We start from the raw sequence: 57,671 nt of genomic DNA, 5'->3' as shown, positions 1-57,671 counted from the left end.
CCGGCATTGGCCTACCTGCGTGAAAAAGGCGCGCCGATCGTCATCAAGGCCGACGGCTTGGCCGCCGGCAAGGGCGTGATCGTCGCCATGACCCTGGCCGAAGCCGAGGAAGCGGTGCGCGACATGCTCTCCGGCAACGCCTTCGGCGACGCCGGCGCGCGCGTAGTCATTGAAGAATTCCTGGATGGCGAAGAGGCCAGCTTCATCGTCATGGTCGACGGCGAGAACGTGCTGCCGATGGCCACCAGCCAGGACCACAAGCGCGTCGGCGACGGCGACAGCGGCCCGAACACCGGCGGCATGGGCGCCTATTCGCCGGCTCCGGTGGTCACCGCCGATGTGCATAAGCGCGTGATGGACGAGGTGATCTACCCGACCGTGCGCGGCATGGCTGCCGAAGGCAATGTCTACACCGGCTTCCTCTACGCCGGTCTGATGATCGACAAGGCTGGCCAGCCGAAGGTCATCGAGTTCAACTGCCGCTTCGGCGACCCGGAAACCCAGCCGATCATGGTGCGCCTCGAATCCTCACTGGTGCTGCTGGTCGAAGCCGCGCTGGCCAAGGCGCTGAACAAGGTCGAGGCGACCTGGGATCCGCGCCCGACCGTCGGCGTGGTGCTGGCCGCTGGCGGCTACCCGGGCGATTACGCCAAGGGCGATGTGATCGAAGGGCTGGACGATGCCGCTGCGCTGGATGGCAAGGTGTTCCATGCCGGTACCGCTCTAAACGACCAGGGCCAGGTCGTCACCGCCGGCGGCCGCGTGCTTTGCGCAACGGCCATCGGCCGCACCGTCTCCGAGGCGCAGCAGCAGGCATACCGTCTGGCGGAAAAAATTCACTGGAATGGCTGTTTCTATCGCAAAGATATCGGCTATCGCGCCATCTCCCGGGAGCTGGGCGACAGCTGAGCGTAGCCAGGCGCCAGGAATGCGTGCGGCGCCAAGTTTTATCGCTGCCGCACGCATTACAGGCCGACAAAGGCATGGCTATAATCGGCCGTCACACACATGAACGGACTTCTCAAGTGGGTCGGCTCCGGATTGCCATCGCTGTTTTCTTCGGCCTGCTGCTGATCAACCTGATCCCGCTTCCGGCCCTGGCGTCCATTACCCAGTCGCCGCCCTCCCCCGCACTATCCGCTCCACCCAATTCCGTGCCACAGAACTGGCGCATGCTGATCGACCAGTCGGGAGGGCTTACGCTCGACGAGGTGGTTTCCCAGCGCGCACTGTTCCAGCGTCTCGAAAAACTCTCCTACAGCGCTCCGGCCAGCGACCGAGCGGTCTGGCTGCAGGTCAGCCTACCGTCACTGACACGACCGAAGTGGCTGTGGCTGTTTGCACCACGGGTGCAGTATCTGGACTTCTACCTGTTGCGTGACGGCCAGCTCGAGCAGCATACGGCGACCGGGGAACTACGTCCCTTCAGCGCCCGGCCATTGCCCAACCGGGCGTACTTGTTCAGCCTTCCCAATGACGGGCAGCCGCGCGAGGCTTATATCCGCCTGCAGTCCAGCCATCCAATGATGACCTGGTTCAAGACCATTGATGAAGCCGGCCTGGTCAGCCTGAGCAAGCCTGCCTACCTGTTTGGTGCGCTGTTCGGTGCACTGGCGTTGCTGATGATCTACAACCTGCTGCGCTTTGCCTACACGCTCAGCTACACGCATATCTGGCTGAGCCTGCTGCACGGCGCCCTGCTGGCCTGCGCCATGGCCAATCTCGGGGTCATGGCGGCGTGGCTGCCCTGGCTGACCTACAGTCAGCCGCTGATCGCCGACCTGTCGGCGATGGCCGCCAGCGCCGCGCTGCTCGGCTACACGCTGGGTTTCTTCCATCACCGCAGGCGAACCTGGATCACCTGGCTGTTGGGCATCGAACTCAACCTGGTACTGGCGCTGGCAGCCAGCATCCTGCTCGGTCAGTGGCCGTGGTACAGCTGGCTGATCTATTCGCTGGTGCTGGCCGCATCGTGCAGCACTCTGTTCGTCGCGATCTATCACTGGCGCCAGGGCTATCAGCCGGCGCGCCTGGTGGTGGCCGGAACGACCCTGTTCAACGTAGGCATGATCTTCTTCATGCCCATGTTGCTGGGCTTCGACCAGCTCGACCCGGGCTGGCTGACTGGCGGCCTGTTCAGCCTCGCGACCCTCGCAGGGCTACTACTCAGCTTTGCCCTGCTCGAACGTCAACGGCAGCGCCAGACCGACAGCCGCACCCAATTCACCGCAGCGGCCGTCAGCAGCGCGGAACTCAAGACCAAGGCCGATTTCCTGTCCAAGATCAGCCATGAACTGAGAACGCCAATGAACGGCGTGCTGGGCATGAGCGAGTTGCTGCTGGGCACATCGCTGTCGGCCAAGCAACGCGACTACGTCCAGACGATTCATAGCTCCGGCAACGAACTGCTCAATCTGATCAACGAGATTCTCGACATTTCCAAGCTGGAATCTGGCCAGATCGAGCTGGATGACGTGCAGTTCGATTTCAACGCGCTGATCGAAGACTGTCTGAGCATCTTCCGCGCCAAGGCCGAACAGCAGAAGGTCGAGCTGATCAGCTTTATCCAGCCGCAGCTGCCGCAGGTCGTGACCGGCGATCCGACCCGTCTGCGCCAGACCCTTCTCAACCTGCTGGAGAATGCCTTCAAGCAGACCGACGAGGGCGAGGTGCTGCTGATCGCCGCGGTCGACGGACCGCCCGAGAGCCCGCGCCTGCGCATCACCGTGCAGGATAGTGGGCGTCCGCTTGAGGCGTACGAGCGCGACGCACTGCTCAATGCCGCAGTCGACAGTCATGACTTTCTTGCGGCGACACGCCATGGCGGGCGCCTGGGGCTGATCATCGCGCGCCAGCTGGTGCAACTGATGGATGGTGATTTCGGTATCCAGACTGGCACCAGCCAGGGCAACACCTTGTGGATCAGCCTGCCGCTGGCCAGTGAAGGGCTGGCGCAGAGCAATGCCGACCTGGACGGGCCACTGCAAGGCACTCGCCTGCTGATCGTCGATGACAACGACACCTGCCGCAAGGTACTGGTCCAGCAATGCAGCGGCTGGGGCCTGGAGGTTAGCGCCGTTGCGTCGGGCAAGGAGGCGTTGGCCCTGCTGCGGACCAAGGCGCACCTCAAGGAATACTTCGATGTGGTCCTGCTCGATCAGGACATGCCCGGCATGACCGGTATGCAGCTGGCGAGCAAGATCAAGGAAGATTACAGCCTCAACCATGACGTCCTGCTGATCATGCTCACCGGCATGAGCAGCGCACCGAGCAAGATCATTGCGCGCAATGCGGGTATCAAGCGCATCCTCGCCAAACCGGTCGCCGGTTACACGCTGAAGACCACCTTGGCTGACGAACTCGCGCAGCGCCAGCCGGGCACCCAGCAGCGCCAGGCAACGGTGCCGCAGAACCTGCCCGCGCTCGAAGTCCCTAGTGACTTCCGCATCCTGGTCGCCGAGGACAACAGTATTTCCACCAAGGTCATCCGCGGCATGTTGAACAAACTCAACCTGCAACCGGACACCGCCTGCAACGGCGAAGAGGCGCTGGAGGCGATCAAGGCGCAGCCGTATGACCTGGTCCTGATGGATTGCGAGATGCCCGTGCTCGACGGCTTTCAGGCCACCCACCAGCTGCGTGAATGGGAAGCCAGGAATGCGCGCCGGCGTACTCCCGTCGTTGCCCTGACTGCGCATATCCTCAGCGAGCACCGCGACCGCGCGCGAGAAGCTGGCATGGACGGTCATATGGCCAAGCCGGTGGAACTCTCGAACCTTCGCGAACTTGTCGACCACTGGGTTCGCGTCAAGCAGGCAGAGAGCGTCGACTGACCGCGCCCTACCGTCCCCGCAGGCTTCCAATCCCTGACAACAGTCGACATCCCAGATTCCAGGCAAGCACCGCACTGGTACCGCTTCTACACCCCCTACACCACATGCACAGCATCGCCTCAGGCTACCGATGCCCAGACGACCGCCCTGGCATCGGCGCTCTCCTGCGAGATACCAATCCAAGCGGAACCTCCTCCTACCGGTCCGAGCGAGAAGACCACTTGGGTGAAAAACTGAACAAAACCGGTCGCCAGCTGCCGATTGTTTGACGATTCGAGAACAGGTAGAGGTTTGGCATGGCGGTCGATCAGGGATGAGTGTGCTTCAGCGCAAGACGTGGCCAATCCTCTTCCCTCAAGGAGCCACGTGATGATGAAGCGGAGCGATGTCGCCTGGACCCTCATCGGAGTCCTCGCCGTGCTGCTGTCCGGCTACCTGCTGTACCACGAAGTTCGCAACATCTCGCTCAGCGAGCTTACCGACAGCCTGCAGGCGATCGGCGCGCGGCGTTGGCTGCTGGCCGCGCTGTCGACCCTGGGCGCCTATGTCGCGCTGGCCTGGTACGACCGCATCGCGATGGCTCATCTGGGCAAGAAGATGTCCTGGTGGTTCATCGCACTCTGTTCCTTCACCACCTACGCGCTGGCGCACAACATCGGCGCATCGGTGTTTTCCGGCGCCCTGGTGCGCTATCGCGCCTACCGCAGCCGGGGCCTGACGCCCCAGGAAATCGGCATCCTGATCGTCTTCTGCTCGCTGACCTTCGCGCTGGGCACCCTGCTCGCCGGGGGCGCCGTGCTGATTCTGAAACCGCAGCTTCTTCATCGGGCTGTCGATAGCGACAGCTGGGTATCCATCGTCGTCGGTTCGACCCTGCTCATGCTGGTCGCGCTCTATGCGTTCGGCGCATGGCGTCAGTTGCCACCCTGGCGGCTGGGCAAATGGCACATCGAGTACCCGCGACTGCCAATCGTCGGCCGTCAGCTGCTGGCGGGCCCGCTTGAGCTGCTCTGCGCCGCGGCGATCATCTACTTCGCGCTGCCGCCGGAACAAAGCCCGGGCTATCTGACCGTCCTTGGCGTATTTCTCGCCTCCTTCACCCTGGCATTGCTGTCCCACGCACCCGGCGGGCTCGGTGTGCTGGAGCTGACCTTCGTCGCCGCCCTTCCGGAAATTCCCACGGTGGACGTGCTGGCAGCACTCATCGTGTTCCGCGGTTTCTATCTGCTACTGCCCTTCGCTCTGGCCATGATCGTCGTACTGATATTCGAGTACGGCCAATGGCGCGCGAAACGCAGCGCAGCGCCCGAACATTGATGATGGGGAAACGATACCAATCGCCATCCCGACGAAGATGGTATGGCGAATGACCGCAACACAGGCGATCATGCAGCCCTCTCCAGACCAACCCGATGTCATGACCGATACCGACCAGACCCACGCCGAACACAAACCGCGCCCGCTAATCGACCTGGCCGTCAGCATTCTGATTCCCTCACTGATCCTGATGAAGCTCAGTGGTGAAGACCGCCTCGGCGCAGACGGTGCACTGCTGCTTGCCCTGGCCTTTCCGCTGGGCTGGGGGCTGTGGGAGCTGGCCAAATACCGCAAGTTCAACTGGATAGCCCTGCTCGGCCTGATCAGCGTGCTGCTGACTGGCGGCATCGGGCTGCTTCAGCTCGATACCCAGTGGCTCGCCATCAAGGAAGCAGCGGTTCCCGGCATCATCGGCATCGCCGTGCTGGCCTCGACGCGCACCCGCTACCCGCTGATTCGCACCCTGCTGTACAACCCCAAAGTGCTCAACGTGGACAAGATCCACGAACAGCTCGAGCAAAACGGCCAGGTCGAACACTTCGAAACGCGGCTGCTGCGGGCGACCTACCTGCTCAGCGGCACCTTCTTCTTCTCGTCGTTCATGAATTACGTGCTGGCCAAATGGATCGTCAACAGCCCCGCCGGCAGCGAAGCCTTCAACGCCGAATTGGGCCGCATGACCCTGCTCAGCTACCCGATGATCGCCATTCCCAGCATGTTGATGATGATGGCGATCTTCTTCTACCTCTGGCGCACCATCCACGGGCTGACCGGCCTGCGACTGGAGGACATCATGGCAACCTCGGCGCAGGAACCGCGCAGCAACAAATAGCCGCGCATGAAAAAGCCGGCGGGCTTGCGCCGGCCGGCCTGTCGCCCCCTCTCGTCAGAACAGCAGCTTGAATATCCCGATCACCACGATCAGGCCGATGATGAAGATGATGCCTGCGGTCCCGCCGATGAATTTCAACATGCCATGCTCTCCGGTTTTTTTCAGGTCTGTGATTTTTGTGACAGTCCTGTCCCGGAGCCGTTCGTCAAAACTGCAGCGGAGTCCTAGTCGCTGACCGCTGAGCGTTCCACTAGCCAGCCGCAAGCAGCATCCATAGCGGCAGGCTGATGACTGCAGTCACGGTCGAGAGAAACACGGTCGAGCTGACCGCTCGCGTGTCCTCGGAATGCTTGACGAACGCCAGCACGTTAACGCCGCTCGGGCAGGCTGCAAGCAGCACCAGCACGTTGCGTGCATCCTGATTCAGGCCTGGCAGCAACCCGCTCAGCCACCAGACCAGTGCCGGAAACGCCGCCAGCTTGACCAGCGTCAGCAGCAGCGCCGTCCCGTTTGGCCGCAGGCGATAGCGCGACAGGCTGATGCCCAGCACCATCAGCGCACAGGGCAATGCCGCCTGCGCCAGCCATACAGCGACGCGCCAGAGCGGCTCGGGCAGCTCGAACCCGGAAAGATTCAACAGGGCACCGAGCACCAGACCGATGATCAGCGGATTCGCCAGATTCCTCAGCAGCGCCGGAGCGCTGACCTTGTCGCCGTCACCCAGTGCCGCGTAGAAGCTCTGCAGCGAGAACAGGACGAGACTGTGAAACACCAGGATGGCGAACACATAGACCAGGCTTTCAGCGCCAAGCAGCGTGGTCACCAGCGGGATGCCGACCAATACGTTGTTCGAGTAGGCGGCCGTAAGACCAAGCGGAGTGGCGCGCCCGGCGCGGCGGTGAGCAACCAGATTGACCAGCAGGAACACCAGCAGCACCGGTACGAAATAGGCCAGCAGCAGCATTGGCGACATGCCATCACTCAGCTCGGCGCGGGCGATCCCGGTAAACAGCACTGCCGGCATGAACAGCTTGAAGGTGACATTGGCCAGCCCGGCCGCTCCTTCGTTGTTGAGCCATTGCCGCCAGCCGAACAGATAGCCGAGCGTGATCAGACCGAAGATCGGCAGGATTGCCAACACCACTACCATGCTGCGCCCCTTCTAGAGCCGAACGTCAGGCCACGCCTTGGCGCGGGGGCGCAAGAATACACCGGAGATCAGGAAAATCGCACGGCGCCGGGTAACTGCCGTGCACTTTCTGTCAGGCGCGGGAGGACCGCTCACGGCTGAACGCCGGGTGCTCCTGCTGACGCAGGATCGCCAGCACATCGGCCAGGTCTTCCTGCCAGTGACGGGGCGCGAGGCAAAAGGTCGACTCGAAGCGGCTGCAGTCGAGCACCGACCAGGCCGGCCGCCGGGCGGGAGTCGGGTACTGCGCCGTGGCAATCGGCGACACCGTCGGCTGCCGCGAGATCAGCCCGGCGCCTTCGCCCTGACGGAATATTTCCACGGCGAAGTCGTACCACGAACAAGCCGGTACGCCGCTGTAGTGGTACACCCCCCAGGCGAGATCCGCGCCGGCTGCGTAGCGGCGTGCCAGTTCGAGCAACACCGAAGCGATGCTGCCAGCCTGGGTCGGGCAGCCTATCTGGTCGCTCACCACGCCAAGCGCATCGCGCTGTCGGGCGAGCCGCAGCATGGTCTTGACGAAGTTGTGCCCGTGCACGCCATACACCCAGCTGGTGCGAAGGATCAGATGCGATTGCAGACGCTCGCGGATCGCTTCCTCGCCCGCCAGCTTGCTCGCACCGTAGACGCCGGTCGGCCCGGTTTCGTCGCTCTCGGTATAGGGACGATCGGCCTCACCGGAGAACACATAGTCGGTGGAAATATGGAACAACGGAACGCCAGCGTGCTCGGCCGCCTCGGCGAGGTGGCGCGCGCCGTCGCGGTTCACCGCATAGGCCTGCTCACGATGAGATTCGGCATTGTCCACATGGGTATAGGCGGCCGCATTGATGATCAGCCCGGGACGTTGACGCATCACTGCCGCAACCTGCTCGGGTTGCGCGATGTCCAGCTGGGCCCGTGCAGGCGCCAGCACCTCCAGCCCGAAACTTGCTGCCCGTTCCACCAGTTCTCGACCCACTTGGCCGCCGGCACCGCAAACGAGGATTCGCATTCTTTGTAGCCTCATCGACGACGCCCGCGCCAGGCGCGAGCGTCCGAAATTAGTTTCATCCACGGCGCTACACGCGCATCAGAGATGTCGCGCTGTCGCCGCAGGAGCCATCGAAAACGGGCTGGAACGCGTCGTAACGCCGCGTCGAACAGCGGAGCAGAGCCTTCCCGTATGTGATGGATGTGGTTTCCAGCCTCGTTGAGGCCAGACGAAAGGCGCTTTGTTCCCGAGCCGGGCAGAAAAATTTCCAACCGTCATGACCGTCCACCCATCAGAGCAATACCGGCAATCGGCCAGCAATACGCAACTCCTCGACGGAAAGATCGACGCCGTAAGCCAGCACTTCCACGCCTGCCGCCTGCGCTTCCCGCAGCGCAGCGGCATAGGCCGGATCGATCTCCTCGGCCGGCCGCACAGCTTCGATGCCGCTCAAATTGACGCAGTACAGCTGCACCGCACGCACACCGGCACGGGCCAGCGTCGCCAGCTCACGCAGGTGCCTGGCGCCGCGTGTCGTTACGGCGTCGGGAAAGGCCGCCACTGGCGTTTCGGCAAAGCCGAGGGTGACACTCTTCACCTCGACGAAGGCGGCAGTCCCGGCGTAGTCGAGACGAAAATCCACCCGGCTGTTCTCCACGCCATAAGCCACCTCGCGCTTGAGCGTCGTGAAACCGGCCAGCTCGGCAATCTGCCCGTTCAGCAGCGCCTCCTCGACCAGCGGATTGGCCCGCGCCGTGTTCACGCATGCCAACCGCCCCTGCGGGGTTTCGACCAGCTCCCAGGTCCCCGGCAATTTGCGCCGTGGATCGCTGCTGCGCTGGAACCACACCCGCGCACCCTCGCCCATGCAATTGAGCATCGAGCCGGTGTTGGGGCAGTGGATGCACAGCGCTTCGCCCTCGTCGGTGATGATATCGGCAAGAAAACGCTTGTAGCGCCTGACCAGTCGCCCCTGCTCCAGCGGTTGCGCGAAACGCATCAGGATTGCCAGCTGCGCAAGCCGCGGGCAATGCGCTCGACAGCCTGTTCCAGGCGCGGCAGGTCCTGGGTGTAGGCGAAACGCACATGATGTCCGGCCTGGAAGCGGCCGAAATCCAGGCCTGGGGTGATCGCGACGAATTCGGTTTCCAGCATGTACTGACAGAACGCGTAGGCATCGCCGCCGAAGGCACTGATGTCGGCGTACAGATAGAACGCGCCTTGCGGCTCGACCGCGATGCCGAAGCCCAGCTCGCGCAAGGCTGGCAGCAGGAAATCGCGGCGACGGGCGAACTCGCCACGGCGCGCCTCGAGGATCTCCAGCGTCGCCGGCTCGAAGCAGGCCAGGGCTGCGTGCTGAGCCATGCTCGGCGCGCTGATATAGAGGTTCTGCGCCAGTTTCTCCAGCTCCGGCACCGCAGCCGGCGGCGCCACCAGCCAGCCCAGGCGCCAGCCGGTCATGCCGAAATACTTGGAGAAACTGTTGAGCACGAAGGCGTCATCGTCGACTTCCAGCACGCTCGCTGCATCCACACCGTAGGTCAGCCCGTGGTAGATCTCGTCGACTACCAAATGGCCGCCACGTTGTCTCAGCGCCGCGGACAGCCTGGCCAGTTCGTCACGCTCCAGCAGCGTGCCTGTCGGATTGGCCGGCGACGCGACCAGCGCACCGACGCTGTCGCGATCCCAGTAGCGCTCGACCAGCTCCGGGGTCAGCTGATAACGAACCTCCGGGCCGACCGGCACCAGTTGCGCAGAGCCTTCGACCAGGCGCAGAAAATGCCGATTGCATGGGTAGCCCGGATCGGCGAGCAACCAGTGCTTGCCCGGATCCACCAGCAGGCTGGCAGCCAGCAGCAGCGCGCCGGAACCACCGGGCGTAATCAGGATGCGTTCGGGGTCAATGGATAATCCGTAGCGCTGCGCATAGAAACCGGCAATGGCTTGACGCAGCTGCGGCAGGCCGCGGGCGGGTGTGTAGCGCGTATGCCCGGCGGCCAGCGCGGCTTGACCTGCAGCCACGATGGGCGCTGCGGTGGTGAAGTCCGGTTCGCCGATTTCCAGATGAATGACGTCGTGGCCTTGAACTTGCAGTTGGTTGGCCCGCTCCAAAAGCGCCATGACGTGGAAAGGTTCTATTGCGCGGCTGCGCGCACTGTATGACGAGGTCATCTGACCTTCCTGTTGAGAACGAAACGTGAATTCTACCCAAGGTCCTGATGCCGCTGCAGTTACTGTTGGATTCGGGAGTAGCGCGCCCCGATCCGATCTGGTAAGTTCGCCCGCTTGCAGCCGCAGGGCCGGCACGGGCCGGCAAGGGACAAATCATCCTGCGCAATGGACATAGCGAGAGGCGTTCATCCATGCCCATTACCAAAGAAACACCGTCGAACAAGCAACTGATTCGCGCCTTCGAGCCCTATAAGGAAAGCAAGGGCGAGGAATACATGAGCGACAAGATGCGCGCCCACTTCACCGGCATCCTGAACAAGTGGAAACAGGAGCTGATGGAAGAGGTCGATCGCACTGTGCACCACATGCAGGACGAGGCTGCCAACTTCCCCGATCCGGCCGACCGTGCCAGCCAGGAAGAAGAGTTCAGCCTGGAACTGCGCGCCCGCGACCGCGAGCGCAAGCTGATCAAGAAGATCGACGAGACGCTGCAGCTGATCGAAGACAACGAGTACGGCTGGTGCGATTCCTGCGGCGTCGAGATCGGCATCCGCCGACTGGAAGCCCGCCCTACCGCTACGCTCTGCATCGACTGCAAGACGCTGGCGGAGATCAAGGAAAAGCAGATCGGTTCCTGATCCCGAACGGGGCGCTTCGGCGCCCCGCTTCATTTCCAGCCCCTGCAGCGTTTCATCCGCCCCGCCATCCCAGATAGCGCCGGCCCCAACATGCCCTTTCCTGCCCAGTCCCAAACCCATCACTACGTCGGCCGTTTTGCCCCGACACCCAGCGGCTATCTGCATTTCGGCTCACTGGTGGCCGCCCTCGCTTCCTATCTTGACGCCCGCGCGGTCGGCGGCCGCTGGCTGCTGCGCATGGAAGACATCGACCCGCCACGGGAGATGCCCGGCGCCCAGCGAGCCATCGTCGAGACGCTGTCGAGCTACGGATTCGAATGGGACGGCGAAATGTTGCGCCAGAGCGAGCGTCAGGTCGCCTACGGCGCAGCCATCGAGCGCCTGCTGGATGAAGGCTTGGCGTATGCCTGCACCTGCTCGCGCAAGCAGCTCGAAGGCTATCCGGGCCCATACCCGGGTTTCTGCCGCAACGCCGGCCACGGCCTCGACGACGCAGCCATTCGCTTGCGGGTGCCTGATCGCGAATACGGTTTCATAGACCGCGTGCAGGGCGAATTCCGCCAGCACCTGGGTCGCGAGGTCGGCGATTTCGTGATCCGTCGTCGCGACGGCTTGATCGCCTATCAGCTGGCGGTGGTGCTGGATGACGCATGGCAGGGAGTAACCGACGTCGTACGCGGTGCCGATCTGCTCGACTCCACGCCGCGTCAGCTGTACCTGCAGGAAGTGCTCGGTCTACCCCAGCCGCGCTATCTGCATCTGCCGCTGATCATCCAGCCGGATGGACACAAGCTGGGCAAGAGTTACCGCTCGCCACCCTTGCAGCCTCACGAGGCCAGTCCGCTGCTGCTGCGTGCTTTGCGCGCGCTGGGCCAGCATCCGCCCACAGAGCTGAACGACGCACTGCCAGCCGACATCCTCGCCTGGGCGGTGCTGCACTGGGACGCTCAGCGCATCCCTCGCACACGGACACTGGCCGAATCGCAGCTGCGCTAGGCGGATTGCCACGCTGCGCCAGCTTTTGCCTGCCGCAGGTGGCTTGCCGCCCGCCGCTGCTCTACCATCGCCCCACTTCCGACACGAGACCCGGCATGTATATCTACCGACTGGTGCTGCTCCTGGTGGTGGGGATCTATCTATTCTCCCCCGCCATCATGGACTGGTGGATCGACCCCAACGGGGCCTGGTATCGGCCCTACGTGCTGTGGCTGATCCTCATCGTGGTGACCTTCATCCTCCAGAGCCAGCGTGATGCAGACGAGCTTTAGCCTGAGCCACCTGATCCTGATCAGCGTTGCCTACCTGATCATGCTGTTCGGCGTCGCCTGGGTCAGCGAGCGCGGATTGATTCCTCGCTGGGTAATCCGCCACCCGCTGACCTACACATTGTCGCTGGGCGTCTACGCCAGCGCCTGGACCTTCTACGGCACGGTAGGTCTGGCCTACCAGTACGGTTACGGCTTTCTCGCCACCTATCTCGGGGTTTGCGGCGCGTTCCTGCTGGCGCCGGTGCTGCTCTATCCGATCCTGCGGATCACCCGCACCTACCAGCTCTCGTCACTGGCCGATCTGGTCGCCTTCCGCTTTCGCAGCACCTGGAGCGGGGCGCTGACCACGCTGGTCATGCTGATCGGCATGCTGCCGTTGCTCGCTCTGCAGATCCAGGCGGTGGCCGACGCCATCGGCATTCTCACTCTGGAGCCGCTGCAGGAGCGCGTGGCGCTGGGCTATTGCCTGATGATCATGCTGTTCACCATCCTCTTCGGCGCCCGCCACATCGCCACGCGGGAGAAGCACGAAGGCCTGGTGTTCGCCATCGCCTTCGAATCCATCGTCAAGCTGGTGACCTTCGGTGCCATCGGCCTCTACGCCCTGTATGTGGTATTCGGCGGCCCGCATCAGCTGGAAATCTGGCTGCTACAGAACCAGTCGGCGCTGCAGGCATTGCACACGCCCTTGCAGGAAGGGCCCTGGCGCACACTGCTGCTGGTGTTCTTTGCCTCGGCCATCGTGATGCCGCACATGTATCACATGACCTTCACCGAGAACCTCGATCCTCGCGGCCTGGTGAGCGCCAGCTGGGGCCTGCCGCTCTATCTGCTGCTGATGAGCCTGGCCGTGCCGCTGATCCTCTGGGCCGGACTCAAGCTGGGGGTCAGCACCAACCCCGAGTACTTCACCTTGGGCCTGGGCATCGCCGCACAGAGCGAAACCCTGGCACTGCTGGCCTTCGTCGGCGGTCTCTCGGCATCCAGCGGGCTGATCATCGTCAGCACCCTGGCACTGTCGGGCATGGCGCTCAACCACTTGGTGCTGCCGCTGTATCAGCCATCCAGCGAAGGCAACATCTACCGCTGGCTGAAGTGGACGCGCCGCAGCCTGATCTTCGCCATCATCATGGCCGGTTACGGCTTCTACCTGCTGCTCGGTGCCGAGCAGGACCTGTCCAACCTCGGCATCGTCGCCTTCGTCGCCACCCTGCAGTTCCTGCCGGGCGTGCTGTCCGTACTCTACTGGCCGACCGCCAATCGCCGCGGCTACATCGCGGGCCTGCTGGCCGGCATCGGCGTCTGGGTAGTGACCATGCTGCTGCCGCTGGTAGGCAACCTGGACGGTTTCTACATTCCGCTGTTCAACGTCGTCTATGTACTGGACGACACCAGCTGGCATCTGGCGGCAATCGCGTCACTGGCGGTCAACGTCCTGGCGCTCTCGCTGTTCTCGATCTTCAGTGAAACCAGCCCCGAGGAGCAGAGCGCTGCCGAGGCCTGCGCCGTAGAGAACGTCCGCCGCCCGCAACGGCGCGAACTGATCGCCGCCTCACCACAGGAGTTCGCCACTCAGCTGGCCAAGCCACTGGGCGCCAAGACCGCGCAACGGGAGGTGGAACAGGCCCTGCGCGATCTGCAGCTACCGTTCGACGAGCATCGCCCCTACGCGCTGCGCCGCCTGCGCGATCGTATCGAAGCTAATCTCTCCGGCCTAATGGGCCCCAGCGTAGCCCAGGACATCGTCGAGAACTTCCTGGCCTACAAGAACGGTGCCGACGGCTACATCACCGAGGACATCCACTTCATCGAAAGCCGCCTGGAGGAGTATCACTCGCGCCTGACCGGCCTGGCCGCGGAACTGGACGCCCTGCGCCGCTATCACCGCCAGACATTGCAAGAGCTGCCCATGGGGGTCTGCTCGCTGGCCAAGGATCAGGAAATCCTCATGTGGAACCGTGCGCTCGAGGAACTCACCGAGATCCCCGCGCTGCAAGTCGTCGGCTCGCGCCTGACGACCATCGCCGAACCCTGGCGCAGCCTGCTGAGCGACTTCATCGAGCAGGCCGATGAACACCTGCACAAGCAGCGGCTAGCACACAATGGGCATCGCCGCTGCCTCAATCTGCACAAGGCAGCCATTGCTGAGCCACTGGCACCGGGCAACAGCGGCCTCGTGCTGCTGGTCGAGGACCTGACCGAAACACAGCAGCTCGAAGACCGCCTGGTTCACTCCGAACGCCTGGCGAGCATTGGCCGCCTGGCCGCCGGCGTGGCGCACGAGATCGGCAATCCGATCACCGGCATCGCCTGCCTGGCGCAGAACCTGCGGGACGAACGCGAAGGCGATGGAGAGATCGTCGAGATCAGCGGCCAGATCATCGAGCAGACCAAACGCGTATCGCGCATCGTGCAATCGCTGATGAGCTTCGCCCACGCCGGCGAGCGCCAGCACCAGCTGTATCCGGTGAGCCTGGCGCAGGTGACGCAGGACGCCATCGGCCTGCTCTCACTCAACCGCAACCGCACCGAAGTGCAGTTCATCAACATCTGCGATCCGACACATTTCGCCGAGGGCGATCCGCAGCGCCTCGCCCAGGTGCTGATCAACCTGCTATCCAACGCCCGCGACGCGTCGCCGCAAGGCGGCTTGATCCGCATCAGCAGCGAAGTTGCCGAACAGACGGTGTACCTGACGGTGGAAGACGAAGGCAGCGGCATTCCGAAGGACATCCAGGACCGGCTGTTCGAGCCATTCTTCACCACCAAGGACCCTGGCGAAGGCACCGGCCTGGGCCTCGCGCTGGTCTATTCGATCATTGAAGAGCATTATGGCCAGATCGATATCGACAGCCCGGCCGACCCGGAAACACAGCGCGGCACCCGTTTTCGCATCACCCTGCCGCGGCATGTCGAAGCGTCCCATGCCGTAAGTTGAAGAGGCGACTGCCGTACCGGCCCTTTACCGGTTATGCCTCCAGACCGTCGAGAGAGTACTGATGTCACACATTCTGATCGTCGAAGACGAAACCATCATCCGCTCCGCCCTGCGACGCCTCCTCGAGCGTAACCAGTACGAGGTCAGCGAAGCCGGCTCGGTGCAGGAAGCACAGGAGCGCTACAGCATCCCGGGTTTCGACCTCATCGTCAGCGACCTGAGACTTCCCGGCGCCCCCGGCACCGAGCTGATCAAGCTCGCCGAAGGTACGCCGGTGCTGATCATGACCAGCTACGCCAGCCTGCGCTCGGCCGTGGACTCGATGAAGATGGGCGCAGTCGACTACATCGCCAAACCGTTCGACCATGACGAGATGCTGCAGACCGTGGCACGCATCCTCACCGACCATCAGCACAACACCGCGGTACAGGCGCAGCCCTCCCGTGGCGCAAGCGCCGCCTCAGCGACAACCGACCGAGAAGACATCGGCATCATCGGCCACTGCGCGCCCATGCAGGACCTGTTCGGCAAGATCCGCAAGGTCGCACCGACCGATTCCAACGTGCTGATCCAGGGCGAATCGGGCACCGGCAAGGAACTGGTCGCCCGCGCTCTGCATAACCTCTCGCGCCGCGCCAAGGCCCCGATGATTTCCGTCAACTGCGCGGCCATCCCGGAAACGCTGATCGAATCCGAACTGTTCGGGCACGAGAAAGGCGCCTTCACCGGCGCCAGCGCTGGCCGCGCCGGGCTGGTCGAAGCCGCTGACGGTGGCACTCTGTTTCTCGACGAGATCGGCGAACTGCCGCTCGAGGCACAGGCACGTCTGCTCCGGGTCCTGCAGGAAGGCGAGATCCGCCGGGTTGGCTCGGTGCAATCGCAGAAGGTCGATGTGCGCCTCATCGCCGCCACTCACCGCGACCTGAAAACCCTGGCCAAGACCGGGCAGTTCCGTGAAGACCTCTACTACCGGCTGCACGTCATCGCGCTCAAGCTGCCGCCGCTGCGCGAGCGGGGTGGTGACGTGCTGGAGATCGCCAAAGCGTTCCTGGCACGCCAGGGCGAGCGCATGAGCAGCGACGACCTGCATTTTTCCCGCGATGCCGAGCAGGCGATCCGTCACTACTCGTGGCCGGGCAACGTTCGCGAGCTGGAAAACGCGATCGAGCGCGCAGCCATTCTCAGCGAAAGCCCGGAGATCGATGCCGAGCTGCTGGGCATCGATATCGAGCTGGACGAACTGGACGACGATTTCGACGAGCCGCTTGGCACCATTCGCGGCATTGCCACGGGCAACGAGCCGACCGAGGATCTGTCGCTGGAGGACTACTTCCAGCACTTCGTACTCGAGCATCAGGATCACATGACCGAGACCGAGCTGGCTCGCAAGCTGGGCATCAGCCGCAAATGTCTGTGGGAACGCCGCCAGCGCCTGGGAATTCCGCGGCGCAAGTCGAGTAGCGCGGCCGGGTAATCTGTTACCGCCAGCCATGACTCGTAACAAAAACCGGGAGCAACGGTAACGCTGCCCCGGTTTTTTATTGCCCGCCTCAGCCCAGGCAATTACCAAGCCGTTGATAAATAAGGATTTTCAAAATCTGGCACGACAACTGCTTACTTACAGGCACAACAACAATAACAAGCAGATCCCACAATAAGAACAAGACGTAACGGCTCCAGCAAAATAACGACAAGAAGGCGGAGGCGCAGCTAACTGATTCTTTTGGAGAGGACTTGCCACGGGGTTCGCCCCACGACCAGGCCGAGAACAACAAAAAACTGCATTAGCAGGGCCCGCACTGGTTGGATCGAAGATCAAGGCAAAGTCAGCGACCAAAGAAATCCGTTTGCTATTAGCTCCCAGTGTGGAGTGCTCCTGACGGCCACGGCCCGATGGAACAGGCGAACAACAAGAACAGCAACGCCTGAGCGACTAATAACAATAAAGCACGCAACAGTATTCAAAGGGGAGCTTCGGCTCCCCTTTGTGCTATCCGGGGCTTACCCATTTTCCTTCACAGCAGTCTTACTGCTCGACAATCGCGCGGCCTCCGCCCTGCGCCAAGCACTGCCTGCGTGACGCGGCGCACGATGCTTTTTGACACCTCCCTGCGCATCGTTCAACATCCAGCACTCTCGGTGCTAGAATCCGCGCAGGTTTCGCGGCCATTCGCGACACCGGCCCGTCTTCCGCCACACAGTTGCCCCCCATGCTGAAAAAGCTGTTCCAGTCTTTTCGTCTTCCTCTGCGCCGCATCCCGCATCCCCGCCGCACACCTGAAATTCTGTCCAGCCGGCAGCATTCCCTGCATCGCAACGAGATCAGTCGTTACGCGGTGAGCGTGGTCGAACGACTGCAGCAGGCGGGTTACGAGGCATATGTGGTCGGCGGCTGCGTGCGCGACCTGCTGCTGCAGCTGAATCCCAAGGATTACGACGTTGCGACCAGCGCGACCCCCGAACAGGTCCGCGCCGAATTCCGCAACGCCCGCGTGATCGGACGCCGTTTCAAGCTGGTGCATGTGCATTTCGGTCGCGAGATCATCGAGGTCGCCACCTTCCGCGCCAGCCATCCGGAAGAGGATGACGACGACGCCAGCCATCTCGCTTCGCGCAACGAGAGCGGCCGCATCCTGCGTGACAACATCTATGGCACCCTCGAAGACGATGCCCAGCGCCGCGACTTCACCATCAATGCGCTGTATTACGATCCGACTACCGAGCGCATCCTCGACCACACCCGTGGCGTACACGACATCCGCAATCGCCTGATCCGTCTGATCGGCGACCCCGAGCAGCGCTATCAGGAAGACCCGGTGCGCATGCTGCGTGCCGTGCGTTTCGCCGCCAAGCTCGACTTCGAGATCGAACGGCACAGCGCCGAACCCATCGTCGACCTCGCCGACCTGCTCGACGGCATTCCCTCGGCACGCCTGTTCGACGAAGTGCTCAAGCTATTCCTCGGCGGCAAGGCCGAGCGCACCTTCGAGCTGCTGCTCGAATACGATCTCTTCGCCCCGCTGTTCCCGGCGAGCGCCGCAGCACTCGAGCGCAACCCGGAATACGCCGGCACGCTGATCCGCAACGCCCTGGCCAACACCGACCTGCGCATTCAGCAGGGAAAACCGGTGACGCCGGCATTCCTCTTTGCCGCACTGCTCTGGCCCGCCCTGCCCGCCCGCGTACTGGAACTGCAGGACCGTGGCATGCCGCCGATCCCGGCGATGCAGGAAGCGGCGCACGACATCATCTGGGAGCAGTGCCAGCGCACCGCGATTCCCAAGCGCTTCACCATCCCCATGCGCGAGATCTGGGACATGCAGGAGCGCCTGCCGCGCCGCCAGGGGCGCCGCGCCGATCAGTTGCTGGAAAATCCGCGCTTCCGCGCTGGCTACGATTTCCTTCTGCTACGCGAAAGCGCCGGAGAGAAAACCAACGGCCTCGGCGACTGGTGGACCGAATATCAGGAAGCCAGCGACAGCGAACGTCGCAACATGATTCGCGGCCTCAGCAACAAGGAAGAAGCCGGCGGAGCGAAGAAGCGTCGTCGCGGGGGGCGCCGTCGCCGTGGTCCGGGCGACAACGCCGCCAACCCGGCCGAGTAAATGGAACGCGTCTACATCGGCCTGGGCAGCAACCTGGCCGATCCGCAAAAGCAACTGCGCGGCGCCCTGCAAGCGCTGGCTGACTTGCCACAGAGCAGTCTCGCAGCAGTATCGTCACTCTATGCCAGCGACCCACTCGGACCAGCCGACCAACCACGTTACGTCAACGCCGTAGCCGCTCTGGACACCAGTCTCGCGCCGCTCGATCTGCTCGACGCCCTGCAACGCATCGAGCAGGCCCAGGGTCGCGAGCGCAAGGCGGAGCGCTGGGGCCCGCGTACGCTGGATCTGGACATCCTGCTGTTCGGCGATCGCCTGATCGCCGAACCCCGTCTGCAGGTTCCGCATTATCACCTGCAAGCCCGCGCATTCGTGCTCTACCCGCTCGCTGAAGTCGCTCCGGCGGAGTTGCTGCTGGCCGATGGTCGCCGACTCGTCGACCTGCTCGCTGCCTGCCCCTTCAGCGGTCTCGAGCGGCTTGGCGATGACGGTGTCACCGCCGCGGTAACGAACGTAACGCGCGGGTAACACTCGCGATTGACTTACTCTGTCGCCGCCGGGACTATAAGCGCCCTCTGCCATCCGCGGCCCCATGCACCCAACCGGTGCGCCGCGCGGCAACCCTGACCTCCGAGGCTCGAAGAGGACGGCATTCATGCCAGACGTAACCCTGACCACGCTGCAAGGGCTCAAGCAGAAGGGCGAAAAGATCGTCATGCTCACCTGCTATGACGCCACCTTCGCCAAGACCGCCTGCGATGCGGGCGTCGAGATGCTTCTGATCGGCGATTCACTCGGCATGGTCCTGCAAGGTCACGACAGCACCCTGCCGGTCACCGTTGCCGATATGGCCTATCACACCGCCAGCGTCAAACGCGGTAATCGTGGCGCGATGATCGTCGCCGACCTGCCGTTCATGGCCAACGCCACCACCGAGCAGACCCTGAACAATTCGGCCGTGCTGATGCAGGCTGGCGCACACATGATCAAGCTGGAAGGCACTGCCTGGCTGGCCGAGTCGATCCGCCTGCTGGCCGAGCGTGGAATTCCAGTCTGCGCACACATGGGCCTGACGCCACAGGCGGTCAACATCTTCGGCGGTTACAAGGTACAAGGCCGCGAGGAAGCCCAGGCACTTCAGATGCTGGAGGACGCCAAGGCGCTGGAAGCCGCCGGTGCAGCCATGCTGCTGCTCGAATGCGTACCCAGCGAACTGGCTGCGCGCATCACCCGGGCGGTGCAGATTCCGGTGATCGGCATCGGCGCCGGCAGCGACACCGACGGCCAGGTGCTGGTGTTGCACGATATGCTCGGGCTCTCGCTCGGTGGCCGCGTACCGAAGTTCGTCAAGAACTTCATGCGTGAGCACGGTGACATCCCATCCGCCATCGCCGGCTACGTGAAGGCCGTCAAGGCCACCGAATTCCCCGCCGTCGAACACGGTTTCTCCGCATGAACATCGTCAAGACCATCGCCGACCTGCGTGCCGCAGTGTCCCGCGCCCGTGGGGAAGGCAAGCGCATCGGCTTCGTACCGACCATGGGCAACCTGCACGCCGGTCACATAGCGCTGGTGAAGAAGGCCGGGCAGCGCGCCGACTTCGTGGTCGCCAGCATCTTCGTCAATCCACTGCAGTTCGGCCCCAACGAAGACCTGGACAACTACCCGCGCACCCTCGCTGCGGATCAGGACAAGCTGTTCGAAGCCGGCTGCCACCTGCTCTTTGCGCCGAGCGTCGAAGAGATGTATCCGCACGGCCAGGCCCAGCAGACCATCGTTCGCGTGCCCGGCGTTTCCGAAGGTCTCTGCGGTGGCAGCCGCCCCGGGCATTTCGACGGTGTCTCCACCGTGGTCAGCAAGCTGTTCAACATGGTGCTACCGGACCTCGCCGTATTCGGTCAGAAAGACTTCCAGCAGCTGGCGGTGATCCGCACCATGGTCCGCGATCTGAACATGCCAGTGCAGATCCTCTCGGAGCCGATCGTTCGCGCCGCCGACGGCCTGGCGCTGTCTTCACGCAACGGCTATCTGAGTGCAGACGAGCGCGCCACGGCTCCGTCGCTGTACCGCACCCTGAGCCAGCTGGACGTAGCGATCCGGGGCGGTCGCCGCGACTACCCGGCGCTGATCGCCGAAGGCCTGAGCGCTTTGCAGGCTGCTGGCCTGCGCCCGGACTATCTGGAGATTCGCAACGCAATCGACCTGCAACCGGTCAGCGAGCGCTCCACCGAGCTGGTCATCCTCGCCGCCGCCTACCTGGGCAAGACGCGGCTGATCGACAACCTGCTGGTGGACATCCACACATCGGCCTGATCCCAGCCATTTGCCCGCAGCCTTGATCACGTTCAAGGCTTAAGGCACACTCTGCGCCGCTTGCGCACCCGGAGGACCCTGCCATGCACGCCATCATGCTCAAGGCCAAACTGCACCGCGCCCAGGTAACTCACTCGGTGCTCGATTATGAAGGTTCCTGCGCCATCGACGGCGAGTGGCTGGACCTGGCCGGCATCCGTGAATACGAACAGATCCAGATCTACAACGTCGACAATGGCGAGCGCTTCACCACCTACGCCATCCGCGGCGAGGAAGGTTCGAAGATCATCTCGGTCAACGGTGCCGCTGCTCACAAGGCCGGTGTCGGTCATCGCCTGATCATCTGTGCCTACGCCCACTACAGCGAGGCCGAGCTGGCCAATTTCAAACCGCATGTGCTGTACATGGGCGCCGACGGCGAGCTGAGCCATACCAGCAACGCCATCCCGGTACAGGTCGCCTGAGTCACCGTTCAGGTGTCGTCGAATAGAAGCCCGAAGTGTTCTGCACTTCGGGCTTTTTCGTTTGAACATGGCTGAACGGCCGATAGGTGGACGAACCAAAGCACAGGCCCGGGCAGAATAGAAGGCAATGGCCCGGAACGGAGTGGGGGTTTCCCCTGTCTGAGCTGACTCTGATGGCATAGGATGTGCCTTCACCGGCTCGGTGAAAGCCGGGTTCGGCCAGCATCCGCAGCATTCAGGAGGAGTGCCGGCGCGCCCGCACGGTCATACACATTACTGAATCCCGTCGCGACCAACGCGCGCCTGCGCGTGCAACTGCAGGGGTCCAGCGGCCTGTCAAAGCAAAGGAAGCCGCATCACCATGAGCTACTACCAGCATCCGCTCGATGTCACCGGCCTGCCGTCCTGGAAGGCCCTGGAAGAACACCGCCTGGCCATGCAGAACTTCAGCATGCGCGAAGCATTCAAGGCCGACCCGACGCGCTTCGATGATCTGTCGGTTTCCTGCAGCGGCCTGTTTCTCGACTACTCGAAGAACCTCATCACGCCCGAGACTCGCACCCTGCTGGTGAACCTGGCCCGCGAGGCCGGCGTCGAGCAGGCAGCCCATGCGATGTTCGAAGGCGAGCGCATCAACGCCTCGGAAAACCGTCCCGTGCTGCACACCGCCCTGCGCCGCCCGATGGGCGAATCGGTGATGGTCGACGGCAAGAACATCATGCGTGACGTGCACACCGCGCTGGCGCAGATGACCGACATCGTCACCCGCATCCACAACAACCTGTGGCGCGGCTTCAGCGACAAGACCATCACCGACGTAGTGAACATCGGCATCGGCGGCTCGTTCCTCGGCCCGCAGCTGGTATCCGAGGCGCTGTTGCCGTTCACCCAGCACGGCGTACGCACGCACTACCTGGCGAACATCGACGGCAGCGAATTCCGCGAAGTGACCGCCAAGCTGAATGTCGAAACCACGCTGTTCATCATCTCCAGCAAGACGTTCGGCACCCTCGAGACGCTGAAGAACGCCCAGGCCGCACGCACCTGGTATCTGGGCAAGGGCGGCACCGAAGAGAAGCTCTACCGCCACTTCATCGCCGTCACCAGCAACAAGCAGGCGGCGGTCGAATTCGGTATCCGCGAAAAGAACATCTTTCCGATGTGGGACTGGGTCGGCGGTCGCTATTCGCTGTGGTCGGCGATCGGCTTGCCCATCGCCCTGGCGATCGGCATGTCCAACTTCAAGGATCTGCTGTCCGGCGCCTACAGCATGGACCAGCATTTCCTCAGCGAGCCGTTCGAAAGCAACATGCCGGTGCTGCTGGCGATGCTCGGCGTCTGGTACCACAACTTCTGGGGTGCACAGAGCTACGCGTTCCTGCCTTACGACCACTACCTGCGCAACTTCGTCAAACACCTGCAGCAGATGGACATGGAGTCCAACGGCAAGAGTGTGCGCCAGGACGGCACACCGGTGTCCTGCACCACCGGCCCGGTGATCTGGGGCGGTGTCGGCTGTAACGGCCAACACGCCTACCACCAGCTGCTGCACCAGGGCACACCGCTGATCCCGGCCGACTTCATCGTGCCCGTGGTCAGCCACAACCCTGTCGCCGATCACCACGAGTGGCTCTACGCCAACTGCCTGTCGCAGAGCCAGGCCTTGATGCGCGGCAAGACGCGCGAAGAGGCCGAGGCTGAACTGCGCGCCAAGGGCCTCAGCGAGGCCGAGGTGCAGCGTCTCGCCCCGCACAAGGTGATCCCCGGCAACCGCCCGAGCAACACCGTGGTGATGGAAACCATCAGCCCCGGCCGCCTCGGCGCACTGATCGCGCTGTACGAGCACAAGGTCTTCGTACAAGGCGTGATCTGGGGGATCAACTCCTTCGATCAGTGGGGCGTGGAGCTCGGCAAGGATCTGGGCAAGGCCGTCTACAACCAGATGACCCGCTTCGATGCTGCGCCCGCAGAGGATGCCTCCACCCAGGGCCTGATCGACTTCTTCCGCGGCCGCCACCGCGGCTGATATCGCCGCTCGACCGGACAACAGTGCGGCGCTGCTGTCCGGTCTCTCCTCCTTCCCCCGTTACCACCGCCAATTGGCGAGCCCTCTGCGTCTGTTCAGGTAACATCGCCGCTTGCCAAGCCAACAGCGCTGTCACCATGGAATTCATTCGCCGTCATATCGAAACCCGCGTGCTCAGCCTTACCGGGCTGGCGATCGGCGGTGTCGATTACGAAAATCCTCCGGGCGATCCCGGCCTGTTCGGGCCTGAGTCCGTGTGCTGGTGCGTGCATGGCGACTTCACCTCGATGATGGTTGGCGGAATCTCCGCACTTCTATTGCAGGCGCTGCACCCGTTGGCGCTGTCCGGTGTGTGGGATCACTCTAATTTTCGCGAGGACCTGCTCGGCCGCCTGCGGCGCACCGGGCAGTTCATCTCCGCCACTACCTTCGGTAGCCACGCCGATGCCGACCGACTGATCGAGCGGGTCAAGCGGATTCATGCAGGCGTATCCGGTACGGCGCCGGATGGTCGTCCCTACGCCGCGTCGGATCCCGACCTGCTGACCTGGGTGCACGTCGCCGAGGTCAGCAGCTTTCTCAAGTCCCACTTGCGCTACCTCAATCCGGATCTACCCGCTGCCGAGCAGGATCGCTATTACGCCGAAGTGGCGCTGATCGCCGAGCGCCTCGGCGCCGGTGACGTGCCGCGTTCGCGCGCGCAGATCGAGGCTTATCTCGAGCGCACCAGCCCCCAGCTCCGGAGCGACGAGCGTGCGCTAGAAATCCTGCAGATACTGCGTACCGCCCCGGCACCCAGCCCCCTGCTCAGGCCCTTCGGAGCGCTGATGCTGCACGCTGGTGTCGAGCTCTTACCCGAATGGGCTCAGGAAATGCTTGGACTGACACTGAGCGAAAGCCGACGCCAGCTGATCCGCGCCGGGGTTCGCAGCACCGCGCCGGTAGTGCGCTGGGCCGTACGCAGCGGCTCGGTACACCGAGCGCGTCGACGCATGGGCCTGCCGCCACGCTAGCGCCAGGCAACCAGCGCAGCAATTCTTGATAGACTGCGCGCCCTTCTATTTCGAGTCGCCGCGCATGTCATCCCTCGCCCAGGCGCTGCGCGCCGCCTTCGATAGCCGCCGCCCACTGCTCGACGAATTGCAGCAGCAAGGCACCGATTGCTACCGGCTGTTCCATGGCAGCCAGGAAGGCGCGGCCGGCTTGACGGTCGATCGCTACGGCCCGCAGCTGATGGTGCAAAGCTTCCATCAAGCGCTCGACGCGCAAGCGCTGCAGAGCATCCATGACGAAGCCACCGACTTTCTCGGGCAACCGCTCCAGCTCATCTACAACGATCGCTCGCAGAGCAATTCACGGATCGACCGCAGCAACCAGGCGCATCAACCTGAGGACGTGGCGCTGGAAGATCAGGTCGCCCATGAGTGGGGCCTGCGCTATCGCGTGCGAGGTCGCCACAGCGGGCAGGACCCTCTGCTGTTCCTCGACCTGCGCAACGCCCGCGGCTGGGTCAAGCAACACAGCGCCGGCAAGTCAGTGCTCAATCTGTTTTCCTACACCTGCGGCGTCGGCCTGTGCGCCGCCGCAGGGGGAGCGGCGGAGGTCTGGAATGTCGATTTCGCCGAGCGCAACCTGGCAGTGGGCCGGGAAAACGGCGAGCTGAACCCTTCCCTGCCGCCAATGCAGTTCGTACATTCCGACTACTTCCCGGCGATCCGCCAACTGGCCGGTCTGCCGGTCAGCGCCCGTCGCGGACGAGCCTTGCCGGACTACCCGCGCCTGGTACAACGTCAGTTCGATTTGGTACTGCTCGATCCGCCCGCCTGGGCACGCAGCGCCTTCGGCACGGTGGACCTGCTGCGCGACTATCAGAGCCTGCTCAAACCGGCGTTGCTGGCAACCGCTGAAGATGGGGTGCTGATCTGCTGCAACAACCTGGCGAAGGTATCGATGGATGAGTGGCGGCCCCTGGTGCTGCGCTGCGCCGAGAAGGCCGGCAGGCCGGTACGCGAATGGCAGGCGCTGGCACCGGCTGCCGACTTCCCCTCGCGCGATGGGTTGCCCCCACTGAAGACCCTGATTCTGCGGCTTTGAGCGCATTGCCCGTATCGCTCAATTCGGGGAACCGCGTACGCGTGCCATACTCCAAGGCAACCATCCGCCAGGAATACTTCCGGTCATGCCCAATGGAATGAAGCGTACGTTCACCGGGGTGGCGCTCGTGCTGATCTGCTACAGCCTGCTTGGCTTTCTGATCCTGCCGGGTATCGCCCAGCGCATCGCCAATCAGCAGCTTGCGGCCTACGCAACCGTGCCGGCCAGCCTGCAACGTATCGAATTCAACCCGTTCAGCCTCGAGCTCTCGCTGTTCGGCCTGCGCATCGGCGAGCAGGACGATCGTCAGCTGGCCTTCGAGCGGCTCTTTCTCGACCTGCAGTGGGACAGCCTCTGGCAACGCACGCTGCACCTGGCCAATGTCGAGCTTATCGAGCCGGACGTCGAGGTGCGCTTCGCCGAAGATGGCACGCTCAATCTCAGCCGGCTGTTCGAGGTGCCTGAATCAGAGCCGACGACCAGCGAGGGCGGTGACATCTTCCCGCTGCGCATGGATCGTCTGCAACTGGCAGGCGGCCGCCTCGCCTTCCTGGACCAGCGCCCGAGCGAGCCGATTGCCCTGGTCTACGATTCACTGGATTTCAAACTGCACAACCTCGCCACCCGCAGCGACGGCAGCGACGGCAGCGACGGCAGCGACGGCAGCGACGGCAGCGCCGAGGCTCGTCTAACAGCCAGCGGGCCGAGCGGTGGGCGCATCGACTGGCAGGGCGATATCAGCCTGCAACCACTGACATCCAGCGGTCAGTTGCAGATCAGCGATCTCCAGCTCAAGGACCTGTGGCCCTATGTACGCGACGCCGTGCCGCTGACACTCAAGGATGGCAGTCTCCAGTTCAGCACGAACTATCGCCTGGACCTCAGCGATGACCTCGCGCTGCGACTGGAGAATGCCAAGGCCGCACTCGGCCCATTGGCCCTCGACAGCCCTGATGGGCACAAGCTGATCCGCATGGAGCGACTCGAGCTGAGCGAAACGTCGCTTGACCTGGCCAGGCAGCAGATCAGCATTGGCAAACTGCGCAGCCGCAATCTGGAAACCTGGGCGGCCCGGGAAGCGGACGGAGAACTCGACTGGCAGAAACTGTTCGCCTCGACCAGCGACAAGACAGATGCCGACGCGCCGGCCACGGACGACACAGCAAAGGGAGCCAACGTACCCTGGCAGGTGTTGTTACGCGACGCTCAGTTGCGCGACTACCGGGTCCATCTCGTCGACCGCGTCCCGGACGACGAAGTCGCGCTGGAGCTGGGCCCGCTAGATCTGAACATCAGCGAATTCGACAGCCTCGGCACCAGCCCCTTCTCCCTTGAACTGGAAACCGGAGTCGGCAAGCAAGGCGCCATCCAGGCCAACGGGCAACTACAGATGAGCCCCGTGAGCGGCAAGCTGGCGGTGACCACGCGAGATATCGACCTGCGCATCGCCCAGGCCTATCTCAGCCCACTGGTCCATCTGGAAGTGCGCAGCGGCCTGCTGGCCAGCGAACTCGAGGTCGAGCTGAAGTCCACCGAGCCGCTGGCCTTCAGCGTTCGGGGCAGCGTAGACGCCACTCAGCTGCATACGCTGGACACGATCAACAATCGCGATTTCGTCAAATGGCAGCGCCTGCAACTCAGCGGCCTCGACTACCAGCACCCGAGCGGCCTGACAATCGAGCGCGTCGACCTCAGCCAGCCTTATGCGCGCTTCATCATCAACCCGGACCTGAGCACCAACATCAACGACCTGCTGGTCGAGCGCAGTGAGGCTGGGGATGACAACGCACAGGCACAAGACTCCTCCGAGCCGCTGGCTATCCGTATCGGCGGCATTGCCATTGCCGACGGCTCGGCGAACTTTGCCGACTTCAGCCTGCGACCGCCCTTCGTCACCGCCATCCAGTCGCTCAACGGAGATATCGGCACCCTGGACAACCGCGCGCAGAAAGCCGCCTCGGTAAATGTCGCCGGCAAGGTGGATCAGTATGCGCCGGTCAGCATCAAGGGCAGCCTGACGCCATTCGATCCACTGCAGAGCCTCGACATCGCCACGAGCTTCCGCCAGGTCGAGTTGACCACGCTAACGCCCTACTCCGGCAAATTCGCCGGCTACCGGATTCGCAAGGGCCGCCTCAATCTGGATCTGCATTACCGGATTGAGCAGGGTCGTCTTAACGCAGAAAACAAGGTCGTTCTGGAGCAGCTTCAGCTTGGCGAGAAGGTCGACAGTCCTGATGCCGTGGATCTGCCTGTTCGGCTGGCGGTCGCCCTGCTCAAGGACAGCAAGGGCACCATCTCCATCGAATTGCCGGTGCAGGGCAACCTGAACGACCCGCAGTTCAGCGTCATGCCGATCGTCTGGCAGACGCTGCGCAATCTGGTGGTTCGCGCAGCCCGGGCGCCATTCAAGTTCATAGCCGGACTGGCCGGCGGAAGCGACGCCGACCTCAGCCATGTCGGCTTCGAACCGGCCAGCAGCGAGCTGGATAGCGAAGCGCGCAAACGTCTGGACACGCTGGCCTCGGCCCTGAAGCAACGTCCGGCTCTACGCCTGGAGGTGGAAGGCATGAGCGCCGCTGCCGTCGATGGCGCGCTGCTGGCCGAGCAACGCCTACAGCAAGAGTTCCGCGAAACCCAGTATCGAATCCTGCAGCGTCGTGGCGACAAGGTGCCCGCGGACGCCAGTCAGATCCAGGTCGAAGCGGAAGACGAGGCCGCGTTGCTGGAAGGCATCTACCGCAGTCGCCTCAAGCAGCAGCCGCCAGCCGAGTGGCGCGAACTGGACGACGAAGAGCGCGCCGCACAGATGCGCAAGGCCGTGCTCGATTCCTGGAGGGACAGTGCAGCGTTGCTGCGCCGCCTCAGCCGCGAACGTGCGGCCGCGATAAAGGGCTATCTGGTAGACGTGGGCCTGGACTCGGAGCGGGTGTACCTGCTGGACACCGGCACAACCGAACAGGGAAGCGACGGTAAGGTCGCGACGGCGATGCACCTGGGGAGTGAATGATGATCTCGCGTAAATACGTTGTTGCTTGTGTACTGCTGGCCGCGTTTTCCGGGGCTCACGCCGATACCCTTCGTTGCGGGAGCCAGCTCGTCACCACGGGTGACCGCGCCTTCGAAGTGGAAAGCAAGTGCGGCGTGCCGAAGCACCGCGATCTTGTCGGCTACACGCTCAGCCGTAACGACCGCCAGGAGTTCGCGCTGGAGGAATGGGTTTACGGTCCGCGTAATGGCATGCTCAGCATCCTGACCTTCGAAGGCAACCGCCTGGTTCGCATTGAAACCCGCAGAGCCAACTGATCCCCTGGAGCCATACCGATGGACCGTCGCGTTCCCGCCACACTTCTGCTTTGCCTGTTGCTGGTCACCCTGCAAGCGCAGGCCTCTTCTACCTATCGCTGCAACAGCCGCCTGGTGAGTCTGGAAGCCACCACGGCCGAGGTTCGCAGCAAATGCGGCGAGCCATCCAGCGCCGCCTTGGTAGGTTACAAGGAGATCGTTGATGATCATGGCTACCAACAGGAGGTGCCTGTCGAGGAATGGGTCTACGGGCCGAACAACGGCATGCTCCATTTCCTGCGATTCGAAGGCAATCGTCTCCGGCAGATCACCAGTGAGCGAGGAAACTAGGACACAAAAAACCCCACTATAGAGTGGGGTTTTCTGATTTGCGCCCCGCCAGCTACTGGCGAGGAGAACTCTGTTACTCGGCGGCTTTCAGGCCGTCGGCAGAGACTTCACGAACGCCTTTGATGCCCTTGGCCTTGGCCACGGCAGCTTCTTTCTCGGCTTCGGTAGCTACGGTCCCGGACAGCGAAACAACGCCATCCTTGGTTTCCACTTCTATGTCCATGCCGGGAGTCGCGTCTTCGGCCAGCAGGGTGGATTTCACCTTGGTGGTGATCCAGGTATCGGAAGCAGCATCACCGGCATCGTCCATAGTGTTGGCGGCCAGCATGACGGTATCGTTCTTGTCGATGGCAGGCGTGGTATCGGCCAGAGCGGCGCCGGCGAACGGCAGGCTAAGAGCAGCGGCGATGGCAGCGGCAGTAAGTGTCTGAGTAGTCTTCATAGATGTCACTCCTGTTCTCGTGGTTTCTGGGGCATGACTCCGGCCTCAGATGCACGAATAACAGCGCAAGCGTTGTGCCAACTTGCTGTTATTTTTTTATCCTTAATAATCAATAAGTTATGCATGGCAGCAATTCACGAGTTACTTGCACATTGCAAGTTTCCCCCGGCCGCTGCGTGCATCTTGCAATCTCGCACAGGCATTGAATAAATATCACGACCAAACAAAAAGGGCCCGAAGGCCCTTCTGTTCAACTGCCAGCTGTCAAACGCCAGAGGCTTCAGCGGCGGCAACGTCCTTGATGGAGAGCTTGATACGGCCGCGGTTGTCCACGTCCAGCACCAGCACCTTCACTTCCTGACCTTCTTTAAGCACATCGGTGACTTTCTCGATACGCTGATCGCTGATCTGCGAGATGTGCACCAAGCCATCCTTGCCCGGGAGGATGTTTACGAACGCGCCGAAGTCGACGATGCGCTCGATCTTGCCGACGTAGATCTTGCCGATTTCGGCTTCAGCGGTGATGCCCAGTACGCGCTGCTTGGCCGCCTCTGCCGCTTCCTTGGTTTCGCCGAAGATCTTGATCGAGCCATCGTCTTCGATGTCGATCGAGGCCTTGGTCTCTTCGCAGATAGCGCGAATGGTAGCGCCGCCCTTGCCGATCACGTCGCGGATCTTGTCCTGGTCGATCTTCATGGCGATCATGGTCGGCGCGTTGGCCGACAGCTCGCTGCGTGACTGGGCGATGACCTGGTTCATCTGGCCGAGGATGTTCAGGCGAGCTTCCAGAGCCTGCTCCAGCGCCTGCTCCATGATCTCTTCGGTGATTCCCTGGATTTTGATGTCCATCTGCAGCGCGGTCACGCCCTTGGCGGTACCGGCTACCTTGAAGTCCATGTCGCCCAGGTGATCTTCGTCACCGAGGATGTCGGTCAGAACGGCAAACTTCTCGCCTTCCTTGACCAGACCCATGGCGATACCGGCCACCGGAGCCTTCATTGGCACACCAGCGTCCATAAGGGCCAGGGAAGCACCGCAGACGGAAGCCATGGAGGACGAACCATTGGATTCGGTGATTTCCGACACTACACGGATGGTGTAGGGGAATTCGTCGGCGCTCGGCAGCATGGCGGCGACGCCACGACGGGCCAGACGACCGTGGCCGATTTCGCGACGGCCAGTAGCACCCATGCGACCACACTCGCCCACCGAGTACGGCGGGAAGTTGTAGTGCAGCATGAAGGGGTCTTTCTTCTCGCCTTCGAGGGTGTCGAGCAGCTGTGCGTCACGGGCGGTGCCGAGAGTGGCAACTACCAGAGCCTGGGTCTCACCACGGGTGAACAGCGCCGAACCGTGGGTCTTGTCGAGTACGCCGACCTCGATGTTCAGCCCGCGGACGGTGCGGGTGTCGCGACCATCGATGCGTGGCTTGCCATTGACGATGTTCTCGCGAACGGTGCGATATTCGATCTCACCGAAGGCATCCTTCACTTCGCCGGCAGACGGCTGGCCTTCTTCACCGGAGAACTTGGCAACGACCTGGTCCTTCAGCTCACCCAGGCGCGCGTAGCGGTCCTGCTTGATGGTGATGGTGTAAGCCTGGGAGATGGCTTCGCCGAACTCGGCACGGATGGCATCCAGCAACGCGGTGTTGGCCTGCGGAGCAGTCCAGTCCCAGCGCGGCTTGCCGGCTTCGGCGGCGAGCTCTTCGACAGCCTTGATCACGGCCTGGAACTCGTCATGGGCGAACAGCACGGCGCCCAGCATCTGGTCTTCGGTCAGCTCTTTGGCTTCCGACTCGACCATCAGTACGGCGTCCTTGGTGCCGGCCACGACCATGTCCAGGCTGGAAGCCTTGAGCTGCTCGTAGTTCGGGTTCAGCAGGTAGCCGGTTTCCGGATGGAAGGCCACGCGTGCGGCGCCGATCGGGCCGTCAAACGGAATACCGGAAACAGCCAGGGCGGCCGAAGTACCGATCATCGCGGCGATGTCCGGATCAGTCTTCTTGCTGGTGGAAACGACGGTACAGATGACCTGCACTTCGTTCTGGAAACCTTCCGGAAACAGCGGACGGATCGGACGATCGATCAGGCGAGAGGTCAGGGTTTCTTTCTCGGAAGGACGCGCCTCCCGCTTGAAGAAGCCGCCAGGGATCTTGCCGGCTGCGTAGGTCTTCTCCTGGTAATGCACGGAGAGCGGGAAGAACCCCTTGCTCGGATCGGCGGTCTTGGCACCGACCACGGTTACCAGCACGGTGACGTCGTCATCGACGGTGACCAGCACTGCGCCGGAGGCCTGGCGAGCGATACGACCCGTTTCCAGGGTTACGGTCGACTGACCGAATTGAAACTTCTTGATTACCGGATTCACGGTTTTTCCTTCTCTTTGTTGCCTTGGGGAAATTGGCAGAACGCCCGGGAGTCGGCCCGGAACGACCTGCAAGAAAGCCAAAAGCTGGAAGACCGAAGCTGATCGAGGGGATATCCCACTTTCAACTTCAGGCTTCCAGCTTCCGGCTTCCAGCGCGGGCGCGTCTTAGCGACGCAGACCCAGACGACCGATCAGGGTGCTGTAACGAGTGGTGTCCTTACCCTTCAGGTAATCCAGCAGCTTGCGGCGCTGGTTAACCATACGGATCAGACCACGACGCGAGTGGTGGTCTTTGCCGTTGGCCTTGAAGTGGTCCTGCAGCTTGTTGATGTTGGCGGTCAGCAGGGCTACCTGCACTTCCGGAGAACCGGTATCGCCTTCAGCTTGCTTGTACTCGTTAACGATCTGGGCTTTTTCTTCAACGCTCAGTGCCATGATAGGGCTCCTTGAGTGAACAGGCCGGGAATCATCCCGTGTTTAATAAAGAGAAATGACCGTGCCTGCTGACAGCCACCCTCTGACGCAACGCGCGAACGCGCCGCGTAACGGTCATTCCGACCGAATCAACCGACGTGGCGCGATGCGCCCGTCTTCGCTCACTTCACCGATACCGATGAAGCGACCATTGTTATCCTGTACGCGAACCATGCCGTACTTGGGAGCTTCTGGCGCCCGCACCGGTTGTCCATGCAGCCAGTAATAGGCACTGTGCTCGGACAACTGCAACAACGGCCAATGCTCAAGCCCGCTGTCCACCGGTTGCAAGAGACTATCCAGCGCCTCGGCACCACCCTCACCATGCAACTGCTCAAGCGTTTCGAGCGTTACCGTCTGCGACAGGTCGAACGGCCCGGCCTGGGTTCGCCGCAGCTCGGCAACGTGCGCACCACAGCCGAGCAACTGGCCGATGTCTTCGACCAAGGTGCGGATATAGGTGCCTTTGCTGCATGCAACGGCGAGTCGCGCCTTGTCGCCGTCAAGCGAGAGCAACTCCAAGCGCGCAATATTAACAGAACGCGGCTCGCGCTCCACCACCTCTCCGGCACGCGCCAGTTTGTACAGCGGCTGGCCGTCCCGCTTGAGCGCCGAATACATCGGCGGCACCTGCAGGATGTCACCGCGAAACTGCGGCAGCAGCGCCTCCAGCTTCTTGACGGTGACCGCGACCGGCTTGCGCTCCAGGACCTCGCCTTCGGCATCGGCGGTGGTCGTGGTGACCCCCAGCTGCATGACCGTCTCGTAGGCCTTGTCCGCGTCCAGAAGGTACTGCGAGAACTTGGTGGCCTCGCCAAAACACAGCGGCAACACACCAGTGGCAAGAGGGTCGAGACTTCCGGTATGCCCAGCTTTTTCCGCGTTGAGCAACCAGCGGACCTTCTGCAAGGCCGCATTGGAGGTGAACCCGCGCGGCTTGTCGAGCAGGATGATGCCATTCACGTTACGGCGTACACGCTTGACCTGTGCCACACCTATTCTCCGCGCTCATCGCTGTGCTTGCGATCTTCCGCCACTGCGCGCTCGATCAGCGAGCTCAACTCGACACCACGACGAATGCTGGCGTCGTAGTTGAAATGCAGTTGCGGAACAGTGCGCAGCTTCATGCTCTTGCCCAGCTGCATGCGCAGGAATCCGGCAGCGTCGTTAAGGATGCGCAAGTTGCCCTTGACCGCCTCCTGGTCGTCGTCCTGCCCCATGATGGTGATGAAGATCTTCGCGTGGGAAAGATCACGACTGACGTCGACCGCAGTGATGGTGACCAGACCCAAACGCGGATCCTTGATCTCACGCTGAATGAGCAGCGCCAGTTCGCGCTGCATCTGATCGCCGATACGCTGGGTACGACTGAATTCTTTGGCCATAAATTTCCACCCGTTTAAAAGCCGAAAGCTGGAAGCTCGAAGCGGTAACCGTCCCAAGCGGCCACCGACTCCTTGCTCCCAGCTTTCAGACTGACGCTTGCTTACAGCGAACGCGCCACTTCGACCTTCTCGAACACTTCGATCTTGTCGCCGACCTTGACGTCGTTGTAGCTCTTCACACCGATACCGCATTCCATGCCGGCGCGGACTTCCGCGACGTCATCTTTGAAGCGGCGCAGCGATTCCAGTTCGCCTTCGAAGATTACGACGTCGTCGCGCAGGACGCGGATCGGGCGATTGCGATGCACCAAGCCCTCGGTGACCATGCAACCGGCGATGGCGCCGAACTTCGGCGAACGGAACACGTCACGCACTTCGGCGATGCCGAGAATGTTCTCGCGAACGTCGCTGCCGAGCATACCGGTGAGCGCCTTCTTGACGTCCTCAATGATGTCGTAGATGACGTTGTAGTAGCGCATGTCCAGGCCTTCGGCCTCGACGATCTTGCGCGCCCCCGCATCAGCCCGAACGTTGAAGCCGAACAGCACGGCGTTGGAGGCCAGTGCGAGGTTGGCATCGGATTCGGTGATACCACCGACACCGCCACCCACCACACGAACCTGCACTTCGTCGTTGCCCAGGCCGTTGAGAGAGCCCTGCAGCGCTTCGAGCGAGCCGCGCACGTCTGCCTTGAGCACGATGTTGAGCGTCTTCTTCTCGTCCTGACCCATGGTCTCGAAGATGTTCTCCAGCTTGCCGGCATGGGCACGAGCCAGTTTCACTTCGCGGAACTTGCCCTGGCGGAACAACGCAACTTCACGGGCCTTCTTCTCGTCGGCCACAACGGTCAGGTCGTCACCGGCTTCCGGCGTACCATCCAGGCCGAGGATCTCGACCGGAATCGACGGGCCGGCTTCCTTCACAGGCTTGCCGTTCTCGTCGAGCATCGCACGAACGCGACCGAAGTTGACGCCACACAGGACCATGTCACCCTGACGCAGAGTACCGTCCTGAACCAGCACGGTGGCTACCGGACCGCGACCCTTGTCAAGGCGCGACTCGACCACCACACCGCGACCAGGCGCAGACGGCGTTGCCTTGAGCTCGAGGAGCTCGGCCTGCAGCAGAACGGCTTCGAGCAGTTCGTCGACGCCGGTACCCATCTTCGCGGAGACCGGAATGAACGGCGTGTCGCCGCCCCACTCTTCCGGAATCACGTCGAGCGCGCCTAGGCCGTTCTTGATGTTGTCCGGATTCGCATCCGGCTTGTCGATCTTGTTCACCGCGACCACGATCGGTACGCCGGCAGCCTTGGCGTGCTGGACGGCTTCCTGCGTCTGAGGCATCACGCCGTCATCCGCCGCGACCACCAGGATCACGATGTCGGTGGCCTTGGCACCACGAGCACGCATGGCGGTAAACGCCGCGTGACCAGGGGTGTCGAGGAAGGTGACCATGCCACGCTCGGTTTCGACGTGATAGGCACCGATATGCTGGGTGATACCACCAGCCTCGCCGACAGCCACCTTGGCGCGACGAATGTAGTCGAGCAGCGACGTCTTGCCATGGTCAACGTGACCCATCACGGTCACGACCGGCGCACGCGAGACCGACTCACCTTCGAACTTCAGCAGCTCGGCCAACTGCTCTTCCAGAGCGTTGTCGCTGACCAGCTTGACCTTGTGGCCCAGCTCTTCGGCAACCAGCTGAGCAGTTTCCTGATCCAGCACCTGGTTGATGGTGACGGGCGAGCCCATTTTGAACATGAACTTGATGACTTCGGCCGCTTTCACCGACATCTGCTGGGCCAGTTCGGCCACAGTGATGGTTTCGCCGATCGACACTTCGCGCACTACAGGTCCTGTTGGGCTCTGGAACCCATGCTGATTACGCTTCTTGAGCTTGGACTTGCCGCGACCGCCGCGACGGAAACCATCGGCCTCGTCTTCACCGGTACGTACGGTACGCGCCAGCGGAGCCTTGGTCTTGAGCGAAGGACGATGCTGCGCATGCTTGCGATCACGACGCTCGTCGTCATCACTGCGTGGCTTCTCGACACGACGAGGCTCTTCCTTCTTACGCTCAGGCGCAGGAGCCACAGGCTCGACCGCAACCGGTGCAGGTTCGGCGCTCACCGCCGGCTCAACAGCTGCTGGCGTAGAGGCCTCGCCCTGAGGCTTGACCGACTCAGCCTGACGGCGTGCTTCTTCTTCGGCACGCTCGCGCGCGTCCTGCTCGGCCTTCAGGCGAGCAGCCTCTTCAGCCGCGCGCTGCTCCTCGGCTTCGCGACGCTGTTCGGCTTCGATTTCCTCGGTGCTGCGCTTGACGAAGGTCTTCTTCTTGCGCACTTCAACGCTGATGGTCTTGCTACCGCCAACCTTGAGTTTGGTAGTGGTCTTGCGCTGCAAGGTGATCTTGCGCGGCTCGTCCACTTTCGCCCCGTGGCTGCTTTTCAAATGGGCCAACAGGGCCTGTTTCTCGTTATCGGTCACTACTTGCTCGGCGCTGGTGTGCGACAGTCCTGCCTCACGCATCTGCTGAAGCAGTCGCTCGACCGGTGTGGCGACCACCTGGGCCAGTTCTTTCACCGTGACTTGCGTCATGCATTTCTCTCCTCAGGCCGCTAATTACTTACTCGAACCAATGGGCTCGGGCGGCCATGATCAGCTTGCCGGCACGCTCTTCATCGATGCCGTCTATGTCGAGCAGGTCGTCTATCGACTGCTCGGCCAGGTCTTCGCGGGTGATGACGCCCCGCACGGCCAACTCGACCGCCAGTTCTTTATCCATGCCATCGAGTGCCAGCAGATCTTCAGCCGGCTGAGCATCCGCAAGCTTCTCCTCGTTGGCGATGGCCTTGGTCAGCAGGCGATCTTTGGCCCGCGTACGCAGCTCATTGACGATGTCTTCGTCGAAGCCTTCGATGCCAAGCATTTCCTCCATGGGGACATAGGCAATCTCTTCGAGGGAGGTGAAGCCCTCTTCCACCAGCACCTGTGCAAGTTCCTCATCAACGTCCAACTCATCAATGAAGTTGCGCAGGATGTCACCGGTTTCTTCCTGCTGCTTGGCCTGGATGTCCGCTTCAGTCATGACGTTGAGCGTCCAACCACTAAGCTGACTGGCCAGACGCACATTCTGACCGCCACGGCCGATCGCCTGCGCCAGATTGTCTTCGGCAACCGCGATATCCATGGCGTGAGCGTCTTCGTCGACGATGATCGCGGCCACTTCAGCCGGAGCCATCGCATTGATGACAAACTGAGCCGGGTTCTCATCCCACAGGACGATATCGACGCGCTCGCCGCCGATTTCGCCAGAGACGGCCTGAACCCGCGAACCGCGCATGCCGATGCAGGCGCCCTGCGGATCGATGCGCTTGTCCTTGGAGCGAACGGCGATCTTGGCCCGCGAACCAGGATCACGCGACGCCCCCATGACCTCAATGAGGCCTTCGGCGATTTCTGGCACTTCGATGCGGAACAGCTCGATCAGCATCTGCGGCGCAGTACGCGACAGAATCAACTGCGGGCCGCGGTTCTCAGTGCGAATTTCCTTGAGCAGTGCGCGAACACGGGCACCGACGCGGAAAGTTTCACGCGCAATGATGTCTTCTCGGGCAAGCAATGCTTCGGCGTTGTTGCCCAGATCGACGATTACGCTGTCGCGGGTAACTTTTTTGACCGTACCGGAAATGATCTCGCCCAGACGATCGCGGTAGGCTTCTACCACCTGCGCACGCTCGGCCTCGCGCACTTTCTGCACGATCACCTGTTTGGCGGTCTGCGCGGCGATACGCCCGAATTCGATAGACTCGATCTTCTCTTCGAACACATCACCGAGCTTGGCGTCTGGATTGCGCTCCTGAGCCTGATCGAGCGCCAGCTGATGGGCTGGATCATCGAAATGCTCATCGTCGACCACGGTCCAGCGACGGAACGTTTCGTAACTGCCGTTCTGGCGATTGATTTCTACACGCAGATCAACTTCGTCTTCGTAACGCTTCTTGGTAGCCGTGGCCAAGGCCAGCTCCAGCGCTTCGAAAATCACACTAGCCGGTACGCCCTTTTCATTGGACACCGACTCCACAACCAGCAGTACTTCTTTGCTCATCGTACGCCTCGCCTTTCGCAATCCATTGGGGTCCGCGGGATCCGTTCTCAGTCAAAACGGGGAATGATGTTGGCCTTATCGATCATGTCGATCGGCAGCAGGTATTCATGATCATCTACCAGCACCACAACATCCTGCTCTTCCACCCCACGGAGAAGACCCTGGAAATTGCGCCTGCCCTCGAAGGGCGAGCGCAGCTTTATTTTTACCTGGTCACCGACATGGGCGGTGTACTGCTCAATGGTGAACAGGGGCCGATCCATACCGGGAGAAGAAACCTCAAGGGTGTAGTCCACGCTGATCGGATCTTCCACGTCGAGCACACCACTCAATTGACGGCTGACCTTCTCGCAGTCGTCGATGAGGATGCCGTCGGCATGGTCGATATAGACTCGCAGCAGTGAATGCCGCCCCTGGGAAATGAACTCAATACCCCAGCACTGATAGCCAAGCGCCTCAACCACCGGGGCCAACAAGGCCTGCAACTGTTCTAGCTTGCTCGACATCGAAGTCCCTCGCGCATGCTGTACAAATGAAAAATGGGCGAAACGCCCATCCCTTTGACCGCCTGTAAATGCCGGCGACCTGGCCTCAAGCTAATAAAAAGCCCCTGTACAGGGGCTCTTTATTGACTGGTTGCGGGGGCTGGATTTGAACCAACGACCTTCGGGTTATGAGCCCGACGAGCTACCAGACTGCTCCACCCCGCGTCAAACTGGGCACGAATTATACGACTCACGCCTGATACAGGTCAACTTAAAACCCTTAAAACACAAGAAAGCCCGCACTAGGCGGGCCTGCTTGTTTGGTACCGAGGAGGGGACTCGAACCCCTACAGCCTATGGCCACTACCACCTCAAGGTAGCGTGTCTACCAATTCCACCACCTCGGCAAAAACCTTATTGCCCTTTTTCTACCTCAGGCAGATCACTAGCAGCATCTGCCGGCTTGCGCTGCTCGAGCACAGGCACATCTTCTACCGCCGGCATACTGACCGGAACTTCCAGCACAGCTGGATCCGGCAACCCCGCCTGAGACAACTGATCAGCCTGCTGCTTCGCGAAGAACGCCAAACCGAGACTAGTCACGAAAAAAACGCCGGCGAGTATAGCAGTAAGACGACTCAAAAAGGTAGCAGAACCTTGGCTTCCGAAAACAGTTGCCGAAGCACCCGAACCAAAAGAAGCACCAGCATCCGCACCCTTGCCCTGCTGCAGAAGCACCAGCGCAACAACACCTAGAGCAACCAGCAGATGCACCACAATCACGACAGTCTGCAACATCTGTTCAGTTCCCCGCGGCGCGACAGATCGCACCAAATTCATCCGCTTTCAGAGAGGCCCCACCAACCAGCCCCCCGTCAATATCCGCCATTGCGAATAGCTCAGCGGCATTCTCCGCCTTGACGCTGCCGCCGTACAGAAGCCTTACGCCTTCAGCGATGCGGCCATCATAACGCGACAACTGCTCTCGAATGGCAGCATGTACTTCCTGCGCCTGCTCAGGCGTTGCGGTCAAGCCACTACCAATCGCCCAAACAGGCTCGTAAGCAATAACCGCCGACTCGAATGCGGCGACACCACGGTCATCCAGCACTCGCGCCAACTGACGCCCAACCACTTCAAGCGTCTTGCCTGCCCGTCGCTCTTCAAGCGTCTCACCCAGGCACAACACAGGCTTAAGACCACCCACCTGCGCTGCCGAAAACTTGCGACTGACCACTTCGTCCGTCTCACCCAACAACAGGCGACGCTCGGAGTGACCAACCAGAACCCACTTACAACCGAAATCAGCGAACTGCTCAGCCGAAACCTCACCGGTCAGCGCCCCGAAGCCATTCTGCGCCGCACAATCCTGGGTACCGACGGCAACGTGCTCACCATCAACACCATCCAGAACCTGAGAGACATGCACAGCGGAGGGAAACACCGCAATCTCGACATCCGCAGGAAAAACCTGCATCCGGAGAGACTCGACAAGCTCTGCGACGCTAGCGCGGGTACCGTTCATTTTCCAGTTACCAGCTACCATGGAGCGACGCATGCTTTACCTCATCGGTCAAAGTGGGCGCAGATGTTACTCAACAGCAAACGCCCTGGCAAGCGCGATTACGCACAAACTTCGGTAACGATCTTCGCCAGCTCCTCAGCCACGCCACGCACCTGACTTTCGTCATCGCCTTCAACCATGACACGTACCAGCGGCTCGGTCCCGGACTTGCGCAAAAGCACGCGGCCACGCCCACCCATGCGCTCGGTAGCACTGTCGCAAGCAGCTTGCACGCTAGGATGCGAAATTGGATCGCGCTCGCCAGAAAAGCGCACGTTGATCAGCACCTGAGGGCACTTGTGCCAAGCCAGTCGCTCCTGTGCGAGCGTCTGGCCGCGCCGACGAAGCGCCAGCACCACCTGCAACGCCGCGATGATCGCATCGCCCGTGGTGGTGTGTTGCGCACAGACTATATGCCCGGAGTTTTCACCACCCAATGCCCAGCCACGCTCAAGCATCTCCGCGATCACGTAGCGATCTCCCACCTTGGCGCGGGTGAACGGTATCTCCCGCGCTTTCAAGGCAAGCTCAAGCCCCAGGTTACTCATCAGCGTGCCGACAACGCCGCCAGCCAACCGATCTCGCTCCTGCAAATCAGTCGCGATGATGTAAAGCAGTTCGTCGCCATCCACGACCGCACCGGTATGGTCGACCATCATCACCCTGTCACCGTCGCCATCAAAGGCTATGCCCAGATCCGCGCCATGATCGACAACCGCCTTCTGCAGCTGCCCGACATAAGTGGAGCCGACATCGGCATTGATGTTCAGACCGTCCGGCTGCGCACCTATAACCACCACCTCTGCACCCAGCTCACGGAACACGCTGGGTGCAACCTTATAGGTCGCGCCATGCGCGCAGTCGATCACCAGCTTCAACCGGGAGAAATCAGTGCTGGTTGGCACGCTGCTCTTGCAGAACTCGATATAACGGCCAGCCGCGTCATTGATGCGGGATGCCTTGCCAAGCTGTGCCGAGTCGACCACGGTCATAGGCGCATCGATCAACTCCTCGATCATCAGCTCCACTTCATCAGGAAGCTTGGTGCCGCGACCGGAAAAGAACTTGATTCCGTTATCGTGATGCGGATTGTGCGAGGCGCTGATCACAATACCCGCCTCAGCATGGAAGGTACGCGTCAGATAGGCGACTGCGGGCGTCGGCATAGGCCCAAGCAACAGTACGTCCGCGCCAGCCGCCGACAAGCCCGCCTGCAATGCTGACTCGAACATGTAGCCCGAAATACGCGTGTCTTTTCCGATCAGAATCCGGCACTTTCCCTGCTTGCGAAAGGCCATGCCAGCCGCCCAACCCAGCTTGAGCATGAAGTCCGGGGTGATCGGAGCCTGTCCGACATGCCCACGGATGCCATCGGTACCGAAGTATTTTCTAGTCATGGTGCCTTCCCTATTGCGCCGCCTGCACTGCAGCAATCATTCGAACTACATCAACCGTCTCGGCAACGTCATGGACGCGCACAATTTGCGCGCCCTTGCCTACGGCGAGCGCCGCCAAAGCCAGACTGCCGTACAAGCGCTCATCAACTGGCCGACCCAGCACGGCCCCGATCATGCTCTTGCGCGAGACACCGATCAGCAATGGCCGACCCAGCCGATGCAGTACCTCCATACGCCTGAACAGCACAAGATTATGGTTCAGCATCTTGGCGAAGCCGAAGCCGGGATCGAGGACGATGCGATCGAGCGGGATTCCCGCCGCAGCACACGCACCCATTCGCTGCTCAAGAAACGAACAAACCTCCTCCACAACGTCGTCGTAGCGGGGATCCCTCTGCATATCACCTGGCTCGCCGCGCATGTGCATGAGGCAGACCGGCAGGCCAGCGTCAGCCGCGGCATCCAGCGCACCGTCGCGCTGCAGCGAGCGCACGTCGTTGATCAGCCCAGCGCCCAGCCTCGCACACTCGCGGATGACTGCGGGCGTGGACGTGTCCACCGAAACGACCACGTCGAGCTCCCGCGCGATCATCTCTACGATCGGCGCGACCCGCTCCAGCTCTTCGGTCGGCGAGACGGCGCGCGCGCCAGGGCGCGTAGACTCGCCACCAACATCGATCAGCGTAGCCCCAGCCAAGGCCATTGCTTCGGCATGCCGCAGGGCTGCCTCGCGCTCGGCAAAGCGACCACCATCAGAGAAAGAATCGGGTGTGACATTGAGAATCCCCATCACATGAGGACGGGAAAGATCGAGAACCCGGCTGCCACATACCAGCCGAGCGAGGAAAAGAGATTCGGTCATTTACGAGCCTTGAGCTTTCAGGCCGGACACCCTGAACAGGCGCCCCCACACCAGCTGCACCACCATGGCGCAGCGGGCTGGACAATTTACACCAGAAGGGGCGCCTATGCGCCCCTTCTGGTGTACTCCGATTCTCACGCGCCCGATGCAGTCATCGGCTTGCGCATGCCGTCAATGCTCGCCGGCAGGACCACCGATCGGGGTTTGCGGGCGACTATCATCCGGCACGACTGGCGTACCGGACGCGCCCGAGCCGCCTTCCCAATCACGCGGCTCTCGAGGTGTGCGCCCAGCCATGATGTCGTCGATCTGCGGCGCATCGATGGTCTCGTACTTCATCAAGGCTTCGGCCATCACATCCAGCTTGTCGCGATTATCGGTCAAGATCTGCTTGGCCGTCCCGTAGCAGTGATCGATGATGCTGCGCACTTCTTCATCGATCAGCCGCGCGGTTTCACCGGACACATTGGAATGCTGGCTGCCAGCACTGCGACCGAGAAACACCTCGCCCTCTTCCTCGGCGTACATCAACGGCCCAAGCTTCTCCGACAAGCCCCACTTGGTCACCATGTTCCGCGCCAACTGAGTGGCGCGCATGATGTCGTTTGACGCACCCGTGGTGACACCTTCGAAGCCCAGCGTCATCTCTTCCGCTATCCGCCCTCCGAACAAAGAACATATCTGGCTGATCAGCGCGCGCTTCGACAGGCTGTAACGATCTTCCTCTGGCAGGAACATGGTGACGCCTAGCGCCCGACCACGAGGAATGATGGAGACCTTGTAGACGGGATCATGCTCGGGGACCACGCGCCCAACGATGGCATGACCTGCTTCGTGGTAAGCGGTGTTGAGCTTCTCCTTTTCGGACATGACCATGGACTTGCGCTCGGCGCCCATCATGATCTTGTCCTTGGCCAGCTCGAACTCACGCATTTCGACGATGCGCTTATTGGAACGCGCGGCAAACAGCGAAGCTTCGTTGACCAGGTTGGCGAGATCCGCACCGGAGAAACCCGGCGTCCCACGCGCAATTACAGCGGGCTCGACGTTCTCACTGATCGGCACCTTGCGCATGTGCACCTTCAGGATCTGCTCGCGACCGCGAATGTCCGGCAGGCCGACCACCACCTGACGGTCGAAACGACCTGGGCGCAGAAGTGCAGGATCGAGTACGTCCGGACGGTTAGTTGCAGCGATGACGATGATCCCATCGTTCATCTCGAAGCCGTCCATCTCCACCAGCAACTGGTTGAGGGTCTGCTCGCGCTCATCGTGCCCACCACCGAGACCTGCGCCACGATGACGACCAACTGCATCGATCTCGTCGATAAAGATGATGCACGGCGCGTGCTTCTTCGCCTGTTCGAACATGTCGCGGACACGGCTGGCACCGACACCGACGAACATCTCGACGAAATCCGAACCGGAAATGGTGAAGAACGGCACCTTGGCTTCACCTGCAATCGCCTTGGCCAGCAGCGTCTTACCAGTGCCGGGCGGACCGACCATCAGCACACCACGCGGAATGCGACCGCCGAGACGTTGAAACTTGCCAGGATCACGCAGGAACTCGACCAGCTCGTGGACTTCTTCCTTCGCCTCATCGCAGCCGGCGACGTCAGCAAAGGTCGTCTTGACCTGATCCTCGGAAAGCAGGCGCGCCTTGCTCTTGCCGAAACTCATCGGCCCACCCTTGCCACCCGCACCGCCCTGCATCTGCCGCATGAAAAACATGAATACAGCGATGATCACCAGAATCGGGAAGCTGGCAACGAGAAGCTGGGTCCAGATACTTTGCTGCTCAGGCTGCTTGCCCTCGATCAGCACATTGTTGTCGAGCAGATCACCGATCAGACCATTATCCTGAATCGCCGGGCGAATGGTCTTGAAGGTATCGCCTTCGCTGCGCTTGCCGATGATCACGAAACCATCGACCGTCACACGCTCGACGCGCCCTTCCTTGACCTGCTCGAGGAAGTCGGAATAGCTCAGCGTCTGCGGCTCGCTGGGGCTGGAGAAGTTGTTCATCACCGTGACCAGGACGGCGGCGATGATCAGCCACAGAATCAGGTTTTTTGCCATGTCGTTCAAATTAACTACCCTCTGGAGCAAACCCGTTGTCTGCGGGCCGCATGACGGCCGGTTGGTTGCTCGGCCTAACTTACTACACAACGTACTGGAACTGGCAGCCGGTCTGTAACCCTATGAAACAGCCTAGCCCTTGTAACACCGAGCCGTCCATTCAACTGAAGCCTGCACGATAGACCGCAAGATATGGCATTTTGCACCGAGCGCTATTCGCTAGCGCGCCCCGCGACGCAACTCTGCAACCCATATTGGGGCCGTATGGACAATCACAAGGCCGGCATGATTTTTCGTCAGCTGATATCTGACGCGTATCCAGAGACATTCGACGCACGCCCCCCAGCAACCGAAGAAGAACTTTTTGTCGGTACGGACGGATACAGCATGCCCCAAGCTGACGCCTCATCTGTGCGGTCATGCACCTCTCGGTTACACTAGCCGCCGTTTCCAAGGTTCTGACGCAAGGGTCGACATATGCCGCTCACCAACGAGCAAAAGAAGCAGTACAAATCCATCGGCCACCATCTGAAACCGGTCCTGATCGTAGCCGAGAACGGACTGACCGAAGGCGTTCAAGCCGAACTCGAGCGAGCCCTGAACGACCATGAGCTGATCAAGATCCAGTTCCGCCTCGCAGAGCGTGAAGACCGCCGCGCGCTGATGGAAGAACTGTGCAGGATCGGCAAGTGCGAGCTGGTACAGACCATCGGCAAGATGGCCCTGGTTTACCGCAAGAATCCTAAGCCGAACAAGCAGCTTTCAAATATTCACCGCTTCCAGGCCTGAGATCGTGCGCGGCAGACTCAATCTGCCGCGCGCGCTCAGTACTCGCGTCCCGGAGCGGGCTGCAAGACCAGCATCAGGCCACACAGCGCCATCACCAGAAAGCTGAAGCTGGCCCAGTAGAGCGATTCAAACCAGCCCGCCCGCATCAACAGCTGACTGCCCGCAAGCATCATCACTGTCAGCAAAAGCTGGCCGCGAACGTCACGCCACAAGCCGCGCAGCCCCATCACCTGAACCAAGACCAGCGCCTGCAGCGCGCTACAGAATGCGGCAAAGCCGACCAGCAGCGGCTTCAGGCTGCCAGCGATCTCATCGACCAATAAAGTTGCCAGCCCGACGCGCCCAAGGGCAGGCAAGACCAGAAATTGCAGCAGCCACAAGCCGCCGACCCAGAATGTCTGGGCCAGCTGCCAGGTGATGATGCCAGCCCGCGCCGGCTGTCGGTCAGACGTGGCGGACTTCGACAATCTCGTACTCGATCAACCCACTGGGCGTTTTGACGGCCACGACATCACCTTCTTCCTTGCCGATCAATGCGCGGGCAATCGGCGAACTGACCGAAAGCTTGCCCTGCTTGATGTCAGCTTCATCGTCGCCGACGATCTGGTAGGTCACCTGCTCGTCGGTCTCGACATTGGCGATATCCACAGTGGTACCGAAGATTACCTTGCCAGTCGGCGGGATATTGGCGACGTCGATCACCTGGGCGTTCTGCAGGCGGCCTTCGATGTCGCGGATACGCGCCTCAACCATGCCCTGCTGCTCACGCGCGGCGTGATACTCGGCGTTCTCCTTGAGATCGCCCAGTTCGCGCGCCTCGGCGATCGCCTGGGTGATCTGCGGACGCAAAACGGTCTTCAGATGCTTGAGTTCGTCTTCCAGGGCGCGAGCGCCCTGGATGGTCATTGGAAATTTTGTCATGCCTTGATTCCTGCATGGAGATCCTGCAGCCGGCGCACAGTCTTCTCGGGACCGAACTTGAGCGCCTCACAGATCGCCTGGCCACCCGCGATGGTGGTGGTGATGCAGATCTTGTGCTGCAGGGCGTTGCGCCGAATGGAATACGAATCGGCGATGGACTGGCGGCCTTCGGTAGTGTTGATGACCAATGTCACTTCGTCATTCTTGATCATGTCGACCACGTGCGGACGGCCTTCGGTCACCTTGTTCACACGGCGCACCGGCAGTCCGGCCGCCTCGATGATCCGCGCGGTGCCGGCGGTCGCCACCACCTCAAAACCGAGCCCGACCAGATCACGAGCGACCTGTTCGACGTAAGGCTTGTCGTCTTCGCGCACGCTGAGGAACGCGCAACCCGAGGTCGGCAGGATTTCGCTAGCGCCCAGCTGGGCCTTGGCAAAGGCTTCGGCAAAGCTGTCGCCCACACCCATTACCTCACCGGTTGACTTCATTTCCGGCCCGAGAATGGTATCCACGCCAGGGAACTTGGCGAACGGGAACACCGCTTCCTTGACGCTGAAGAATGGCGGGATGATTTCCTTGGTGAAGCCGATTTCCCTCAGGGTCTTGCCAGCCATCACGCGCGCCGCGACCTTGGCCAGCGACTCGCCGATGCACTTGGACACGAACGGTACCGTACGCGAAGCACGCGGGTTGACCTCGAGCACATAGATGTCCTCGCCCTGCACGGCCATCTGCACGTTCATCAGGCCGATCACGTCGAGCTCCAGGGCCATCTTGCGCACCTGGTCGCGGATCTCGTCCTGGATGTGCTGCGGCAGCGAGTAGGCTGGCAGCGAGCATGCCGAGTCACCGGAGTGAACGCCGGCCTGTTCGATGTGCTGCATGATGCCGCCAATAACGACATCGGTACCGTCGCACACGGCGTCGATGTCCACTTCGATGGCGCAATTGAGGAAGTGGTCCAGCAGTACTGGGCTGTCGTTGGACACCTGAACCGCTTCACGCATGTAGCGCTTGAGCTCTTCTTCCTCGTAGACGATCTCCATCGCCCGACCGCCCAGCACGTAGGACGGGCGCACCACCAGCGGGTAGCCGATCGCCTTGGACGCAGCGATGGCTTCCTCCTCACTACGCGCCGTGGCGTTCTGCGGCTGACGCAGATTCAGACGCTGCACCATCTGCTGGAAGCGTTCACGGTCTTCGGCGCGGTCGATCGCATCCGGACTGGTGCCGATGATCGGTACACCCGCCTCTTCCAACGCACGGCAGATCTTCAGCGGCGTCTGCCCGCCATACTGCACAATCACGCCCTTGGGCTGCTCGACGCGGACGATTTCCAGCACGTCTTCCAGCGTTACCGGCTCGAAGTACAGGCGGTCGGACGTGTCGTAGTCGGTGGAGACGGTTTCCGGGTTGCAGTTGACCATGATGGTCTCGTAACCGTCTTCACGCATGGCCAGCGCGGCATGCACGCAGCAGTAGTCGAACTCGATGCCCTGTCCGATACGGTTGGGGCCGCCACCCAGGATCATGATCTTGTCGCGGCTCGACGGGTTTGCCTCGCACTCTTCCTCGTAGGTCGAATACATGTAGGCCGTGTCGGTAGCGAACTCGGCGGCGCAGGTGTCGACGCGCTTGTAGACCGGCAGCACCTTGAGCTTGTGACGGTGACTGCGCAGGTTCTTCTCGGTGACGCCTAACAGCTTGGCCAGACGCGCGTCGGAAAAACCCTTGCGCTTGAGCTTGTACATCATGTCGCGGTCGATGCTGGACAGGCCCAGCGTCTTGACGTGCTCTTCATCCTTGACCAGATCCTCGATCTGCACCAGGAACCAAGGATCGATCTTGGTCAGCGCGAACACATCTTCGACACTCTTGCCGGCACGGAAGGCGTCGGCGACATACCAGATGCGATCGGCGCCCGGCACCGTCAGTTCGCGCTTGAGGGTGCTCTCGGCCTCGGCGTCAGCCAGATTCAGTTTCGGATCGAAACCGGTTGCGCCGACTTCCAGGCCACGCAGCGCTTTCTGCATGGATTCCTGGAAGGTGCGACCAATCGCCATGACCTCACCGACCGACTTCATCTGAGTAGTCAGGCGCGCGTCGGCCTTGGGGAATTTCTCGAAGGCAAAGCGCGGCACCTTGGTCACGACGTAGTCGATGGCCGGCTCGAACGAGGCCGGAGTACGACCACCGGTAATGTCGTTCTGCAGTTCGTCGAGGGTGTAACCGACGGCCAGCTTCGCCGCGATCTTGGCGATCGGGAAGCCGGTAGCCTTGGACGCCAGCGCCGAAGAACGCGACACCCGCGGGTTCATCTCGATCACCACCATGCGCCCGGTGTTCGGGCAGATGCCGAACTGCACGTTGGAGCCGCCGGTTTCCACGCCGATCTCACGCAGGACCGCCAGCGAGGCGTTACGCAGGATCTGGTATTCCTTGTCGGTCAGGGTCTGCGCCGGCGCAACGGTGATGGAGTCGCCGGTGTGCACGCCCATCGGATCGAAGTTTTCGATGGAGCAGACGATGATGCAGTTGTCCTTCTTGTCGCGGACCACCTCCATCTCGTATTCCTTCCAGCCGATCAGCGACTCGTCGATCAGCAGCTCACTGGTCGGCGACAGATCGAGGCCGCGGGCACAGATCTCTTCGAACTCTTCACGGTTGTAGGCGATGCCGCCGCCGGTGCCGCCCATGGTGAACGACGGACGAATGATGCAGGGGAAGCCAACCTTGTCGAGCACGCCATAGGCTTCTTCCATGTTGTGCGCGATGCCGGATACCGGACAGGCCAGACCGATGTCCTTCATCGCCTTGTCGAAGCGCGAACGGTCTTCGGCCTTGTCGATTGTGTCGGCGTTGGCACCGATCATCTCGACGCCGAACTTCTCCAGAATGCCGTGCTTTTCCAGGTCCAGCGCGCAGTTCAGCGCGGTCTGGCCACCCATGGTCGGCAGCAGTGCATCCGGACGCTCCTTCTCGATGATCTTGGCCACGGTGGCCCATTTGATCGGCTCGATGTAGGTCGCGTCAGCCATGGCCGGGTCGGTCATGATGGTCGCCGGGTTGGAATTCACCAGGATGACGCGGAAGCCTTCCTCCTTCAGCGCCTTGCAGGCCTGAGCGCCGGAGTAATCGAACTCGCACGCCTGGCCGATGACGATGGGGCCGGCGCCGAGGATGAGGATGCTTTTGATATCTGTACGTTTTGGCATTTTCGTTACTCGAATCCTTAGGTCAGTCGGCGAGTCATCTTGAAAGTTACTGCGCGCCGCCTGGGCTGCGTTGCGCGGTACTCACTTCCTCGCCGTACTACCTGTACTGTCTCGTCGTTGCGTTCCGGGCGCCTTGCCCAGACCGCGCTCGCTACACTCTCAAGACGACTCGTTACTGTCGTTTGGCCATGGCTTCGATGAAACGGTCGAACAGCGGCGCGACGTCATGCGGCCCCGGGCTCGCTTCGGGGTGACCCTGGAAGCTGAAAGCAACCTTGTCGGTGCGCTCGATGCCCTGCAGGGTGCCATCGAACAGCGACTTGTGTGTCGCACGCACATTGGCCGGCAGACTAGCTTCGTCCACGGCAAAGCCGTGGTTCTGACTGGTGATCATCACCACACCGGTCTTCAGATCCTGAACCGGGTGGTTCGCACCGTGGTGGCCGTTGGGCATCTTCACGGTCGTGGCGCCGGAGGCGAGCGCCAGCAACTGGTGACCAAGGCAGATGCCGAACACCGGAATGTCGGTTTCGAGCACTTGCTGGATCGCCTTGATCGCGTAGTCGCAAGGCTCGGGGTCACCCGGACCGTTGGCCAGGAAGATACCGTCCGGGTTCAGCGCCAGGGCTTCGCTGGCAGGCGTCTGTGCCGGAAGCACGGTGACGCGGCAACCGCGGGCGACCAGCATGCGCAGGATGTTGTACTTCACGCCGTAGTCGAAGGCGACGACATGGTAGGGCAGCTCGCTGGCGGGAATCTCGGCATGGCCGTCATCCTTCAGGCACCAGACACTGGAGCGCCACTCGTAACGCTCCTTGACGCTGACTTCCTTCGCCAGATCCATGCCCTTGAGGCCGGGGAAGCTGCGCGCCAGCTCCAGCGCTTTCTCTTCTGTCGCGTCGCTACCAGCCAGGATGCAGCCGTTCTGCGCACCCTTCTCACGCAGGATACGGGTCAGGCGACGAGTATCGATGCCGGCGATGGCAACGGTGCCATTGGCCTTGAGGTAGTCAGGCAGGGGTTGCTTGTCGCGCCAGTTGCTGGAAATCAGCGGCAGGTCGCGAATAACCAGACCCGCAGCCCAGACTTTCCAGGACTCGGCATCCTCCGGCGTGGTACCCGTGTTGCCGACATGAGGATAGGTCAGGGTTACGATCTGCTTGGCGTAGGAAGGATCGGTGAGGATTTCCTGATAGCCGGTCATGGCGGTGTTGAACACCACCTCACCAATGGTTTGCCCATCGGCGCCGATGGATTCGCCGCGAAAGATGCTGCCATCGGCAAGAGCCAGAATGGCTGGCGTAAGGGCTGGCTTAGTCAAGAGACCTCCCGTAGATCAAGGCTGGAGCAGACGCAGATTGTAAAAAAGCGGGATGACGTGTGAAGGTCATCCCGCTTTTTGTTTGATTCATTTCTGCGCAACTTTTAGTGGACACACTAAAGCGGGAAGCTTACATAAAACCGCCTTTCGGGTCCAGCCAAAATAGCCGGCAAACGCACTCGAACGGGGCGCGACGCTGCCAGCCGACGCAGCGAATCATTTCAGACCGAGCACATCCTGCATGTCGTAAAGACCTGCCGGCTTCTCGTCCAGCCATAGCGCGGCACGCACGGCGCCCTTGGCGAAGGTCATGCGGCTGGAGGCCTTGTGGGTGATTTCCACGCGCTCACCATCGGCGGCGAACAACACTGTGTGATCACCGACCACGTCGCCGGCACGGACGGTCGCGAAGCCGATGGTGTCGCGCTGACGCGCACCGGTTTGCCCCTCACGTCCATACACCGCAACCTTCTGAAGGTCACGCCCGAGCGCCTCGGCGACGACCTCACCCATGCGCAGTGCGGTACCCGAAGGCGCGTCCACCTTGTGCCGGTGATGCGCTTCGATGATCTCGATATCCACGTCGTCACCTAATACCCGCGCTGCCGTATCCAGCAGCTTGAGGCACAGATTGACGCCAACACTGAAGTTGGCGGCAAAGACGATCGGGATGTCCCTGGCCGCCGCAACAAGACGCTCCTTCTCGTCAGGCGAGAATCCGGTGGTACCGATCACCATCGCCTTGCCGGCGCGCCGGCAGACTTCCAGATTCTTCAGGGTCACCGAAGGATGGGTGAAATCGATCAGCACGTCGAACTCATCGATGGCCCTGACGAGCTCACCGGTAAGCGGCACACCCAGACGACCGATGGCTGCCAGCTCGCCGGCATCGGCACCCACCAGAGTGCTATCCGGACGATCGATGGCCGCCGTCAGGCCGGCGGCACCACTGGTCTGCTGCACCGCCTCGATCAAGGTCTTGCCCATACGCCCGGCGGCGCCGGTCACTGCAATACGTCGCATCAATTCAGCTCCAGGCTGCAGGCTTCAAGCGGAGGACGCAGGCACGAAGCCTGCCATCCTCCACCCATAGGCCCTTGTCATACATCACCGAAAAAGCGCTTCACACCTTCGAACCAGCCACTGGCCTTGGGGGAATGCGAGGTGTCACCCTGCAGCGTGCCGCGAAACTCCTCGAGCATCTCACGCTGACGCTTGCTCAGGTTGACCGGCGTCTCCACCGCGACGCGACACAGCAGATCGCCCGCCGCACCACCGCGCACCGGCGCGACCCCCTTGCCACGCAAGCGGAACTGCTTGCCGGTCTGGGTACCCTCAGGAATCTTCAGCTTGACGCGGCCATCCAGCGTCGGCACTTCCAGCTCGCCACCCAACGCGGCATCGGCAAAGCTGATCGGCACTTCGCAATACAAATGTTTGCCATCGCGCTGGAAGATCGCGTGCTCGCGCACATTGACCACCACATACAGATCGCCGGCCGGGCCACCCTGAGTACCCGCCTCGCCTTCGCCAGATAGACGAATGCGATCACCGGTATCGACACCCGGCGGCACCTTGACCGAGAGTGTCTTCTGCTCCTCCACGCGCCCCTGCCCATGGCAGCTGCCGCACGGATCGGAAATCATCTTGCCGCTGCCGTGGCAGCGCGGGCAGGTCTGCTGTACCGAGAAGAAACCCTGCTGCATGCGCACCTGACCGATACCGCCGCAGGTGGTACAGGTAACCGGACTCGTTCCCTTCTTCGCGCCGGAACCATCGCAGGTCTTGCACTCGACCAGGGTCGGCACGCGAATGGTCACGGTGGTGCCGCGCACTGCCTCTTCGAGATCGAGTTCGAGCGTGTAGCGCAGATCACTGCCACGCTGTGCGCCGCCACGACCACCGCCGCGGCCGCCACTGAAGAAATCGCTGAACACGTCGCCGAAGATATCGGAGAAGTTCGCACCACCGTAACCGGCACCGGCTGCGCCAGCACCCATCTGCGGATCGACACCGGCGTGGCCGTACTGATCGTAGGCAGCCCGTTTGCTCGGATCGGAGAGTACTTCGTAGGCCTCGTTGGCCTCCTTGAAGGCGTCTTCAGCCGCCTTATCCCCCGGATTGCGGTCCGGGTGATGCTTCATCGCAAGGCGCCGGTAAGCTTTTTTCAGCTCTGTCTCGCTGACGCCGCGCTCGACGCCCAGCACCTCATAAAAATCGCGTTTGGCCATAACTATCCTGAACCCTCAAATTCATGCCTTCCAGACACGCCGACGCGGGAGCAAGCCCCCGCGCAGCGGTCGGGCCCGCCCGAACGATGTCGGGACGGGCTGGAGCGGAAGCAAGCCAGGGCTTACTTGTTGTCCTTGACCTCTTCGAACTCGGCGTCGACCACGTCGTCGCCCGGCTTGCCCTGCTCATCTGCCGGCTGACCTTCGCCAGCCTGGGCCTGCTCGGCGTACATCTTCTGCGCGACCGGCGTGGAAGCTTGGGAAACCGCAGCGATCTTGGCTTCGATCTCGGCCTTGTCGTCGCCTTTGATGGCCACTTCCAGCTCGCCAAGCGCTTTCTCGATTGCCGCTTTGTCGTCGTCGCTGGCCTTGTCGCCGGCCTCAACGAGCATCTTGCGGGTCGCATGCACCAGCTGATCGCCCTGATTGCGCGCAGTCGCCAACTCTTCGAACTTGCGGTCTTCCTCGGCATTGGCCTCGGCGTCGCGAACCATCTGCTCGATCTCCTCCTCGGACAGACCCGAGTTGGCCTTGATCACGATGGATTGCTGCTTGCCAGTGGCCTTGTCCTTGGCAGACACGTGCAGGATGCCGTTGGCGTCGATGTCGAAGGTGACCTCGATCTGCGGCATGCCACGCGGTGCCGGCGGGATCTCGGCCAGATCGAAGCGACCCAGCGACTTATTTTGCGTAGCCTGCTTGCGCTCGCCCTGCAGCACATGAATGGTCACGGCGCTCTGGTTATCGTCCGCAGTGGAGAACACCTGCGACTTCTTGGTCGGGATGGTGGTGTTCTTCTCGATCAGCGGCGTCATCACGCCACCCAGGGTTTCGATGCCCAGGGTAAGCGGCGATACGTCGAGCAGCAGCACGTCCTTGACGTCGCCGGCCAGGACCGCGCCCTGAATGGCAGCACCCATGGCCACAGCCTCATCCGGGTTGACGTCCTTGCGTGCTTCCTTGCCGAAGAACTCGGCGACTTTCTGCTGCACCAGCGGCATACGGGTCTGACCACCGACCAGGATCACGTCGTCGATCTTCGAAACATCGACGCCGGCATCCTTCAGCGCGATGCGGCACGGCTCGATGGTGCGCTCGACCAGATCCTCGACCAACGACTCCAGCTTGGCGCGGGAGATCTTCACGTTCAGGTGCTTCGGACCAGACGCGTCAGCGGTGATGTACGGCAGGTTGACGTCGGTCTGCTGGCTGGAGGACAGCTCGATCTTGGCCTTCTCGGCAGCTTCCTTCAGGCGCTGCATCGCCAGCGGATCACCCTTGAGGTTCATGCCGGTTTCTTTCTTGAACTCGTCGACGAGGTAGTCGATCAGGCGGATGTCGAAGTCCTCACCACCGAGGAAGGTGTCGCCGTTGGTAGCCAGCACTTCGAACTGGTGCTCACCGTCGACTTCGGCGATCTCGATCACCGAAACATCGAAGGTACCGCCACCCAGGTCATAGACGATCACGGTGTGGTCGCCCTTGGCCTTGTCCATGCCGTATGCCAGCGCAGCCGCGGTCGGCTCATTGATGATGCGCTTGACGTCCAGACCGGCGATACGACCGGCATCCTTGGTGGCCTGACGCTGGCTGTCGTTGAAGTAGGCCGGAACGGTGATCACCGCCTCGGTCACCGGCTCACCGAGGTAGTCCTCGGCGGTCTTCTTCATCTTCTTCAGGATTTCAGCGGAGATCTGCGGCGGCGCCATTTTCTGGCCATTCACCTCGACCCAGGCGTCACTGTTGTCTGCCTTGACGATCTTGTAAGGGACCATCTGAATGTCTTTCTGCACGACTTCTTCGTCGAAACGGCGACCGATCAGACGCTTCACCGCATACAGGGTGTTGTGCGGGTTGGTCACTGCCTGACGCTTGGCCGACTGGCCAACCAGAATTTCGCCGTCGTTCGCGTACGCGATGATCGACGGAGTGGTACGGCCGCCTTCGGCATTTTCAATTACCTTGGCCTTGCCGTTTTCCAGAATCGAGACGCAGGAGTTGGTGGTTCCCAGGTCGATACCGATGATCTTGCCCATTTAATTCGCTCTCCAAATTTCGATTGGTCCGCGCCTGCTTTACCGGCTGCGGGTAACACAAAAACGCTTGGCTACCAGATGGGGGTCGGTAACCGAATTTCAAGCCTTCTCATCAATCGAAGGCGGCACATCGGCGGGCGCCTTGCTGACGACGACCATCGCCGGACGCAGCAGGCGACCGTTGAGCAGGTAACCTTTCTGGAACACCTTGAGCACGCTGCCCGGCTCGACGTGGGTGCTTTCTTCCATGGCCATGGCCTGGTGATGCTCAGGATTGAACGGCTCGCCATGCGGATCGAGCTGCTCGAGCTGGTGACGCGCCAGCGTGTCCTGAAGCAGCTTGAGGGTCAGTTCGACGCCCTCGCGCATGGGCTTGACCGCCTCGTCATCAGCACTGGACAGCTCAAGGCCACGCTCGAGACTGTCGGCAACGGCAAGCAAATCACCGGCGAACTTTTCCAGGGCGAACTTGTGCGCCTTCTCGACATCCTGCTCGGCGCGCCGGCGGATGTTCTGCAGCTCAGCCGCAACGCGCAGTGACTGGTCCTGCGCAGCGGCCAGCTGCTCTTCCAGCGACTGCACGCGGGCGGCCAGATCCTCGGCTACGTCCGCTTCCGAGTGCTCGGGCGCTTCCGGGTTCTGGTTATCCAGGTTCTGCTCGTCGGCCATAGGTCCTCCTCTCTATACGATCAGCGGGCAGCAAACCCGCGCTTGTGCCGCTATATGGGGGCGCGAAAACAGGCTTCAAGGGCGGAAAGCGAAGAGCGCCCAGCGAAATGACGAGCAACCGCACACTCATCCTTCAACGCTTGTAGCGCCCAGGAAAACCACTGTATAAATAGCCAGCCACGCAAATCGGGAGCCCTTGCCATGCTGGTTCATCTATCGGTCCACAACTACGCCATCGTCGAGCACCTCGACCTCGAGCTGAAACGCGGCATGAGCGTCATCAGCGGAGAAACCGGCGCAGGCAAGTCGATCATGCTCGACGCCCTCGGCCTGACGTTGGGCGACCGGGCCGACAGCAGCGTGGTGCGCATCGGCGCCGACAAGGCCGACATTCTTGCCAGCTTCGACCTGGACGATATTCCCGACGCCCGCGCCTGGCTCGCCGAGCGCGACATGGACCATGACGGGCCCTGCATCCTGCGCCGTGTCATCACCGCCGAAGGTCGTTCCCGCGGCTACATCAACGGCACCCCTTGTCCGCAGGGCGACCTCAAGTCGCTGGGCGAGCTGCTTATCGATATCCACAGCCAGCACGAGCATCAATCCCTGCTGAAGACCGACACCCATCGGCGCCTGCTCGATGAGTACAGCGGCAACCAGGAGCTGGCGCGACAGGTCCAGCTGGCCGCCCAGCGCTGGCGGCAGACGCGACAGACCCTGGAACGCCTGAGCAACAGTGGCGACGAACAGCGCGCACGCCACCAATTGCTCAGCTACCAGCTGGAAGAGCTGGAGAACCTGGCGTTGGGCGAGAACGAACTGGAGCAACTCGAGCGCGAACACAAGAACCTGGCCAATGCTGAGCAGTTGCTCGGCGCCTGCCGACAGGTCATGGAGCTGTGCAGCGAGAGCGATGCCGGCAACGTACTGTCGGCACTGACCAGCAGCCTGCAGCGTCTGAGCGCCTTCCAGAACCAACCTCAGGCCCTGAGCGAAGCAGTCAATCTGCTGGCGAGCGCGCAGATTCAGGTCGAAGAGGCGATCGGCGAGCTGAACCGCTTCGTCGATCACTTCGACGCCGATCCGGAGCGCCAGCAAATGCTGGAAGAGCGGCTGGATACCATCTACACCCTCGCTCGCAAGCACCGCGTGCAACCGACCGAACTGCCCAACCTGCACCAGCAGCTGCTGGAGGAGCTAGAAGGGCTTAACGCCGACGACGAAGCAGTCGAGCGCCTCGGTGAAGAACTGGCGGTCTACGCTCGGCACTACGAAGAAAAAGCCGGCGAACTCAGCCGCATGCGCCAGGCCGCGGCCGAACAACTGGCCAGCGCTGTCGAGGTAGAGATTCAAAGACTGGGTATGCCAGGCGGCAGATTCAGCGTGCAACTCAAGCCTGCAGCCGAAGGCGAACTGATGCACTACGGCCTGGAGCAGGTCGAGTTCCTGGTCAGCGCCAACCCGGGCCAGCCCCTGCGCGCCCTGGCCAAGGTCGCATCCGGGGGTGAACTATCACGCATCAGCCTGGCGATTCAGGTGATCACCGCGCAGACATCCCGCGTACCGACGCTGGTGTTCGATGAAGTCGACGTGGGTATCGGCGGCCCCACCGCGGAGATCGTTGGCCAGCTGCTGCGCCGCCTCGGCGAGCGCGGCCAGGTGCTGACCGTCACCCACCTGCCGCAGGTCGCCGCCCAAGGACATCACCACCTGTTCGTGCACAAGGCTCGCGGGGCGGATGAAACCCGCACTGCCGTCGCAGAGCTGGATCAGAACGGCCGCGTCGAGGAAATCGCGCGAATGCTCGGAGGCGTCGACCTGACCGAGCAGTCCCTGGCACATGCCCGACAGATGGTCACCTCCGCACAAGCCTGAGCCCGGCAGCCAGGATCGGGTAGGAGGCGGCCTCACGGCCGCCGTCCTCCCACACCACCGTGCGTACGGTTCCGTACACGGCGGTTCAGGCCATGCGGTTAAGCCGATTGATCGTATCCAGTATCGAGACCAGTCCAAG

At 61.9% G+C, this 57,671-nt stretch carries 48 protein-coding genes and 2 tRNA genes (1 of these 50 running past the window's edge); 22 read left to right on the top strand and 28 right to left on the bottom strand.

Annotation, left to right across the window (positions count from 1 at the left end; translation table 11 throughout):
• From purD to IEG05_RS15260, 4 genes are all read left to right on the top strand, one after another.
• Positions 1-909, top strand: partial view of a phosphoribosylamine--glycine ligase gene (gene purD / locus IEG05_RS15275; RefSeq protein WP_046620330.1) — the 3' portion only. The gene continues 384 nt to the left of window position 1, outside the view; 909 of the gene's 1,293 nt are visible here — the last part of the coding sequence; its start codon lies off the left edge, out of view; it ends in the stop codon at positions 907-909.
• 116 nt (positions 910-1,025) lie between these two features.
• On the top strand, positions 1,026-3,833 hold the full coding sequence (locus IEG05_RS15270; protein WP_046620328.1) for a hybrid sensor histidine kinase/response regulator: 2,808 nt from the start codon (positions 1,026-1,028) through the stop codon (positions 3,831-3,833).
• A 369-nt stretch (positions 3,834-4,202) separates the two neighbouring features.
• Entirely contained in the window at positions 4,203-5,150 is a 948-nt protein-coding gene (locus IEG05_RS15265; protein ID WP_046620323.1) for a lysylphosphatidylglycerol synthase transmembrane domain-containing protein, read from the top strand.
• A gap of 100 nt (positions 5,151-5,250) precedes the next feature.
• The gene (locus tag IEG05_RS15260) at positions 5,251-5,982 is read left to right on the top strand and encodes a VC0807 family protein (RefSeq protein WP_281429800.1); all 732 of its coding nucleotides are present in this window, start codon (positions 5,251-5,253) and stop codon (positions 5,980-5,982) included.
• A gap of 54 nt (positions 5,983-6,036) precedes the next feature.
• Here IEG05_RS15260 and IEG05_RS15255 read toward each other — a convergent pair whose 3' ends face one another.
• The 5 genes from IEG05_RS15255 to IEG05_RS15235 form a co-directional block, all read right to left on the bottom strand.
• Positions 6,037-6,246, bottom strand: coding sequence for a small membrane protein YohP (locus IEG05_RS15255; RefSeq protein WP_152664414.1), 210 nt, complete (start codon positions 6,244-6,246; stop codon positions 6,037-6,039).
• Positions 6,233-7,132: an AEC family transporter gene (locus tag IEG05_RS15250; RefSeq protein WP_046620319.1), complete on the bottom strand. Its 900-nt coding sequence runs from the start codon at positions 7,130-7,132 to the stop codon at positions 6,233-6,235. Before IEG05_RS15250 ends, IEG05_RS15255 begins: the two co-directional genes overlap by 14 nt.
• Before the next feature lie 112 nt (positions 7,133-7,244).
• Entirely contained in the window at positions 7,245-8,165 is a 921-nt protein-coding gene (gene rfbD, locus IEG05_RS15245; RefSeq protein ID WP_046620317.1) for a dTDP-4-dehydrorhamnose reductase, read from the bottom strand.
• 271 nt (positions 8,166-8,436) lie between these two features.
• On the bottom strand, positions 8,437-9,144 hold the full coding sequence (gene sfsA, locus IEG05_RS15240; RefSeq protein WP_045666841.1) for a DNA/RNA nuclease SfsA: 708 nt from the start codon (positions 9,142-9,144) through the stop codon (positions 8,437-8,439).
• Complete coding sequence (locus tag IEG05_RS15235) at positions 9,144-10,316, bottom strand: pyridoxal phosphate-dependent aminotransferase (RefSeq protein WP_046620315.1); 1,173 nt, start codon at positions 10,314-10,316, stop codon at positions 9,144-9,146. The genes sfsA and IEG05_RS15235 overlap by 1 nt, the downstream gene beginning before the upstream one ends.
• Before the next feature lie 191 nt (positions 10,317-10,507).
• Between IEG05_RS15235 and dksA the strand changes: the two genes are divergently transcribed.
• The 16 genes from dksA (at position 10,508) to IEG05_RS15155 (ending at position 29,298) form a co-directional block, all read left to right on the top strand.
• Positions 10,508-10,954 carry an RNA polymerase-binding protein DksA gene (gene dksA / locus IEG05_RS15230; protein ID WP_046620314.1) on the top strand — a complete coding sequence of 149 codons (447 nt, stop codon included), beginning with the start codon at positions 10,508-10,510 and terminating at the stop codon, positions 10,952-10,954.
• 90 nt (positions 10,955-11,044) lie between these two features.
• Entirely contained in the window at positions 11,045-11,950 is a 906-nt protein-coding gene (gene gluQRS, locus IEG05_RS15225; protein WP_046620313.1) for a tRNA glutamyl-Q(34) synthetase GluQRS, read from the top strand.
• A 95-nt stretch (positions 11,951-12,045) separates the two neighbouring features.
• The gene (locus IEG05_RS15220; protein ID WP_003284901.1) at positions 12,046-12,222 is read left to right on the top strand and encodes a hypothetical protein; all 177 of its coding nucleotides are present in this window, start codon (positions 12,046-12,048) and stop codon (positions 12,220-12,222) included.
• A complete protein-coding gene (locus tag IEG05_RS15215) occupies positions 12,206-15,160 on the top strand; it encodes a sensor histidine kinase (protein ID WP_191122339.1) in 2,955 nt (984 codons plus the stop codon). Before IEG05_RS15220 ends, IEG05_RS15215 begins: the two co-directional genes overlap by 17 nt.
• Positions 15,161-15,221: 61 nt before the next feature.
• Complete coding sequence (locus tag IEG05_RS15210; protein ID WP_041016135.1) at positions 15,222-16,634, top strand: sigma-54-dependent transcriptional regulator; 1,413 nt, start codon at positions 15,222-15,224, stop codon at positions 16,632-16,634.
• 736 nt (positions 16,635-17,370) lie between these two features.
• On the top strand, positions 17,371-18,765 hold the full coding sequence (locus IEG05_RS15205) for a polynucleotide adenylyltransferase PcnB (protein ID WP_046620309.1): 1,395 nt from the start codon (positions 17,371-17,373) through the stop codon (positions 18,763-18,765).
• Positions 18,766-19,293 (top strand): 2-amino-4-hydroxy-6-hydroxymethyldihydropteridine diphosphokinase, encoded by a 528-nt coding sequence (gene folK / locus IEG05_RS15200; protein WP_046620306.1) that lies wholly within the window; start codon positions 18,766-18,768, stop codon positions 19,291-19,293. It abuts the gene before it with no gap.
• A 127-nt stretch (positions 19,294-19,420) separates the two neighbouring features.
• Positions 19,421-20,221: a 3-methyl-2-oxobutanoate hydroxymethyltransferase gene (panB, locus tag IEG05_RS15195; protein WP_014819250.1), complete on the top strand. Its 801-nt coding sequence runs from the start codon at positions 19,421-19,423 to the stop codon at positions 20,219-20,221.
• Complete coding sequence (panC, locus tag IEG05_RS15190) at positions 20,218-21,078, top strand: pantoate--beta-alanine ligase (RefSeq protein WP_046620300.1); 861 nt, start codon at positions 20,218-20,220, stop codon at positions 21,076-21,078. The genes panB and panC overlap by 4 nt, the downstream gene beginning before the upstream one ends.
• Positions 21,079-21,161: 83 nt before the next feature.
• Positions 21,162-21,542 carry an aspartate 1-decarboxylase gene (panD, locus tag IEG05_RS15185; protein WP_014597581.1) on the top strand — a complete coding sequence of 127 codons (381 nt, stop codon included), beginning with the start codon at positions 21,162-21,164 and terminating at the stop codon, positions 21,540-21,542.
• Positions 21,543-21,903: 361 nt separating this feature from the next.
• A complete protein-coding gene (gene pgi / locus IEG05_RS15180) occupies positions 21,904-23,568 on the top strand; it encodes a glucose-6-phosphate isomerase (protein ID WP_014819248.1) in 1,665 nt (554 codons plus the stop codon).
• Positions 23,569-23,705: 137 nt separating this feature from the next.
• Positions 23,706-24,581, top strand: coding sequence for an oxygenase MpaB family protein (locus IEG05_RS15175; RefSeq protein ID WP_046620296.1), 876 nt, complete (start codon positions 23,706-23,708; stop codon positions 24,579-24,581).
• A 64-nt stretch (positions 24,582-24,645) separates the two neighbouring features.
• A complete protein-coding gene (locus IEG05_RS15170; protein WP_046620294.1) occupies positions 24,646-25,662 on the top strand; it encodes a class I SAM-dependent rRNA methyltransferase in 1,017 nt (338 codons plus the stop codon).
• A gap of 85 nt (positions 25,663-25,747) precedes the next feature.
• Positions 25,748-28,672, top strand: a complete 2,925-nt coding sequence (locus IEG05_RS15165; RefSeq protein ID WP_191122338.1) for a DUF748 domain-containing protein — start codon at positions 25,748-25,750, stop codon at positions 28,670-28,672.
• Entirely contained in the window at positions 28,672-28,968 is a 297-nt protein-coding gene (locus IEG05_RS15160) for a DUF2845 domain-containing protein (protein WP_046620290.1), read from the top strand. Before IEG05_RS15165 ends, IEG05_RS15160 begins: the two co-directional genes overlap by 1 nt.
• A gap of 18 nt (positions 28,969-28,986) precedes the next feature.
• The gene (locus tag IEG05_RS15155) at positions 28,987-29,298 is read left to right on the top strand and encodes a DUF2845 domain-containing protein (RefSeq protein ID WP_042924350.1); all 312 of its coding nucleotides are present in this window, start codon (positions 28,987-28,989) and stop codon (positions 29,296-29,298) included.
• 73 nt (positions 29,299-29,371) lie between these two features.
• On the opposite strand, the gene IEG05_RS15150 is transcribed toward IEG05_RS15155, so the two are convergent.
• The 15 genes from IEG05_RS15150 to ftsH all read right to left on the bottom strand — a co-directional run bounded on the left by IEG05_RS15150 (position 29,372) and on the right by ftsH (position 44,472).
• Positions 29,372-29,740, bottom strand: coding sequence for a BON domain-containing protein (locus IEG05_RS15150; protein WP_046620288.1), 369 nt, complete (start codon positions 29,738-29,740; stop codon positions 29,372-29,374).
• A gap of 264 nt (positions 29,741-30,004) precedes the next feature.
• Complete coding sequence (pnp, locus tag IEG05_RS15145) at positions 30,005-32,110, bottom strand: polyribonucleotide nucleotidyltransferase (RefSeq protein ID WP_046620286.1); 2,106 nt, start codon at positions 32,108-32,110, stop codon at positions 30,005-30,007.
• A 165-nt stretch (positions 32,111-32,275) separates the two neighbouring features.
• Complete coding sequence (gene rpsO / locus IEG05_RS15140; protein WP_003293213.1) at positions 32,276-32,545, bottom strand: 30S ribosomal protein S15; 270 nt, start codon at positions 32,543-32,545, stop codon at positions 32,276-32,278.
• A 114-nt stretch (positions 32,546-32,659) separates the two neighbouring features.
• Positions 32,660-33,577 carry a tRNA pseudouridine(55) synthase TruB gene (truB, locus tag IEG05_RS15135; protein WP_191122337.1) on the bottom strand — a complete coding sequence of 306 codons (918 nt, stop codon included), beginning with the start codon at positions 33,575-33,577 and terminating at the stop codon, positions 32,660-32,662.
• A 2-nt stretch (positions 33,578-33,579) separates the two neighbouring features.
• Positions 33,580-33,969 carry a 30S ribosome-binding factor RbfA gene (gene rbfA / locus IEG05_RS15130; protein ID WP_003280893.1) on the bottom strand — a complete coding sequence of 130 codons (390 nt, stop codon included), beginning with the start codon at positions 33,967-33,969 and terminating at the stop codon, positions 33,580-33,582.
• Between the two features lie 101 nt (positions 33,970-34,070).
• Complete coding sequence (gene infB, locus IEG05_RS15125) at positions 34,071-36,572, bottom strand: translation initiation factor IF-2 (protein ID WP_046620281.1); 2,502 nt, start codon at positions 36,570-36,572, stop codon at positions 34,071-34,073.
• 28 nt (positions 36,573-36,600) lie between these two features.
• The gene (gene nusA / locus IEG05_RS15120; RefSeq protein WP_046620279.1) at positions 36,601-38,082 is read right to left on the bottom strand and encodes a transcription termination factor NusA; all 1,482 of its coding nucleotides are present in this window, start codon (positions 38,080-38,082) and stop codon (positions 36,601-36,603) included.
• A 47-nt stretch (positions 38,083-38,129) separates the two neighbouring features.
• Positions 38,130-38,588 carry a ribosome maturation factor RimP gene (gene rimP, locus IEG05_RS15115; protein ID WP_015275886.1) on the bottom strand — a complete coding sequence of 153 codons (459 nt, stop codon included), beginning with the start codon at positions 38,586-38,588 and terminating at the stop codon, positions 38,130-38,132.
• 127 nt (positions 38,589-38,715) lie between these two features.
• Positions 38,716-38,792 (bottom strand) — tRNA-Met (locus tag IEG05_RS15110).
• A gap of 96 nt (positions 38,793-38,888) precedes the next feature.
• A tRNA-Leu gene (locus IEG05_RS15105) sits at positions 38,889-38,974 on the bottom strand.
• 7 nt (positions 38,975-38,981) lie between these two features.
• Positions 38,982-39,365, bottom strand: a complete 384-nt coding sequence (secG, locus tag IEG05_RS15100; protein ID WP_046620278.1) for a preprotein translocase subunit SecG — start codon at positions 39,363-39,365, stop codon at positions 38,982-38,984.
• Positions 39,366-39,369: 4 nt separating this feature from the next.
• Complete coding sequence (gene tpiA / locus IEG05_RS15095) at positions 39,370-40,125, bottom strand: triose-phosphate isomerase (protein WP_046620277.1); 756 nt, start codon at positions 40,123-40,125, stop codon at positions 39,370-39,372.
• A gap of 65 nt (positions 40,126-40,190) precedes the next feature.
• Positions 40,191-41,528 carry a phosphoglucosamine mutase gene (gene glmM / locus IEG05_RS15090; RefSeq protein WP_191122350.1) on the bottom strand — a complete coding sequence of 446 codons (1,338 nt, stop codon included), beginning with the start codon at positions 41,526-41,528 and terminating at the stop codon, positions 40,191-40,193.
• Positions 41,529-41,538: 10 nt separating this feature from the next.
• Positions 41,539-42,390, bottom strand: coding sequence for a dihydropteroate synthase (gene folP, locus IEG05_RS15085; RefSeq protein WP_046620274.1), 852 nt, complete (start codon positions 42,388-42,390; stop codon positions 41,539-41,541).
• Positions 42,391-42,561: 171 nt separating this feature from the next.
• The gene (gene ftsH, locus IEG05_RS15080; protein ID WP_041016119.1) at positions 42,562-44,472 is read right to left on the bottom strand and encodes an ATP-dependent zinc metalloprotease FtsH; all 1,911 of its coding nucleotides are present in this window, start codon (positions 44,470-44,472) and stop codon (positions 42,562-42,564) included.
• Positions 44,473-44,949: 477 nt separating this feature from the next.
• Between ftsH and yhbY the strand changes: the two genes are divergently transcribed.
• The gene (yhbY, locus tag IEG05_RS15075; protein WP_046620272.1) at positions 44,950-45,261 is read left to right on the top strand and encodes a ribosome assembly RNA-binding protein YhbY; all 312 of its coding nucleotides are present in this window, start codon (positions 44,950-44,952) and stop codon (positions 45,259-45,261) included.
• Positions 45,262-45,296: 35 nt separating this feature from the next.
• Here the strand turns inward: yhbY and IEG05_RS15070 are convergent, their stop codons facing one another.
• The 8 genes from IEG05_RS15070 to grpE form a co-directional block, all read right to left on the bottom strand.
• On the bottom strand, positions 45,297-45,728 hold the full coding sequence (locus tag IEG05_RS15070; RefSeq protein ID WP_191122336.1) for a DUF4149 domain-containing protein: 432 nt from the start codon (positions 45,726-45,728) through the stop codon (positions 45,297-45,299).
• Entirely contained in the window at positions 45,706-46,182 is a 477-nt protein-coding gene (gene greA, locus IEG05_RS15065) for a transcription elongation factor GreA (RefSeq protein ID WP_042924368.1), read from the bottom strand. The genes IEG05_RS15070 and greA overlap by 23 nt, the downstream gene beginning before the upstream one ends.
• Positions 46,179-49,400 (bottom strand): carbamoyl-phosphate synthase large subunit, encoded by a 3,222-nt coding sequence (gene carB / locus IEG05_RS15060; RefSeq protein WP_046620267.1) that lies wholly within the window; start codon positions 49,398-49,400, stop codon positions 46,179-46,181. The genes greA and carB overlap by 4 nt, the downstream gene beginning before the upstream one ends.
• Positions 49,401-49,572: 172 nt before the next feature.
• The gene (gene carA / locus IEG05_RS15055) at positions 49,573-50,721 is read right to left on the bottom strand and encodes a glutamine-hydrolyzing carbamoyl-phosphate synthase small subunit (protein ID WP_044314321.1); all 1,149 of its coding nucleotides are present in this window, start codon (positions 50,719-50,721) and stop codon (positions 49,573-49,575) included.
• 216 nt (positions 50,722-50,937) lie between these two features.
• Positions 50,938-51,744: a 4-hydroxy-tetrahydrodipicolinate reductase gene (gene dapB / locus IEG05_RS15050; RefSeq protein WP_014819225.1), complete on the bottom strand. Its 807-nt coding sequence runs from the start codon at positions 51,742-51,744 to the stop codon at positions 50,938-50,940.
• A 77-nt stretch (positions 51,745-51,821) separates the two neighbouring features.
• The gene (dnaJ, locus tag IEG05_RS15045) at positions 51,822-52,952 is read right to left on the bottom strand and encodes a molecular chaperone DnaJ (RefSeq protein ID WP_046620263.1); all 1,131 of its coding nucleotides are present in this window, start codon (positions 52,950-52,952) and stop codon (positions 51,822-51,824) included.
• Positions 52,953-53,074: 122 nt separating this feature from the next.
• Positions 53,075-54,988 (bottom strand): molecular chaperone DnaK, encoded by a 1,914-nt coding sequence (dnaK, locus tag IEG05_RS15040; RefSeq protein WP_046620261.1) that lies wholly within the window; start codon positions 54,986-54,988, stop codon positions 53,075-53,077.
• 99 nt (positions 54,989-55,087) lie between these two features.
• Positions 55,088-55,657: a nucleotide exchange factor GrpE gene (gene grpE / locus IEG05_RS15035; RefSeq protein WP_041016112.1), complete on the bottom strand. Its 570-nt coding sequence runs from the start codon at positions 55,655-55,657 to the stop codon at positions 55,088-55,090.
• A 201-nt stretch (positions 55,658-55,858) separates the two neighbouring features.
• Here grpE and recN point away from each other — a divergent pair, with 201 nt between their 5' ends.
• Entirely contained in the window at positions 55,859-57,532 is a 1,674-nt protein-coding gene (recN, locus tag IEG05_RS15030; protein ID WP_046620259.1) for a DNA repair protein RecN, read from the top strand.
• Positions 57,533-57,671: the final 139 nt, after the last annotated feature.

Origin of the sequence: Stutzerimonas kunmingensis, assembly GCF_014764705.1 — a bacterium.
Taxonomy (GTDB): Bacteria; Pseudomonadota; Gammaproteobacteria; order Pseudomonadales; family Pseudomonadaceae; genus Stutzerimonas.
Note: the sequence above shows the minus strand (reverse complement) of the source record. Positions and strands in the feature narration are given on the sequence as shown.

Excerpts from the sequence above, each read along its gene's own strand:
- IEG05_RS15170 (WP_046620294.1), top strand. The coding sequence starts at position 24,646 with ATGTCATCCCTCGCCCAGGCGCTGCGCGCCGCCTTCGATAGCCGCCGC.
- tpiA (WP_046620277.1), bottom strand. The coding sequence starts at position 40,125 with ATGCGTCGCTCCATGGTAGCTGGTAACTGGAAAATGAACGGTACCCGC.
- dapB (WP_014819225.1), bottom strand. The coding sequence starts at position 51,744 with ATGCGACGTATTGCAGTGACCGGCGCCGCCGGGCGTATGGGCAAGACC.
- pgi (WP_014819248.1), top strand. The coding sequence starts at position 21,904 with ATGAGCTACTACCAGCATCCGCTCGATGTCACCGGCCTGCCGTCCTGG.
- rpsO (WP_003293213.1), bottom strand. The coding sequence starts at position 32,545 with ATGGCACTGAGCGTTGAAGAAAAAGCCCAGATCGTTAACGAGTACAAG.
- infB (WP_046620281.1), bottom strand. The coding sequence starts at position 36,572 with ATGACGCAAGTCACGGTGAAAGAACTGGCCCAGGTGGTCGCCACACCG.
- ftsH (WP_041016119.1), bottom strand. The coding sequence starts at position 44,472 with ATGGCAAAAAACCTGATTCTGTGGCTGATCATCGCCGCCGTCCTGGTC.
- folP (WP_046620274.1), bottom strand. The coding sequence starts at position 42,390 with ATGACCGAATCTCTTTTCCTCGCTCGGCTGGTATGTGGCAGCCGGGTT.
- dnaJ (WP_046620263.1), bottom strand. The coding sequence starts at position 52,952 with ATGGCCAAACGCGATTTTTATGAGGTGCTGGGCGTCGAGCGCGGCGTC.
- rfbD (WP_046620317.1), bottom strand. The coding sequence starts at position 8,165 with ATGCGAATCCTCGTTTGCGGTGCCGGCGGCCAAGTGGGTCGAGAACTG.
- grpE (WP_041016112.1), bottom strand. The coding sequence starts at position 55,657 with ATGGCCGACGAGCAGAACCTGGATAACCAGAACCCGGAAGCGCCCGAG.
- IEG05_RS15150 (WP_046620288.1), bottom strand. The coding sequence starts at position 29,740 with ATGAAGACTACTCAGACACTTACTGCCGCTGCCATCGCCGCTGCTCTT.
- folK (WP_046620306.1), top strand. The coding sequence starts at position 18,766 with ATGGAACGCGTCTACATCGGCCTGGGCAGCAACCTGGCCGATCCGCAA.
- IEG05_RS15155 (WP_042924350.1), top strand. The coding sequence starts at position 28,987 with ATGGACCGTCGCGTTCCCGCCACACTTCTGCTTTGCCTGTTGCTGGTC.
- IEG05_RS15215 (WP_191122339.1), top strand. The coding sequence starts at position 12,206 with ATGCAGACGAGCTTTAGCCTGAGCCACCTGATCCTGATCAGCGTTGCC.
- secG (WP_046620278.1), bottom strand. The coding sequence starts at position 39,365 with ATGTTGCAGACTGTCGTGATTGTGGTGCATCTGCTGGTTGCTCTAGGT.
- greA (WP_042924368.1), bottom strand. The coding sequence starts at position 46,182 with ATGACAAAATTTCCAATGACCATCCAGGGCGCTCGCGCCCTGGAAGAC.
- IEG05_RS15165 (WP_191122338.1), top strand. The coding sequence starts at position 25,748 with ATGCCCAATGGAATGAAGCGTACGTTCACCGGGGTGGCGCTCGTGCTG.
- IEG05_RS15205 (WP_046620309.1), top strand. The coding sequence starts at position 17,371 with ATGCTGAAAAAGCTGTTCCAGTCTTTTCGTCTTCCTCTGCGCCGCATC.
- carB (WP_046620267.1), bottom strand. The coding sequence starts at position 49,400 with ATGCCAAAACGTACAGATATCAAAAGCATCCTCATCCTCGGCGCCGGC.
- IEG05_RS15175 (WP_046620296.1), top strand. The coding sequence starts at position 23,706 with ATGGAATTCATTCGCCGTCATATCGAAACCCGCGTGCTCAGCCTTACC.
- recN (WP_046620259.1), top strand. The coding sequence starts at position 55,859 with ATGCTGGTTCATCTATCGGTCCACAACTACGCCATCGTCGAGCACCTC.
- panB (WP_014819250.1), top strand. The coding sequence starts at position 19,421 with ATGCCAGACGTAACCCTGACCACGCTGCAAGGGCTCAAGCAGAAGGGC.
- IEG05_RS15220 (WP_003284901.1), top strand. The coding sequence starts at position 12,046 with ATGTATATCTACCGACTGGTGCTGCTCCTGGTGGTGGGGATCTATCTA.
- IEG05_RS15160 (WP_046620290.1), top strand. The coding sequence starts at position 28,672 with ATGATCTCGCGTAAATACGTTGTTGCTTGTGTACTGCTGGCCGCGTTT.
- IEG05_RS15250 (WP_046620319.1), bottom strand. The coding sequence starts at position 7,132 with ATGGTAGTGGTGTTGGCAATCCTGCCGATCTTCGGTCTGATCACGCTC.
- sfsA (WP_045666841.1), bottom strand. The coding sequence starts at position 9,144 with ATGCGTTTCGCGCAACCGCTGGAGCAGGGGCGACTGGTCAGGCGCTAC.
- rbfA (WP_003280893.1), bottom strand. The coding sequence starts at position 33,969 with ATGGCCAAAGAATTCAGTCGTACCCAGCGTATCGGCGATCAGATGCAG.
- glmM (WP_191122350.1), bottom strand. The coding sequence starts at position 41,528 with ATGACTAGAAAATACTTCGGTACCGATGGCATCCGTGGGCATGTCGGA.
- nusA (WP_046620279.1), bottom strand. The coding sequence starts at position 38,082 with ATGAGCAAAGAAGTACTGCTGGTTGTGGAGTCGGTGTCCAATGAAAAG.
- dnaK (WP_046620261.1), bottom strand. The coding sequence starts at position 54,988 with ATGGGCAAGATCATCGGTATCGACCTGGGAACCACCAACTCCTGCGTC.
- dksA (WP_046620314.1), top strand. The coding sequence starts at position 10,508 with ATGCCCATTACCAAAGAAACACCGTCGAACAAGCAACTGATTCGCGCC.
- yhbY (WP_046620272.1), top strand. The coding sequence starts at position 44,950 with ATGCCGCTCACCAACGAGCAAAAGAAGCAGTACAAATCCATCGGCCAC.
- panC (WP_046620300.1), top strand. The coding sequence starts at position 20,218 with ATGAACATCGTCAAGACCATCGCCGACCTGCGTGCCGCAGTGTCCCGC.
- IEG05_RS15260 (WP_281429800.1), top strand. The coding sequence starts at position 5,251 with ATGACCGATACCGACCAGACCCACGCCGAACACAAACCGCGCCCGCTA.
- panD (WP_014597581.1), top strand. The coding sequence starts at position 21,162 with ATGCACGCCATCATGCTCAAGGCCAAACTGCACCGCGCCCAGGTAACT.
- IEG05_RS15265 (WP_046620323.1), top strand. The coding sequence starts at position 4,203 with ATGATGAAGCGGAGCGATGTCGCCTGGACCCTCATCGGAGTCCTCGCC.
- IEG05_RS15210 (WP_041016135.1), top strand. The coding sequence starts at position 15,222 with ATGTCACACATTCTGATCGTCGAAGACGAAACCATCATCCGCTCCGCC.
- IEG05_RS15235 (WP_046620315.1), bottom strand. The coding sequence starts at position 10,316 with ATGACCTCGTCATACAGTGCGCGCAGCCGCGCAATAGAACCTTTCCAC.
- rimP (WP_015275886.1), bottom strand. The coding sequence starts at position 38,588 with ATGTCGAGCAAGCTAGAACAGTTGCAGGCCTTGTTGGCCCCGGTGGTT.
- gluQRS (WP_046620313.1), top strand. The coding sequence starts at position 11,045 with ATGCCCTTTCCTGCCCAGTCCCAAACCCATCACTACGTCGGCCGTTTT.